Source organism: Streptomyces sp. NPDC006435 (genome assembly GCF_040612315.1).
Classification (GTDB): Bacteria; Actinomycetota; Actinomycetes; order Streptomycetales; family Streptomycetaceae; genus Streptomyces.
Window position 1 is genome coordinate 388,844 of record NZ_JBEXPY010000002.1, and the last position, 49,014, is coordinate 437,857.

The following is a 49,014-nucleotide window of genomic DNA, read 5'->3' on the forward strand; positions in this document are numbered from 1 at the left end:
CGTCGCCGAGGAGGCGTCCCGTGTTCGCTGACATCGCGTTCCTGCTCTACCTCGGCCACCTGATCGCCGACTACGGCCTGCAGACCGACCACCAGGCCGAGCACAAGGCCGGTCCCGGCCTGGCCGGGTGGCGGGCGAACCTCTGCCACGCCGCCACCCACGTCGCGGTCTGCGGCCTCCTGCTCGCGCTGGGCGCGGCGGTCCTGGGCTGGCGGCTCCCGCTGCTGCCCGCCCTGGCCGCGCTCCTGTGGATCGGTGCCACGCACGCGTTCATCGACCGGCGCTGGCCGGTCCGCTGGTGGATGACCCACACCGGCTCGGCGGACTGGTTCGCCCGTGGCGGTGCCGCGCACGTCGACCAGACCGCCCACATCGCCGCGCTCGTCGTCGCGGCCCTCTGCCTCTCCGTCTGAGAAGGGACCATCACCATGGCCAACAGCACCCGACGCCAGCAGCCGTACCAGCGCCCCCGGACCAGCGGCGGGCAGACCCCCCGCAGCAAGGGCGCCAAGTTCGCGGCGACCGCGGGCTCGGCGGCCGGCGGTTTCGTCGGCGCGATGGGCTCCTCCTTCGTGCCCCCGATCAACCTCACCGTCAACAACAACAGGGCACCTCACATCCCCGGCGCCCGCCAGCACGCCGAAAGCCTGCTCCCGGCCCCGGAGTTCGGCAATCCCGCGCAGATCCGCAACTACTGCAACAGCCTGCGGGCGGCGGCCGTGATGCTGTCCTTCGAGGTCGCCATGGGCGCCGAGATCCTCAAGTCCGTGCTCGGCACCGTCCCGGACCCCGACGGCCGGATGGGCGGCGCCAAGATCCGCGCGTTCAAGGTCAGCCGCAAGATGCAGCGCGCGGCCGACGAACTGCGCAACGCCGCCAAGCTCGCCGCGGCCTGCTACGCGCAGTTCCAGCAGGACTACGAGGGCGAACTGAACGCCCACCGCCACCGCGCCCGCAGCCACCACCGGCCGCGCATGGACTGGACCACACAGTGAACCGCCGGTGGGTCGACCAGGACGGACGGGACGTCGAACGGGAACTGGAAAGGACGGCACGGCGGATGAGGAACCGCAACGAGCACAGCACATCGGCCGGCGGCGGCATCGGCGCCTACCTCCTGCACCGGGCCAAGCCCCACCTTCCCCCGTGGCTGGGCGTGGCCGGGGTCGGTATCGCCGGGTCGGGCGCGCATCTGCTGTGGGCGGACTCGGTCGCGGCCGGGGTCGGACTGACCCTGTCGACGGTCGCCCTGACCGGGGCCACGTGGTGGGCGGGGCGGGAGACCAGCCCGCAGCGCCGTCTGCACTCCGCGATCACGGTCGCAGCCGGGTCCGGATGGATGACCGGGGCCGCGCTCGCCGGGCCCCTGACCGGCATCCTGCCCGACACCTTCCTCATGGGCGGGGCCGTCCTGGCCCTGTCCTGGAACATCCGCATGGCGCTGCGCACCTCGGACGGCCCCGCGGCCACGGAGTCCTCCGACAAGGGCCTGCTGGAGAAGGTGGGCCTGGCCAAGGCCAGGATCGGGCGGACCGAGGTCGAGCCGAACCGGGTCACCGCCAGCCTGGCGCTGGACGGGGGCACGCAGACGAACGACGACGTGGCCCGTGCCCTGGTGCGGATCGCGTCCGCGCTGGATCTGCCGCAGTCGGCGGTGCGCTACCAGCCCGACCCGGACTCGGCCCGGCGCGGGGACCTGGTCATCGTGCCCAAGGACATGCTGACCGAGCCCCAGGAATGGGAGGGGCCGTCGAACGTGGGCGGCTCGATCATGGACCCGCTGGTCATCGGCCGGTACGACGACGGCTCGCCCCTGGTCGTGTGGCTGCCCGGCGACCCCAAGCAGGGCCGCAACGCGCAGCACTTCCTGATCGCCGGGGGCACCGGCTCCGGCAAGGGCGACACCGCCCTGAACCTCCAGACCGAGATCCTGTCCCGCCGCGACGTCATCATGTGGCTGTCCGACCCCAAGGCGTTCCAGGACTTCCGGCCGCTGCTGGACGCGTACGACTGGGCCGTGGAGGGCGGGGCCGGGACCGAGGCGATGGTGGAGGCCCTCCAGCACGTCATCCCCGCCCGGACCGGATGGCTCGGCAAGCACTCCTACCGGCAGTGGACGCCCGAGGCCGCCAAGCAGCAGACCGACCCGGCGCACTCCTGCCGGCCGGACAACACGGCCTGCGGCTGCCCCGGCATGCCGTACATGGTCGCGTGGATGGAGGAGGCCGCCAACACCCTCCGGGCCCTGGGCGACGACGCGTTCACCGGCATCGCACAGGAGGCCCGCTCGGCCGGGTGCTCGCTGATCGTGTCGCTCCAGCGCCCCTCCTACGACCAGATGTCCACCAGCACCCGGGCCTCCCTCCCCTCCGTCATCGCACTTGGCTGCGACCCGAGGGACGAGGGATTCAGCCTGCCGGACACGGTCATCGACCAGGGCGCCCACCCCGGAGCGTGGGGCAACCGGCGGCCCGGCTACTGCTACGTCGTCGCGGGCGGCGTCGACCCCGACCGCTACGCCTCCCCGGCCAGGACGCAGCAGTTCACCCCGGACGCCACGGCCGTCATGGAAGTGCTCGCCCAGTGGGCCGTCCGCAACGGGGCCGCGGCCGACCCGGTCACGGCCGGGGCCGCGCGGGCGGTCGTCGGCACCGCGTACACCGGCCGCCGCACCGACACCGACGAGACGGAGCCCACCACCATGCCGGACCAGGACGACACCATCCAGACCGGCACCCTCCTCAACCCCGAGGACGCCGCCATCGACCCCGAGGCCGAACTGCCCCCGGCCCAGCCCGGCGACAACGTCTCGTTCTTCGGCCAGGAGACCGGCCGCAAGCCGTCCCCGGAAGAGGCCAGGCAGTTGTTCGCCCGTGCGCTCGACGAGTTCGAGGCGGCCGGGCAGATGGTCGTCGGCCCGAAGGACTTCATGGACTGGTGCGACGCCAACGGCTACAGCCGCCCGTGGGTCTCCGCGAGGCTCCGGGACGCCGCCATGGAGGGCCGTCTGCAGCCGACCACCCAGACCGGCCGGTGGCGGATCGTCCCCGCCCTGACACCCGCGTGACACCTGACACCGTCACAGGGCCCGTGACACCCAAACCCCTAGGCGGGAGCGGGTGTCACGCGCCCTGACACCAGGGCCTGACACCCGTCTGACACCCCCTGACACCCACACGTGACACCCCGACCCGGGGCCCCTCACCACGCCGGTGCAGGGGCCCCGACCCGCCCGGGAGGACCACCCCATGAACCGACCCGACCCCGCCCCGGTCGGCCGCCCGCTCACCGCCGCCGAAGCCGACCTCCGCGCCCGTCGGCTCATCGATGAGGCGTACACGCCGACATCGCACCGCGACGACTCCCCGCTGCCCGCGTACGGGCCGACACCTCCGGTCGCCCAGCCGGGACGACCGCCGATGTCCCAGGGCGCCACGGACGCCAGCGCCCTCCTGCTCACCGGCAGCGTCGCCTCGCTCTCCGTCGGCGGCGCGACCTCGCTCGTGCTCTACACGCTCGGCCAGGTCGACCCGGTCACCCTCACCGTGGGCGCGGCCGGGCCCGTCGCCCTGGTCCTCGCCGCCGGGTCGCTGCTGCGGGCCGCCGCCCGTGCCAGGGCCGACGCGCACACCGAGCACCACCACCACTACACCGGCCCCGTCCACCAGGACCACCGCAGCACCCACACCACCACCCGCGGGGTGTGGGCCAGGACCACCAACCAGGAGAAAGCGTGACCTGCGACCTGTGCGACCCCACCGACGACACCGAGCCCTAACCGTACCCGCACTGCTGCGGATGCGGCGCGGACGGCGGCGCCCAGTTCCCCGAATGCACCTGCGAGTGAAGGAGAAAACCATGACCACACGCCACGAAACCGAGCAGCCGCCCGCGATCACGGTGGGGGCGGCCCAGCGGCCCGGAACGGAACCGCCGTGTGCGGACGGCTTCCATGTACACCGCAAGGGCGGCCGGGTCACCGCCGCCGTCGTGGACGGTGCCGGCCACCGAGCCGAGACTGTCGAGTTCGTCGCGCACGCGCCGGGCGTGATCACTCTGATGGGGATGGTCATGGGCGGACTCGTCGGCCTGACCACCGCCGGACGGATGGCCGAGGCGTACGACCGGCCGTCGCACGTGTCCGCCGTCTACGCCTCCATGGAGCCCGGCCGCCCCACCGGTATCCACTGGATCGGCGACTGCCGGGCATACGGGTGGGACGGCACGACCCTGACCCAGTGGTCCACCGACCAGACCATGGGCCAGTGGCTCCGGTGGAACGGCGGCAAGACGATCGAGATCGTCCCCGCCGAAGTGGCCGAGACGCAGGACAACTTGGCAAGGCTCGGGCTCCGAGAGGCCACAGAAATGACCTGCCGCCAGGTCGAGATCCCGGAAGACGTGCCCCTGGTGCTGCTGGTCTCGGACGGCATCTCCGACCAGGTGCCGGAAGAGGTCTGGACGGATCTGATCCGCCAGCACGAGACCGATCCGCAGGCCCTCGCCGACGCGCTGACCGCCGCGGCCCAGGCCGAGATCGACGACGAGACCGGAGAGCCGTACCGCGACGACGCCACCGTCGTGGTGCTGCGGCGGCCCACCGCCTGATCCCTCACCCTCCGACAGCACGCCGACGGCGGCCCCCATCCGACCAAGAACCGGGGCCGCCGTCGTCTGCCAGCACTTTTCACAGAACTGGAGACACCAGCATGAACCAACCCACCCCCATCCGGCGAGACCACCCCCGACTGCGCTTACTGGACGCGTTCTGCTGCCAGGGCGGCGCGGCGAAGGGCTACGCGGATGCCGGGTTCGACGTGACCGGCGTCGACCTGCACCCGCAGCCCCGGTACCCGTACCGGTTCGTCCAGGGCGACGCGGTCGACTACATCCGCGAGCATGGTGCGGAGTTCGACTTCATCCACGCGTCCCCGCCGTGCCAGCACGACACCGCCTGCCAGCGCATCCAGGGCAACACCCACCCCGACCTGATCGCCCCCACCCGGGCCGCCCTGGAGTCCACCGGGCGGCCGTGGGTCATCGAGAACGTGGGCGGGGCTGTCCCGAAACTGCGGGCCCCGGTGCTGCTGTGCGGGCCGATGCTCGGTGTCCGGACCTACCGCCACCGGTACTTCGAGACCGGCGGCGGCTTCACCCTCCCCCAGCCCCACCACCCCGCCCACACGGTGCCGCAGGCCAAGATGGGCCGCCCCGTCCCGCCCGGCCACTACGGCCAGTACATCGGCAACTTCTCCGGCGTCTCCCTCGCCCGCCAGGTCATGGGCGTGCCGTGGATGAACCGCGACGGCATCCGAGAGTGCATCCCCCCGGCCTACACCCGCTGGATCGGGGCTTCATGGCTCGGCCAGGTACAGGAGGTGGCTGCATGAGCACGAACCTCCTGGATGCTGCCCTGGACGCGGCAGAGCGCGGCTGGCACGTCTTCCCGCTCCGTCCCGCCGACAAGCGTCCCGCCCTGCATGGTGAGTCCGTCTGCCCCGGGGGGCGGGGACTGTGCGGGCGGGCATCGCAAGTGGGAGGACCGGGCGACCATCGACCCGGACCGCATCCGCCGGGCCTGGTCCGACCGCCCGTTCAACGTCGGAATCGCGACGGGCCCCTCCGGGCTGGTCGTCGTCGACCTCGACATGCCCAAGCAGAAGAGCAGCACGGGCACGCCTTGCGGCGTGACGACCTTCAAGGCGCTCTGCGAGCGCGCCGGGCAGTCCGTCCCCGCCACCTACCGGACCCGGACCTCGAGCGGCGGACACCACCTGTACTTCACGGCCCCGCCCGGGGTTCGGATGACGAACACGGCGGGCAGGCTCGGCGCGCTCATCGACACCCGGGCCCACGGCGGGTACGTCGTCGCCGCCGGAAGCTTCACCTCCACCGGCCCCTACACCCTCACCGACCCCACCCCGCCCGCACCGCTCCCGGAATGGCTGTACACGCTCCTGGTGCCCCGTCGGCCGTCGCGGGCCCCGGCTGTGGGGGCGGTATCGTCCCGGGCCCCCCGGTACGCTGCCGCCGCGCTCAGGGCGGAAACCGCGACCGTGCGCAGTGCCCCGGAGGGGGAACGCGACTGCACGTTGTTGTCGGCGGCGCGAGCCCTGGGGCGGTTCATCGCGTGGGGCGACCTTCCCCGGTCCGTGGTCGAGGAGGCTCTTCAGGAGGCGGGGGAGGCGGCCGGCCTGTCGCCGCGCCAGTGCCGCTCGACCGTGCGAAGCGGTCTGGACTGGTCCATCCCGCGCAACTCGCAGCGGAGGACGGCATGAACCCCCCTCCCCGCTCCTCCCTGAAGAGCCTCCCGACACCCCCCACCAACCCCGGCCTCGCCGAACCGGCCCCGGCCGCATCCGGCAGTGGCGCGCCGAAGGACGTCGGCCGTCAGGCCGTCCCTTCATCGGTTCGTTCTGACCCGCAGACCGGCGACGGGCGCTACCCGGTCGCCTGGCTCACCATCACCGCCCCGCGCGGCGCGACCCCCACCGCGACCAGCACATGCCAGTGCGGACGCAACCTCTTCGCCGCAGGCCACCACCGCGCCCTCGCCCTGATCAACGACCACGCCCGCCACCGCACCCTCTGCCCGCTGCGCACCACCGAGGAAAGGACCGCCTCATGACCGCGACACCGCCCAACCCGCCCATCGACGGTGCCGCCCTGCTCACTGAAGTCGAGGCATTCCACCGTAGGTTCAACGTGTTCCCGAGGGAGGCCGCCTACGTGGCGGTTGCTCTGTGGGACGCGCACGCCCACCTCCTCGACGCATTCGACTCCACCCCGCGCCTCGCGTTCCTCTCCCCGGAACCGGGGTCTGGCAAGTCCCGGGCCCTGGAGGTGGTGGAGACGCTGGTGCCCCGTCCGATGCTGGCGGTGAACGCGCGGGCCGCCGCCCTCTTCCGGTCCGTCTCCGACCCGGCCGGACGGCCCACGATCCTCTTCGACGAGATCGACACGATTTTCGGCCCCAAGGCTGGGGACAACGAGGAACTCCGCGGTTTCCTCAACGCTGGACACCGCCGCTCCGGCGTCACCTACCGGTGCATTGGGGACGGCGGCAACCAGACGGTGGTGGAGTTCCCCTCCTACACAGCCGTCGCGGTTGCCGGGCTCGGCTATCTGCCGGACACGATCACGACCCGCTCCGTCATCATCCGCATGCGCCGCCGCGCCAGGAACGAGAAGGTCGAACCGTTCCGGGCCCGGCTGCACGAGGCGGAGGGCAACGCGCTACGGGACCGGCTCGCCCAGTGGGCCGACACCGTCCGCGAAGACGTCGCCGGACGCTGGCCCGAGATGCCCGCAGGCGTCACCGACCGCCCCGCCGACGTGTGGGAACCCCTGCTCTCCGTCGCGGACGCGGCCGGGGGCGACTGGCCCGAGCGGGCCCGCGCCGCGTGCGTGGAGCTGGTCGACGCGGCCAGGGCCGACGACAAGGGCAGTCTCGGCATCCGCCTGCTGACCGACCTGCGCGACCACGTCATGGCGGGCATCGACCGCATGCCGACTGTCGCCATCCTGGACCGGCTGTGCGCGTTGGACGAAGCGCCTTGGGCGGACATGAGCGGTCGGCCGCTCGACTCCCGGGGCCTGGCCAAGATGCTCGCGGAGTACATGACCACCGACAACACCCCGGTCAAGGCCCGCAACATCAAGACCGCCGGAACGGTGCTCAAGGGCTACTACGCCGCCGATCTCCACGACGCCTGGCAGCGCTACTGCCCCCTACCCCCCGCAGAGGCCGCTACTTCCGCTACCTCCGCTACCCCGCAGGTCAGCGCCCCGGAAACGGTAGCGGCAGAACTCCTCCCGTCCGCTACCTGAGCGCTACCCGCTACCGCTACCCCCATCCGCTACCACGATCATGCCCCTGACCAGGGCGGTAGCGGAGGTAGCGGAAGTAGCGGACCTGACAGAAAGGGGCCGAAGAGGCCCCAGCATTCCGTCGAGGAGGACCGCCCGCGTGAACCCCGTCATGACCGCGCCCACCGACCGCCTGCTCTACCGCCCCGAGGAAGCCGCCGCCCTGCTCAGCATCGGCCGCTCCACGCTCTACGAGCTGATGACCGACGGGCTCCTGGAGTACGTGAAGCTCGGCCGTTGTCGGCGCATCCGCCGCAGCGCGCTGGAGCAGTACGTCGACGGTCTGATCCCCGAGTCCCACTGACCGACCCGAACAACCGTGAGGCGCCGCCGGGCATCCGGTGGCGCCTCACGCATGGAGGAAGCTTGAGCCCCCGCAAGGCGAACATGGAGTCGTCCATCTATCTCGGCTCGGACGGCTGGTGGCATGGCCGGGTGACCGTAGGTGTCAAGGACGACGGGAGTCCCGACCGACGGCATCGCATGGCAAGAAGTGAGCCGGAAGTACGCCGCAAGATGAAGGAGTTGGAGAAGCTCCGAGACGAAGGGCGTGCGCCGAAGGCTGGTCGCAAGCCCACCGTCGCTCAGTGGATGACCACCTACCTGGACACCATCGCCAGCCTGAAACTGAAGCCCCGTTCGCTGGACGACTACTGGTCGAAGACACGGAACGACATCGTTCCCGGCGTCGGCCAGCACCGGCTCGACAAGCTCGCCCCGGAACACCTGGAGCGGATGTACGCCGACATGCTGCGGGCAGGACACGCCCCGTCGCACGTTCTCAAGGTTCACCGCATCTTGTCGCGCGCTCTGAAGATCGCGCACCGGCGCCGCCTGATCGCCGAGAACGTTGCCACGCTCGTGGACCCGCCGACCGCGGACGAGACCGAGGCGAACCCCTTCACCCAGGAGGAAGCGAAGGCGTTCCTCGAAGCTGCTGCCAAGCGGCCCACCTTCATGCGCTGGGTCGTCGGTGTCGGCATGGGCTTCCGTCAGGGCGAGACGCTCGGCTTGCGCTGGCCGTACGTGGACCTGGACGCAGAGCTGTTCCGCCCGGAGTGGCAGCTCCAGCGCCTCACATGGCGCCACGGATGCGACGACCCACACGCATGTGGAGCACGCCTTCACCGATTCGATCCGTGCGCACCTGACTGCTCCTCGCACGGGGGTTACAAACGGGGCTGCCCGAAGCCGTGCCCGAAGGACTGCACGAAGCACGCGAGCACCTGCCCGGAGCGCAAGGAGGGTGGTCTCGTCTTCACCCGGCCCAAGACCAAGAAGAGCCGGAACGCCGTACCGATCCCGCCCGTCTTCATCCCGTTCCTCAACGACCACAAGGTCCAGCAGGATGAGCTGCGGGCCGCGGCCGGCGACCTGTGGCAGGAGCACAAGGTCGTGTTCTCGCGTCCGGACGGCCGCCCGCTGGACCCGCGCCAGGACTACGAGGAGTTCAAGGAACTGCTCGCCGAGGCCGGGATCGACGACCGTCGCCTGTACGACGGAAGCCGCCACACGGCCGGCACGATCCTGAACGAGCTGGGCGTCGACATGCCCACGATCATGGAGATCCTGCGGCATACCCAGATCAGCCAGACCCGGCGCTACGTAAAGGGCCGATCGCACCTGTCGAAGGATGCGATGCGACGCATGGGCGAGTTCTTCGTACCGCCGCCACAGGCCCCGGCCGAAGCCTCAAATGAGACTGGGACTGAGACTACGAGCACCCGCGCGGCCCGCTCCCGTCGTCGCCGCGTCCGCTGAACGGAAGAAGCCCAGGTCGGAACTCATCCGACCTGGGCTTCGCGCAGAGCCCCCTGTCGGATTCGAACCGACGACCTACGCATTACAAGTGCGTTGCTCTGGCCAGCTGAGCTAAGGAGGCGTGCCGGAGCAGTGTAACCAACACCTCGCCCCGGGAGGCCCCGAAATTTCGCGGTCCTCGAACTACTGACAGATTCGAAATGGCCAGGTAGCGTCGCGGAAGGTTCACTCAAGTGGACCAGACCACTCCCTTACTCGGATCGTCCGGCACGTTCCTGCCGGTGAAGGAGAAGATTCAGCATGGCCAGTGTCACGTTCGACAAGGCGTCCCGCGTCTACCCCGGCTCCACGAAGCCGGCCGTGGACCAGCTCGAGATCGACATCGCGGACGGCGAGTTCCTCGTCCTCGTCGGCCCCTCCGGCTGTGGCAAGTCGACCTCCCTGCGCATGCTCGCGGGTCTCGAGGACGTCAACGGCGGCGCGATCCGCATCGGTGACCGCGACGTCACGCACCTGCCGCCGAAGGACCGGGACATCGCCATGGTGTTCCAGAACTACGCGCTCTACCCGCACATGACCGTCGCGGACAACATGGGCTTCGCGCTCAAGATCGCCGGGGTCAACAAGACCGAGATCCGGGCGAAGGTCGAAGAGGCCGCCAAGATGCTGGACCTCACCGACTACCTGGACCGCAAGCCGAAGGCGCTCTCCGGTGGTCAGCGTCAGCGTGTGGCGATGGGCCGCGCCATCGTGCGTGAGCCGCAGGTCTTCCTCATGGACGAGCCGCTGTCGAACCTCGACGCCAAGCTCCGCGTCTCCACCCGTACGCAGATCGCCTCGCTCCAGCGCCGCCTGGGCATCACGACCGTGTACGTCACCCACGACCAGGTCGAGGCCCTCACCATGGGCGACCGGGTCGCGGTCCTCAAGGACGGTCTGCTCCAGCAGGTCGACTCGCCGCGCAACATGTACGACAAGCCGGCGAACCTCTTCGTGGCCGGCTTCATCGGCTCCCCGGCCATGAACCTGATCGAGGTCCCGATCACCGACGGCGGCGTGAAGTTCGGCAACAGCGTCGTCCCGGTCTCCCGCGAGGCGCTCTCCGCCGCCGCGGACAAGGGCGACACGACCGTCACGGTCGGCATCCGCCCCGAGCACTTCGACATCGTCGAGCACGGCGGCGCCGCCGCGAAGTCCATGTCCAAGGACAGCTCGGACGCCCCGGCCGGCCTGGCCGTCTCGGTCAACGTGGTCGAGGAGCTCGGCGCCGACGGCTTCGTCTACGGCTCCGCGCGGGTCGGCGGCGAGGACAAGGACCTGGTCGTCCGCGTCGGCGGCCGCGCCGTCCCGGAGAAGGGCACCAAGCTCCACGTCGTGCCGCGCCCGGACGAGCTGCACGTCTTCTCCACCTCGACGGGTGCCCGCCTCACCGACTGACGCCGACACCCCGCAGCACCGTGCGAACGGCCCCGCACTCCCGGTGGAGTGCGGGGCCGTTCGCACGCCACGGGGTGGTTCCGGGTTTGGGACGCGCGGCCCCGGATTCCCCGGCACACCGGGCATTTCGATGCCCGGCGTCAACACGGGATTCGAAAAGCACTCTCGAACCTTCCCCCTCAAGGGTGACGAAATGTCGCCCTATCGTTACTGCCCGCTACGCTCGCTGCGTGACCCAGACTGCGCGCCGCATCGGCCGATCCCTCGCCTTCGTCCTGCCCGTCGTGATGGTCCTCTCCGGGACCCTCGCCGTCACCAGCGTGCCGTGGGCGGCGAACAACTCCGAGCCGCAGGTCCTGACCGCGTCGGCCCACGACATCTCGAAGCGCGCCGAGGCGCGCACCCCGCAGGACGTCCTGCGCGACCGGCTGCTCGTGGAGCTCCGGGAGAAGGACCCGGGCGTCGCGCTGACGGACCTCCAGCGCTCCGTCGAGGGCCGTCCCTCGCTCGCCCGGCACTGCATGTCGATCGCGAAGGCACTGGGCCGCGCCGCGGTCGACAAGTACGGCCCCACACAGGCCCACCGGTTCTCCCGCCCGGTCTGCGACACCTCCTTCGCCTCGGGGGTCGCGCAGTTCAGCTGACCGGACGTTCCGGGCACCGCCTATCGTGCCTGGCATGCATACGTATCCGACGCAGGCCGTGGTCCTGGCAGGCGGCCAGGGGTCGCGGCTGCGCCCGTACACCGATGACCGCCCCAAGCCGATGGTCGAGATCCCCGGAACCGGGACTCCGATCATCGGCCATCAGCTTTCCTGGCTGGCCGCCGAGGGCGTGACCGACGCCGTGGTGTCGTGCGGTCACCTGGCCGAGGTGCTGCAGGAATGGCTGGCCTCCGCGGTGCTGCCGCTGCGCGTGACGACCGTCGTGGAGTCCGAGCCGCTGGGCCGCGGCGGCGGACTGAAGTACGCGGCCGCCCGGCTGCCCGAACCCGAGCAGCCCTGGTACGCCACCAACGGCGACATCTGGACGCGCTTCTCCCTGCGCGAGATGGCCGCGTTCCACGCCGAGCGCGACGCGACCGCCACCCTGGCCCTGGCCCGTCCCCGCATCCCCTGGGGTGCCGTGGAGACGGACGCGTTCGGGCACATCACCGACTTCATCGAGTCGCCGCCCTCCCCGTACCTGATCAACGCCGGTGTGTACGTCTTCTCCCCGGCGTTCACGAAACTGCTGCCGGACCGGGGCGACCACGAGCGGACGACGTTCCCCAAGCTGGCCCGTGAGCGCAGGCTCGCCGGATATCCCCTGCCGCACGGGGCGTACTGGCGGGCCATCGACACGGCGAAGGACCTGACCGAGGCCGCCAAGGAACTCGGCGCGCACTAGGAAGCGGCACCGAACGGTACGGAGGCGGCACGGAGCGGCAGGAGGCTCCCGCCCGCCGCGGACACGCGGAAGGGGCGGTAACCGGCCGCACGAAAGGGGCGGTCACCGGAGCATTCCGGTGACCGCCCCTTTCGTGCCGGGCCGGCGCGCGGGCCGTGGGCCGGGCCTCTCCGGCCCGGTGCCCACGGCCCGTCATCGGTGGCTCAGCCGAGCAGCCCGCCGATGGGGTTCTGGCCGCCGGAGGAGGAACCCCCGGTGGAGTCGCCGTCGTCCGATCCGCCGGAGGAACCGCCGCCCGTGCCCGTGGAGCCGGAGGACGTCGGGCCCGAGCTGCTGGCGGCCGGGGGCTGCTGCGGTGTCGTCTGCGGCGGCACCTGCTGGCTCGTGCCCTGCGTCTGGCTGGGCTGCCCCGCACCGGCCGTCGGACCGGACGGCTCGCGGACGGTGTCCGCGGCGGGCGCGGACGCCCCGGCCGTGGGTGCGGCGGGGGCGACGCTGCGGGACGGGGCGGGCCGCTCGCCGGCGGGCGAGTGCGTGGCCCGGCCGCTGCGGGACTCCTCGGGCAGCGGGGAGCCGGGCAGCCGGTTGGTCGGCTCGCCGTTCGGGCCGGGCACGGTGACGACCACGGAGGAACGCACCGCGCCACCGAGCAGGGACCCCACCAGCAGGGTGAGGCCGACGACGACGGAGGCGACGACGGCGCCCCGGCGCAGCACCCGGCGGCGCAGCTCCCAGATCGCCGAGCGCGGGCCGAGCCTGCGCCACGCCTCGCCCGCGAGCCGCCCGTCGACCGAGTAGACCGGCGCGCCCGCGATGATCAGCGGGCTCCAGGCGGCGAGGTAGATGATGTCCGGCGCGTCGTAGACGGCGACGCTGCGCCAGCTGACGGTGACCAGCAGGGCGGCGGACAGCAGCGCGCCGACCGCGGCGGAGACCCGCTGCCAGAGGCCGAGGACGGTGAGCACGCCGACGACGACCTGGAGGAAGGCGACGGTCAGTCCGGCACCGACCGGGTGGGAGAGCGCGAAGTCGCGCAGCGGCTCGGCCGTCTCCCAGGGGTGCAGCGCGTTCAGCCACTTGACCATGGAGCCGCGCTCGCCGCCGTCGAAGAAGACGGGGTCGCACAGCTTGCCCATGCCGGCGTAGATGGAGATGAAGCCCAGGAAGACCCGCAGCGGCAGCAGCACGACGCCGAGGTTCATCCGGCGGCCCGGGTAGTAGGCGTGCCGGACCGGGTCGCCGGAGCGCCCGCCCCGGTCCTCCGCCTCCTCGTAGCCGTCCTCGTCGAAACCGTCCGCGGCGAAGCCGTCCGCCGCGTACGCCGGTGTCCCGTACGGCGGGCTGTCCACGGGGTCGTAGGCGCCGACCGCCCGGCGCATGGGCGGCAGCAGGGGGCCGCTGCCGTAGGAGCCCGGCTGCTGGGGCGCGGTGATGACGGGGTTGGGCTGGGTCTCCTCCAGGCAGTCGATGCCGCCGGGGGTCTGCCCGCCGTCGAACTCCGGGGCCGCGTAGGGGCCGTAGGAGTCGTACCCGGCTCCCGGGCGGCCCGCGGTGGAGTTGCGCACGGCCTGGAGGAGTCCGGTGGCGCCGGGGTCGCCGGGGGCGGACCTGCCGCTCCACACGACGGGCGCGCGCCGCCCGCGCGCCGTCCCCGCGCCCCCGCTCATGGCAGGGATCCTGGGCCCGCCGACGGGCGCCAGACCGCGCAGCCGGGCGCGCTGGCCGGGGGCGAGCTGCACCCGGAAGCTGGCGTGGTTGACGATGACCTGCGCAGGATCGCAGTCCACCTTGGTCATGCTCAGGGCCGGTAGTTCGTCGAACCGAGGCGTTCTGGTGTCCACACTCATCTAACCGAGTGATGTGTGGTTAGGACACTGCCTTGACGGGCCCGATGTGTCCGAGACCCGTCAACGGGGTCCGGCGGGGGGGCTGCTCCGGTCGGCCGCCCCCCGGACGGGTGGGCCGGTCAGGCCCGGCGGCGGGCGACCTCGTACAGGACGATCCCGGCCGCCACACCGGCGTTCAGCGACTCCGCGCCGCCCGGCATCGAGATGCGGACCCGGTAGTCGCAGGTCTCGCCGACCAGACGGCCCAGGCCCTTGCCCTCGCTGCCGATGACGATGACGACGGGACCGGCGAGCTCCTCCAGGTCCTCGACGGTGTGCTCGCCGTCGGCGGCGAGGCCGACGACCGTGAGACCGGCCTTCTGGTAGCCCTCCAGGGCCCGGGTCAGGTTCGTCACCCGGGAGACCGGCGTGCGCGCCGCCGTGCCCGCCGAGGACTTCCAGGCGCCCGCCGTCATCCCGGCCGCGCGCCGCTCGGGCACGACCACGCCGTGACCGCCGAAGGCGGAGACGGAGCGGACGATCGCGCCGAGGTTGCGCGGGTCGGTGACCCCGTCGAGGGCGACGATGAGGGGGTCCTCGCCGTTGTCGTACGCGGCGGCGGTGAGGTCCTCCGGGTGCGCGTACTCGTACGGCGGGACCTGGAGGACGAGGCCCTGGTGGTTCAGGCCGTTCGTCATCCGGTCCAGCTCGGGGCGCGGGGCCTCCATCAGGTTGACGTTGCCGCGCGCGCCGGCGAGCTGGAGCGCCTCGCGGACCCGCTCGTCGTTGTCGATGTACTGCTGGACGTACAGGGTCGTCGCCGGGACGCCGTCGCGCAGGGCCTCGTAGACCGGGTTGCGGCCGACGACCATCTCGGAGGTGCCCTTGACACCGCCGCGGCGCGGGGCGGGGCGGCGGGCCGCGGCCTGCTTGGCCTGGGCGTTGGCGATGCGGTTCTTCTTGTGCCCCTTGCGGGCGGAGGCGGGCGGCGTCGGGCCCTTGCCCTCCAGGCCACGGCGTCGCTGCCCACCGCTGCCGACCTGCGCGCCCTTCTTGTTGGACGTGCGGCGGTTCCTGCGCTGGCTGTTCCCGGCCATGACCTACCTGTTTCGTTGCTTCTCAGACATGCGTACGTAAGTGAAGTGTGCCGCCCGGAACGCCGGGCGGCACATGGTGGCGGCTACTGGCGCGGGCCGAGTGTCCACCGCGGCCCGGCCGGGCCGTCCTCGATGACGAGTCCGGACTGGCCCAGCTGGTCGCGGATGGCGTCGGCGGCGGGCCAGTCCTTGCGGGCCCGGGCGGCCTCGCGCTGGTCCAGGACGAGCCGTACGAGCGTGTCGACCACCCCGTGCAGGTCGTCGCCGCGGTCGCTCTCGCCCGCCCAGTGCTCGTCGAGCGGGTCGAGGCCGAGGACGCCGAGCATCGCGCGGACCTCGGCGAGCCGGGCGACGGCCGCCTCCTTGTCGTCGGCGGCCAGCGCGGAGTTGCCCTGGCGGACCGTGGTGTGGACGATCGCGAGCGCCTGCGGGACGCCCAGGTCGTCGTCCATCGCCTCGGCGAAGGCCGGCGGCACCTCGGTGGCGGGCTCGACCGTCTCGCCCGCCTTCTCGGTGACGCGCTGCACGAAGCCCTCGATCCGCGCGAACGCGGACTCGGCCTCGCGCAGGGCCTCCTCGCTGTACTCGATCATCGACCGGTAGTGCGGGGTGCCGAGGTAGTAGCGCAGCACGATCGGGCGCCAGGCCTTGACCATCTCGCTGACCAGCACGGAGTTGCCCAGCGACTTCGACATCTTCTCGCCGGACATGGTCACCCAGGCGTTGTGCACCCAGTACTTCGCGAACTCGTCGCCGTACGCCTTGGCCTGGGCGATCTCGTTCTCGTGGTGCGGGAAGATCAGGTCGAGGCCGCCGCCGTGGATGTCGAAGGCGGTGCCGAGGTACTTGTGCGCCATGGCGGAGCACTCCAGGTGCCAGCCGGGACGGCCGCGGCCCCACGGGGTCTCCCAGCTGGGCTCACCCGGCCTGGCCGCCTTCCACATGGCGAAGTCGCGCTGGTCGCGCTTGCCGGTCTCGCCCTCGCCGGACGGCTGGCGCAGGTCGTCCAGGTCCTGGTTGGACAGCTCCAGGTAGCCGGGGAAGGAGCGCACGTCGAAGTAGACGTTGCCGTCGGCCTCATAGGCGTGACCGCGCTCGATCAGCCCCCGCATCATCTCGATCATCTCGGGGACGTGGCCGGTCGCGCGCGGTTCGTAGGTCGGCGGGAGGCAGCCGAGCGCGTCGTAGCCGGTGTTGAACGCCCGCTCGTTCTCGTACCCGATCGACCACCAGGGGCGGCCCTGTTCGGCGGACTTCTTGATGATCTTGTCGTCGATGTCGGTGACGTTCCGGATGAACGTGACGTCGTAGCCGCGGTACTCGAACCAGCGGCGCATGATGTCGAAGTTCAGCCCCGACCGGATGTGCCCGATGTGCGGGGCGGCCTGGACGGTCGCGCCGCAGAGGTAGATCGAGACACAGCCCGCCGTGAGCGGGACGAAATCACGGGTCTGCCGGGCGCTGGTGTCGTACAGGCGAATAGTCACGCCTCAAGGGTAGTGGGCGCGCACCAGTGCCCCGCGACCCCTTGGGGATCGCGGGGAAAAAGTTTCTCGTGGCGGTGTTCCGGGCCGGGCGCCCTCAGAGGTGTCCGACGACCTTCCGCGGGGTGATCCGGACGACCACCCGCTGGGCGTCGTCGACGGACGAGGGGTTGAAGTCCGTGTACTTCTTGCCGGTGTACTTCTCCGACAGCTCCTCGATGAGCTCCGGGCCGCCCTCGGTGGTCAGCTCGGCGGTGCCGCGGATCTCGGCGTACGTGTACGGGGCGTCGAAGGGCTGCACGACGACGGTGACCCGCGGGTCGCGGCGCAGGTTCTTCTCCTTGCGGCGGCCGACCGTCGTCGAGATGAGCACGTCGTCGCCGTCGCGCTTGACCCAGACCGGGGAGACCTGGGGGCTGCCGTCGGGCTGGATGGTGGCGACGGTGACGAAGACCGGGCTGTCGAGAAGCGCCTTGAGGTTGTCGGAGAGTGCGGCGGTCATGGCGTACGTCCTCCAGGGGATCGGTGGTGCTCCTACTCGTACCCCAACCCCGGCCCGGTCCCTCCGCTTCCCGGTCCTGCCCACCGGAAGGGTCAACGCCGGAACGGCGGCGGGCGCCGGCCGCAGGACCGGTCCCGGCGCCGCTCCGGCGGCGGGACCGGTCCGTCGGCGGGGTACGGCGCCGGGCCCCGCGCGGCCGGGGCCGTACGGGGGTCAGCCCGTGCGGTACACCAGCGCGGTCGCGATCCCGACGAGGCCCTCGCCCCGTCCGGTGAAGCCGAGCCCGTCGGACGTGGCGGCGGACAGCGAGACGGGCGCCCCCACGGCGGCCGACAGCACCTTCTGCGCCTCCTCGCGCCGCTTGCCGATCTTCGGCCGTACGCCGACGACCTGGACGGCGACGTTGCCGATCCCGAAGCCCTCGGCCCGCACGATCCGCGCCGCCTCGGCCAGCAGGGTCACCCCGGCGGCGCCGGACCACTCGGGCCGCCCGGTGCCGAAGTGCTGCCCGAGGTCACCGAGCCCGGCGGCCGAGAAGAGCGCGTTGCACGCGGCGTGGGCGACGACGTCGGCGTCGGAGTGCCCGGCGAGCCCCGGCCCCTCGCCCTCCCAGAGCAGCCCCGCGCACCACAGCTCGCGGCCCTCCTCGAAGGCGTGGATGTCGGTGCCGATCCCGACCTGCGGGATCACCGGAGCGACCTGTTCCGCGGAAGCCGCCCCTCCGGGAACCATCGTTTCTTCAGGGGTCGCCGTTTCCTCAGAAGCCATCGTTCGCCCTCCTGCGCGCGAGTACCGCCTCGGCCAGCACCAGGTCCAGCGGCCGGGTCACCTTGAACGCCTCCTCGTGCCCGGGGACCACCACGACGGGCGCCCCGAGCCGTTCCACCATGCCCGCGTCGTCCGTGGCGCCCTCGCCGTCCACGGCGACGGCGGCGTGCGCGCGCACCAGCGTCTCCCGGTCGAAGCCCTGCGGGGTCTGCACGGCGCGCAGCCGGGCCCGCACGGGCGTGCCGAGCACCGGCTCCGCCTCCCCCGGCGCACCGGGCTCGACCTCCTTGACGGTGTCGGCGAGCGGCAGCGCGGGAACGACGGCGGGCGCCCCGTCGCGCACCGCCTCGATCACCGCGTCCACCGTGTCGACGGGCACCAGCGGGCGCGCCGCGTCATGGACGAGGACGACGGAGACGTCCTCGGGCAGGGCCTCGATGCCGAGGCGCACGGACTCCTGCCGGGTGCCGCCGCCGGGCACCACGAGGTAGTCGGTGCGCTCGGGCAGGGCGTGCTCGTCGAGGAGGTTCTTGACCTCGCCGGCGCCGTCCGGCGGGGCCACGACGACGACCAGGGAGACGGAGCGGGAGGCCGCCATGGCCCGTACCGCGTGGATGAGCATGGGCGTTCCGCCCAGCGCACGCAGCGCCTTGGGGGCGCCGGGGCCGAGCCGCACGCCGCGACCGGCCGCGGGAATCACCGCTGCGGTGCGGTACGGACGCGATTGATCAGACATCGGTTGCACTCCGGAGCTTCGGCATGTTTGTTTCCACGGTCGACGTGGGTATGGCCACAAGCGAGCCGGGCGCCACGCCCCGATTCGACCGGGCCCTTTCCGTGACACCCGATCGAAATCGGACGAACCGCACCGGCCGCTCGGGATCGGCTGTACCGGCCGCATCGGCTGTACAAGATCACGAGCAACGTATCGGGGGCATCACCGATGAAGCCAACGCATCGGTGAATCGAAACGCAATCCGGACGGGCGGCGTTCCGAATCCGGACATGCCGCACCGGGTCCGGACATGCCGCAATGCCCGGCGACATACCGTGAATTCGGTCGTCAGCGGGCACTGCGGCACATTTATTGCAACCGGTGCGAACCGGGTCAGGACGCGAGGACCTCGTCGAGCAGAGCCTCGGCCTTGTCCTCGTTGGTGTTCTCCGCGAGAGCGAGCTCGCTCACCAGGATCTGGCGAGCCTTGGCGAGCATGCGCTTCTCACCCGCGGACAGTCCGCGCTCACGCTCACGGCGCCACAGGTCACGCACCACCTCGGCGACCTTGATGACATCGCCGGAGGCGAGCTTCTCGAGATTTGCCTTGTAGCGCCGGGACCAGTTCGTCGGCTCCTCGGCATACGGTGCGCGAAGCACCTCGAAGACCCGGTCCAGCCCTTCCTGCCCGACCACGTCGCGCACGCCCACGAACTCCGCATTGTCCGCCGGCACACGAACCGTCAAGTCGCCCTGGGCGACCTTGAGCACCAAGTAGGTCTTGTCCACGCCTTTGATCTGGCGAGTTTCGATAGCCTCGATCAGCGCGGCCCCGTGATGGGGATAGACCACGGTGTCGCCAACCTTGAACGTCATGTGACAGGTACCCCTTCCGTGGCTATCAAGAGTAACACGAGAACTGCTTCTCCTGAATGGCGTTTTCGCAGGTCAGGGCATATCTCGGGGCTTGACAACAGCGATGCGCACGTGCTGCGGAAGGTTCCCGCAAGGCGGTATTCGCAGGTCGGAGCGGTTGTGCAGGCGAGGTGAAACACGCACGTCACACGCATCGGAACCGGCTCCCGAAGGGGCCTAACGTCCTGTTTTGTCGGATTCCTGACGCTGGAGTTTCCACACTCCGTTCGGAGATCGATCACCCGTACGGATGTAACTGGCGTCGATCAATGGAATTGATCAACAACCCGATGCGAGCGCTTATGCGCATGGAATGCGCCACGCTCCATGAATTGATCACCGGCAATATGTGAACGGCGCGTGTCGGCCCGTTTCGGACCGCGCGGACCTGCAAACCTTTGCCGGACGCGGGGCAGGAAGGGGGCGGGGGTCGCGGAAGTTACCGGTAAGTCGGGAAGTCCGTGAACCGTTGTCCCGGATCCCGCCGGACCTCCGTTCCGAATCCCGCCGGCCTTCGTTCCGGATCCCACCGGGACCGTTCCGGATCTCGCCGGGCCTCCGTTCCGGATCCCATCGGGCCTCTGCTCCGGGATTTCACCGGCCCCGTCGGCATCCCGTCCGGCCCGACCGTGCCGGGGCCGCGGCGCACACCCCCGGCGCCGTCCGAATGGAAGCCCCGGTGGAGGCCCTAGGGGCGGGTCGGGTGCGGGACGGCGGGGGCGGCTCGGTAGCCTAATGCCGCTGACACACCCTTAGGGCGGCTTTACGCCGCCCGCCCCCGTCCGCAGTCCGAACCGTTCAAGGAGTTGCCGCCGCCGTGAGCCGCAGCCTTCGACACGGCGCCCTCGCCGCCACAGCCATCGCGTTCTCGATCGCCTCGCTCGCCGCGTGCGGCGCGGGCAACGACGCAGCGACGCTGCAGATCAAGCCGGACAATGCCGCCACCACCATCGGCGACATCAGCGTCCAGAACGCGAGCGTCGTCACCCAGCCCGAGGCCACCACCGAGGGCCCGGCCGTCGTCACCGCGACGGTGTTCAACAACGGCACGAAGCCGCAGACCCTGGAGGCCATCACGCTGCCGGGTTCGAGCACCCCGGTGAAGCTGACCCCCGCCAAGGGCGCCGGGCCGATCGTGATCCAGGGCGGCGACAAGGTGGTCCTGGGCGGTGCGGGCAACGCCTCCGCCGTGATCGAGAACGGCCTGGAGGCCGCCAAGGACGGCGACGTGCAGCGTGTCGTCTTCAAGTTCAGCTCGACCGGCGAGGTCCCGCTCGGCGCGTTCGTGGTCCCGGCGAAGAGCTTCTTCGAGGGCTACGGCCCGAGCGCGCTGCCGACGCCGCCGGCCGACACGGCCAGCCCGTCCGGCTCGACCAGCCCGTCCGAGAAGGCCACCGGTACCCCCGCCGGTTCGGAGGCGGAGAACGGCGAGGGCGGCGAGACCACCCCGACCGACGCCTCGTCCGCCTCGGCCGAGGGCCACTGACCCACCGGGCCGCCGCGGCCGCCCCGCCCACCGCACGGGCGGCCGCGCGACGGCCCGGGTACGCGAACGGCGGAGGGCACCCCCATCCCGGGGGCGCCCTCCGCCGTTCGCGTACCGGCCGGCCTACGGCTCGAACTTGTACCCCAGGCCCCGCACCGTCACCAGGAAGCGCGGCGCGCCCGGGTCGGGCTCGATCTTGGCGCGCAGCCGCTTGACGTGGACGTCGAGGGTCTTGGTGTCACCCACGTAGTCCGCGCCCCAGACCCGGTCGATGAGCTGCATGCGGGTCAGGACCCGGCCCGCGTTGCGCAGCAGCATCTCCAGCAGGTCGAACTCCTTGAGCGGCAGGTCGACCTTGCCGCCGGCGACGGTGACGACGTGACGGTCCACGTCCATCCGCACCGGGCCCGCCTCCAGGGCGGCGGGGGCGACCTCCTCCGGCTCCCCGCGGCGGCGCAGCACCGCGCGGATGCGGGCGACCAGCTCCCGCGAGGAGAACGGCTTGGTGACGTAGTCGTCGGCTCCTATTTCCAGGCCGACGACCTTGTCGATCTCGCTGTCCTTCGCCGTGACCATGATCACGGGGACGTTGGACCTGCTGCGCAGCTGACGGCAGACCTCCGTGCCGGGCAGGCCCGGCAGCATCAGGTCGAGCAGCACGAGGTCGGCGCCGTTGCGCTCGAACTCGTCAAGCCCGTCCGGGCCCGTGGCCGCGATCGCGACCTCGAAACCCTCCTTGCGGAGCATGTAGGACAGGGCGTCGCTGAAGGATTCCTCATCCTCGACGACGAGCACTCGGGTCACGGAAGGACCTCCGGGGCAGGGAACGGTTCAAGGGTGTCGGGGTGGGCGGGTCCGTAGGGGCCCTCGTCGTCGTTGACGATGAGCGGTCCGCCCGAGCTGCGGTCCCGCTCCCGCACGGAGCCCGCTTCGGGCAGCCGCAGGGTGAAGGTGGAGCCCTGGCCCTCCGAGCTCCAGACCGTGACCTCCCCGCCGTGCGAGGCGGCCACGTGCTTCACGATGGCGAGGCCGAGGCCGGTGCCACCGGTGGCCCGTGAGCGGGCCGGGTCGACGCGGTAGAAGCGTTCGAAGACCCGCTCGCGGTCCTTCTCCGAGATGCCGATGCCCTGGTCGGTCACGGCGATCTCGATCTGGTCCCCGCCGGGCACGGACAGTCGCCTGGCGGCGATGCCCACTCGGGTACGGGCGGGGCTGTAGTTGACGGCGTTCTCGACGAGGTTGCCGAGCGCCGCGGCGAGCTGGCCGCGGTTGCCCCAGATGCGGAGCTCCGCGGTGCCGCCGGCCGCCATGGTGATCTGCTTCGATCCGGCCTGCTGGCGGCAGCGGTCGATGGCCTCGGCCACCAGCTCGTCCACCCGGACCGGTTCGGCGTCCTCCAGCGGGTCGTCGTTCTGCACCCGCGAGAGGTCGATGATCTCCTGTACGAGGTTGGTCAGCCGGGTCGCCTCGATCTGCATCCGGCCCGCGAACCGTTCCACGGCCTCCGGGTCGTCGGAGGCGTCCAGCACGGCCTCGGAGAGCAGCGAGAGCGCGCCGACCGGGGTCTTGAGCTCATGGCTGACGTTGGCGACGAAGTCCCGTCGCACCGCTTCTATCCGGCGGGCCTCGGTGAGGTCCTCGACCAGCAGAAGCACCAGCCGGGAGCCGAGCGGGGCGACCCGGGCGGAGACCGCGAGGGCCTCGCCGCGGCCCGTGCCGCGCCGGGGGAGGTCCAGTTCGACCTGCCGTATCTCACCGTCGCGGCGGGTGTCCCTGGCCATGTTGAGCATCGCCTCGACGGCCAGCCGGCCGCCCCTGACCAGGCCCAGCGCGTAGGCGGCCGAGCTGGCCTTGACGACGCTGTCGCTCTCGTCGAGCACGACCGCCGAGGAACTGAGCACGGAAAGGACCGTGTCCACCCCGGGCGGCAGGGGTGCGTTGCTGTCCGGCCGCACGGAGGTGCGCGTGGGCTTCTTCTGGTCGCGCTCGCTCCAGCGGAACGCCAGCATGGCGACCACGCCGGTACACGCACCGCCGATCGCCGCAGCTGCGGCGACTGCCGCGTTCACGTCCATACGTCAAGGTTATGCAGGTCCGGGAGGACTATCCCAGCCATCCGGGTGTCTGTCCGAACACTCGTCTCCCAGAGTTCACCGAGGAGCAAGGGTTGGTTCACTTGGGCGGCCGGAAGCCGACGCGTACGCCGATCAGGGTGGCAACGTGGGGTTCATACCTGGCCCCGGCCTTACGAATGAGGACTGGAGAGGGACTTCCATGCGTGACGCGTACCACGAGGAACTCGACTCGATCGGCGAGGGGCTGGTCGAGATGGCCCGGCTCGTCGGGTCGGCGATCGGCCGGGCGACGACGTCCATGCTCGATGCCGATCTGAAGCTCGCGGAGAGCGTGATCGCCGCGGACCAGAAGGTCGACGACCTCCAGCACGACCTGGAGGCGCGGGCCATCGCCCTGCTCGCGCGCCAGCAGCCCGTGGCGACGGACCTGCGCATCGTGGTCACCTCGCTGCGGATGAGCGCCGACCTGGAACGCTCGGGCGACCTCGCCCAGCACGTCGCCAAGCTGGCCCGGCTGCGGTTCCCGGAGTCGGCGGTGCCGAACGACCTGCACGCCACCATCCTGGAGATGGGGCAGCTGGCGCAGCGCCTGATGGCCAAGGCCGCCGAGGTGATCATCACCAAGGACGTCGACCTGGCGCTCCAGCTGGAGCAGGACGACGACGAGATGGACCTGCTGCACCGCACGCTGTTCCAGCACCTGATGGACGACCGCTGGAAGCACGGCATCGAGACGGCCGTGGACGTGACGCTGCTCGGCCGGTACTACGAGCGCTTCGCCGACCACGCGGTGTCGGTCGCCAAGCGCGTCGTCTACCTGGTGACGGGCGAGCACGCCGACGAGATCCAGCAGCCGACCCCGGTGGAGGGCGCCTGATCCCGGCGGGGCGCCTGATCCCGGCCCTCCGGTGGCCGGGGCGCGCAGGGGTGCGCGAAGGCGCATCCGGTCGCACATGTGTCTCTGCGCACGTGCGCCGTTGATGCGCCCGCCCGGGTGGGCATGCAATGGGGTGGGGCGGCACGTCTTGTCCGTACGCCCCGGTCGTACGCGCTCGGTCGAGGCGTACGGCCCTGTCGTACGTCCTGAGGAGGAACCATGGCCGATTCCCCCACGACCGACCCCCAGCGGGAGGCCCCCGCCGACACGGTCCGCCTGCCTCTGCTCGGTGCCTGCGGCTGCGGCTCCGGCTGCGGCTGCGGCTGCCAGTCCGGGGCCCCGTGCCAGTGCGGTGGCTGCTGCGGCTGATCCGCCGCCGACCCGCCGCCGCGGAGCGACAAAGGGTGCCCCGCGCGGAAACGATCCGTTCCGCGCGGGGCGCCGTCGTATGCGAGGGGGGTACGGGGCGGGCGCTCAGGCCGTCCGCTCGGCGGCCGGCCCGGCCCCGGAGGTCGCACCGGCACCGGCATCGGTTCCGGTCCCGGCGGCGTTCTTGTCCCCTGAGTCGTTCCCGCCCCTGGCGGACACCTCCCCCTCCTCCCCCGGCAGGCCCCGGACCAGCAGCCAGTACCCGAGCGCGGCCGCGGTACCCAGGACGGCGCAGGCCCCCCACAGCCACTGCGCCCCGAAGCGGTCGATCACCAGGCCCGACATCAGCGGCGCGACCAGCGCGGCCGCCGACCACGACATCGTGTACATGCCCTGGTAGCGGCCCCGGCCCCCGGCGGGCGAGAGCCGGACCACCAGGCTGCTCTGGATCGGCGCGTTGACGATCTCGGCGACCGTCCAGACGCAGATGGTCAGCGCGTAGACGGCGACCGACCCGGCGAACGCGGTCAGCCCGAACCCGTACCCCGCCAGCAGCGACGACACGATGAGCAGTTGTCGCGGGTCGCGGTGCTGGATGAAACGGGTGACGGGGATCTGGAGCACCACGATCAGCACGCCGTTGACGGCGACGGCCGCGCCGAAGTCGGAGCTGGAGAACCCGTCGGCCCCCATGGCCACCGGCAGCCCCACATACCCCTGCTGGAAGATCAGGGCGATGACGAAGGACAGTCCGACGACGCTCATGAACCGGCCGTCGCGCAGCACGGTGGAGAGCCGGACCCCGTCGGCGGCGTCCGCGCCCGCGGCCCCGGACGCCGCGGACTTCCCGGGCCGCGACTCGGGCACCTTCATGAAGACGACGACGGCGCAGGCCAGCGTCATCGCGGCCTCGCCGAGGAACCCGGCGAGATAGCTGTACTCGGCGACGAACCCGGCCCCGGCGGACGAGACGGCGAAGCCGAGGTTGATGGCCCAGTAGTTGAGCGAGAAGGCCCGCACCCGGTCCTCGGGCCGGACGATGTCGGCCATCATCGCCTGCACGGCGGGCCGCGAGGCGTTGCCCGCCATCCCGACGCAGAAGGCGACCGCCGCGATCGCCACCGGGTGGACCATGAACCCGAGCACGGCCACGGACACCGCGGTCGAGGTCTGTGCGATGAGCATCGTGGGCCGGCGGCCGAGCCGGTCGGTCATCACCCCGGCCCCGAGCGAGGAGACCACCCCGCCGAGCCCGTGCAGCGCGACGACCAGTCCGGCGTACGAGGCCGAGTAGCCCCGGTCCAGGGTCAGGTAGAGCGCCATGAACGTGGCGACGAAACCGCCGAGCCGGTTGACCAGCGTGCTGGTCCACAGCCACCAGAACTCCCTGGGGAGTCCGGACACGGATTCGCGCACGGACCGTCCGAGGCCGGCGACAGACATGAGGAGATCCCCCCGGGGAAGCGTGGAACGAACGCCGCCGGTAAGAGGCCCGACGACAGTCCGAACGTTACGAATCCCGGTTTCCGGTGCGCCAGCGAATTGACGCCGCCCGTCAATCGTCCCCGCCGCCACCAGCGACGACGGCCTTTCCCCTGCCTTCCCCCTGCCGCCCGCGTCCGCCCTGTGGCCGGTCGCGCGCGGTTCGTACGGGTTCGATTACGCTCGGACCCATGGCCGACGCACCGTACAAGCTGATCCTCCTCCGCCACGGCGAGAGCGAATGGAACGCGAAGAACCTGTTCACCGGTTGGGTGGACGTCAACCTCACCGAGAAGGGCGAGAAGGAGGCGGTCCGCGGCGGTGAGCTGCTGAAGGACGCCGGTCTGCTCCCCGACGTCCTGCACACCTCCCTCCAGAAGCGCGCCATCCGCACCGCCCAGCTCGCGCTGGAGGCCGCCGACCGCCACTGGATCCCGGTCCACCGCTCCTGGCGGCTGAACGAGCGCCACTACGGCGCCCTGCAGGGCAAGGACAAGGCGCAGACGCTGGCCGAGTTCGGCGAGGAGCAGTTCATGCTCTGGCGCCGTTCCTACGACACCCCGCCGCCCGCCCTGGAGGACGGCACCGAGTTCTCGCAGAGCGGCGACCCTCGCTACGCGACGATCCCGCCGGAGCTGCGCCCGCGCACCGAGTGCCTCAAGGACGTCGTCGTCCGCATGCTGCCGTACTGGTACGACGGCATCGTCCCGGACCTGCTCGCCGGCCGCACGGTCCTGGTCGCCGCCCACGGCAACAGCCTCCGGGCCCTGGTCAAGCACCTCGACGGCATCTCCGACGCCGACATCGCGGGCCTGAACATCCCGACCGGCATCCCGCTCGCCTACGAACTGGACGCCGACTTCCGCCCCGTGAAGCCGGGCGGCACGTACCTCGACCCGGACGCGGCGAAGGCCGCCATCGAGGCCGTGAAGAACCAGGGCAAGAAGAAGTAGGCCGTATTGGCCGTATTGATCGAGCCCTCTGCCTGCGTTGTCCGCGGGGCAGGGGGCTCGTTCTTGTGCTGGGGCCGAACCGGGGCCATCGCGGCCGGATGTGACGGAGGTCTCAACACGGATAGCGCGCAAGAGAGTTCCTCATCCGCCTGCCTGTATGGGTAAGCGTGCCAGGGTGCACGGACTCGGGAGGGCATCCCCACGCGCCGCAGCAAGTCGTGAGGTCAGGTCGCCGGGAGCTGGTACGACAGGACGTAGGCGTCCGCCGCCATCACGGTGTCACAGACCTCCACAGCCCGCCCCTCGGCATCGAAGGCGGTCCGGATCAGATGGATCACAGGTACGCCGGGATCCATCCGGAGCGTCTTGATCTCGGCGGGTGAAAACATCCGGGCGCGGATCTCCTCCTCGAAGTGGTCGAGTTGGTGACCCAGCTCTTCGAGGCGAGCGTAGATGCCACCGGCGCCGGGGTTCGGCTCGGCGATCGGAGTCCCGCGCGCGATATCGAGCGAGAGGCGGGAGGTGGCGAACTCGACCGGCCGTCCGTCGAGCAGGTACCGGCGCCGGCGGGCGAGCACCCGCCGCACGGACCCGAGCCGAGCGAGGCGCATCACGGATCAGCTCGACGCCGCACACGCACAGCCAGACCGCCACTGGCTCGCCAGCGAGCCCGAGTACGAACGAGCCCTCACGTATCTGGCGACAGAAACGGCTTACCAACTGGCCTTGTACAACGAGGGCGCCCGTTACGTGCTCGTGGCCTACCTCAGAGGAGCGACATCGTGACGGAACCCATACGCGGCCACTGATGCGAGTGCTGGACCGAAGACCTCACCAGCGGCCAGCGATTGACGCTCCGGGCAGCTTTCAACGCGTACTCGGCACCCCAGGCGGACAGGTGGGTCGCGGTCGCACTCCACACGATCTCACCGGCGCTGAACTCCGACGCCTCCGACGTCGCGTGGGCTTGGCTGTCCCAGGGCCGGATAACAACCCACCGATTCCCCCTGCACTTTCGAGCCCTGCTCGGTCACGATCGCCCAGGACCACACCCGCATCACGTGGACAGTCCAGCCAGTGCTCTTCCTACCGCTCACCCACCGCCAAGGGGCCGAACTACCCTCTTGCGCACACGACTTCAAACCCCACAAGCCGACTGAGTTACAACTTTCCCTACTGGTTCAAGCAGCTCCAGCCCAAATTCGTTCCGCCGCCCTAATTGCAGGGGTCCACCCTCAGCTGAACCCCTTTGCCAGTGCCGCAATCTTCCTGACTTCGGTGACTTCTTCCGTGGAAGAGCCTCGCCTAATGAAGACACGATCTCCACAGTAAGAGAGATCGCTTTGGCCAGGAATTAGAACTCTAATAACCGAGAGCCCCTTGTATTCGATTGTATCCACACCGCTCAGAATCTGAGTTGCCAGCGGATCACTGATTGGCTGCTGGGATAGTTTCGTCACGAAACGCTGCACGTAAGCGTCCAAAGAGATTTTAAGGACTTTCGCCTCTCTGTCCACACCCACAACATAATGATGTCGACCGACCGGTACAGCAGCCACGGAGTCAAGCGTTTCGACTCGCTTTACATCGGCTTCCTTGTCTGCTACGCCGATAAACAGATACCCCTCATGACTTCGCTGCACGTTAGCAATTCCACAAATGGTTTCGGCTAGCCGCACAAAGAGTGCATCATCCCTCGTCCTACGGACATCTAGCCTGAGAACCCCCTGCTTGAATTCATACCGACTGGTTTCGATTCTGGATCTACGCAGAGAATTTTCGAAATCCAGCGCCAAGCCGGGACCATGCCCAAACACAGGCGGCACCTTGGCTACAAAATTCCTCTGAATCAACCCTGTGATCATGTCGATATTGGAGGTACGATCCTCTGCCGAAGTATAATGCCGCGCACTCTTGAGGCGAGGTCCTACATTCCTGAGGGCTGTCACAATAGCCGCATTATCGGCAGGCGACTTCTGCTGGCGGACAATGAGCTCGAAGAACGACATAAAAATTGCATAGAAAGGCGTACGGATTGGATTTCCACTACCAGGGCGAACCAGGTTCCTCAGGCCATTCGGGCCAGCAACCTGAGAGTCAATCACCTCTGTGAGCACAGAAAAGGTAGACTGAATTTCAGCCTGAAGCCGCTTGCTCCCATAGGCAGCCAAAGCCCTTTCCAGGCGCTTATGCTTCTCGCTTTGCGCTTCATAGATTTCATCGAACTCTTCTTTGCTTGCAGGAAAAGGACTTCCGGACAAAATGGAGGCAGAAATATCTGCCACCATTTGCTCGTCATCCCCCTCCCGCAGTTGCTTCACGTTAAGAATTCCATGCCTGATCCACACCGTATCCTCCGCCCGCACCCCGTACTGCTGGTTCTCCCGAGAGGATTCGATGGAGATGCTCGGCATGTCGTGCAACAGGAGCACGTCGTCCGATACATCACCCCGCAAAGAGCTTGCCACCGTTCGCACAAGCTCCGAGAATGGGTTAAGCATTCCCGCTTGCCGCTTTTCCTGCGCGCTCAATTGGCGCCCATTCGAGTTAATTCGACTAAATACGTCGGTAATTTGCCCCTCTGTCTGAGTTGGAAAAATCGTGACAGCCAATTGATAATCGACCAAGTTCGCACATTTATCAGCAGGGAGTAGGCTCTGAGCGGGGGCAGGCTTGAACGCGCCAGCAGCAGCTGCCTGGCGCGCCCTGGCACTTTGCCCTAGATCGAAATACATGCCGTTATAGTCAAATTTTTGTTCAATGAATGAAAAAATGGCATCAAGACGCTGCATTCCGTCTATGATCTCATACTTGCCACTCCCGTGAATCTCGGGCCTTTCAGCCAGGAGAATCAGAGGAATCGGGTAGCCATCCAGAATGCTATCAATCAGGAGCTGTTTCTCGGCAACTGACCAGACGAGCTTGCGCTGATAGCGTCGATTCACAAGGAGAGAATCCTCCCTGAAAAGTCGGTACGCCTCCGTGACGCTCATGCCTCGGGGGGTGATAGAAACGTGGACTTCAGACGACAAGATCTGCTCCCTCATGCGGCAGTGCTTTTTCCGTAGCATGGCACACACGAGCAACCTGCGTCTGAGCTTTTGCAACGATTGATGGCGTCAACGGGCGCCTGACAGAGCAGTATCCGCCTCGGTTCCTGATTCTTTACGTGCTGCGTACGCGGCCGAAAGGGAAGCAGCATGGCGGAGAGGGCACCCCGACGAAGATAGGGGAGTGATGCCAGCAGAAGCTGGTGACCAGCGCCTCCAGGAGCCCAGTGCGTCAGAAACCGTGGTCTGCGTGCGGTGTAGCCCAGCACAAGGAGAAGGTAGCCAAGGAGCAGAAGCGAAGAAAACGTTAGCTCCGGCTGACATCCACGGGTGAGATCAACAGCGATCAAGGGGCGCCGACTGTCAACCGGGCACGGCAAGCTGGGCCGTCCAAGGACGCTCGGCAGAGGCCAATAACGACCACGAAGACCACCAGGGGCCCATGCCCACCGCCTCTGAGCAGCAAAAAAACAAAGGTCGCCAAGATCCCCGACAAGAACCAGGGCAAGAAGAAGTAGGCCCCGGCACGATCCGAAGGAGCCCTCCGCCCGCGGGAGAACCGCGGGCGGAGGGCTCTTTCGCGACGCGGGCCGGCCCGGACCCGAGCGATCTCTGCGGTCACTCCGGGTCGCAGAGGCCGCCGAGTTCGGCGGCGAGGTCCGGGTCCCGCATGCCCGGCAGGTCGTAGCCCGCGTGCTCGTCCCAGGGGATGTCGGTGTCGTCCAGGTGGACGTGCCACTCCGCGCCCTCGACGGCGCGGCGCAACTCGGTGACGGAGTCGAGGACGTGGGCCGTCACCGGCAGCCACCGGTCGGGGTCGGTCGGCAGCTTCGTGGACCCGGTGAGGAGTTCGTCGCCCCGGCCGTCGTCGTCCAGGTCGTACAGGTACAGGCTCTCCTCGTCGTCGTACGGGAACGACTTCGCGCGCGTGGTGACGACGCGTTCGACGGCGGCCGACTCGGCCTCGGTCAGCGGGGCCGCGCGGCGGGCGCTGTAGTAGATGGAGACGCTCATGGGCCGAGCGTACGGCGGGGGTGTGACAGACACGGGTCGGGCGACGGGGCGGCGGGCACGAGCCGGTTCGGTTACCGGTCCAACGCCAGGGCCACGCGCTCCGCGAGGTCGTCCCAGGGGCGGCAGTCGACCACCGGCAGTCCGTGCCGGGCCGCCTGGCCGGCGAGCCAGTGCGAGTACGCGGCGCTGACCCGCGCCCGGCTGCGCTGTTCGCCGCTGTCGGGCTCCCGGGCGGCGTAGTTGGCGGTGATCCGGTCCGGGTCGGCCTCGTGCAGGAACACCGCCCGCACCCGGCGGCCGGAACCCGCGCCCTCGTGGACGGCCGCCGCGGCGGCGGCCGGGGTGAGGTAGTCGCCCTCGACCACGGCGGGCACGTCGACGGTCAGGCGGTTGCGGACCACGCCCAGCACCGCGGGCTCCAGGGCGCGGGCCGTGGCGATCTGGAGGTCCAGCACCCGGCCGGTGGGGAGCCGGTCGATGTCCGGGACGTCGTCGAAGTGGTGGACGGCGGGGTGGTGCTCGGCCGTCGTCATCGCCTCGACCGCGCTCACCACGTCGTCGAACTCGACCACGAACGCCCGGTGCTCATCGGCCAGTTGTGCGGCGAGCCGGCTCTTGCCGACACCCGACGCCCCGCCGACCAGCACTATGTCCCATGATGTTCCTGCCATGCGGCGAACGTATCGTGCGCGTTCCGCGTCCGCCGTGCCGCCTGGCGCTACCGTGAGTCGGACACCGGCCCACGCACCGGTTCGCGAACGCCGGCCCGCGCACGGGCGGGGACCGACCGGACGGGCCGTGCGGCGAGAGCAAGGAGAACGGGGAGAGCAATCATGGGCGAAACCCTGAAGACCTTTGTCGGCGGCGCCGAAGTCGACGTGCCCAACAGCATCCCGGCCATCCGCGCCGCGCTGCCGGAGGAGAGACGCGAGGAGTTCGACCGCGCCATCAACGACGCCGGTGTGGGCGAGATCCAGGCGGTCATGCGGCACTGGATGCTGGAGGCCGTGCCCGACCCGGAGGCCGAGAAGATCCTGGACCGGCTGGCTCAGGACGAGGCCGAGAGGCGGAGCGTCGCTTGAGCTTCCGCATCTCCTACGCCCCGCCCGCCGACGACACCCTGGCCAAGATGCGCGACGGCGAGACCTTCCGCACCGAGATGGCGCGCACCCTGGGCCTCGACCCGTACGGAAACGGCTCGACCGCCGTCAAGAGCGAGAGCGATCGCCGCGAGGCGACGGTCGCCGGCGCGATCGTGCTCTATTACGTCTCCCGGTCCGTCCTGATCGTCACCGTGGTGAGACTCGTCCCGCTGCCCTGACCCGGTGCGGACCGTTCGGTTCGGACCGTTCGGTTCGGAGCGTCCGGCGCGGGACCGCCGCCGCGAGGGGGTGCGGCGGTCCCGGCCGTCCTCTCAGGCCAGCTTCCCGGCCTGGGCCTCCATCACCGCGGTCGGCAGGTCGAAGCTTCCGCCCTCGCCCATCGCGGCCAGGTTGATCGAGGAGAACGAGGCGAACGAGGAGCCCTGGCGCAGCGCCGCCAGCTTCATCTCGCCCTTCTCGCCGTCCTGTTCCAGCTCCACCGTCCAGGCCGCCGACTCCTCGCCGGCCTCGACCTGGGCCTCGGTGATCTTGCTGACCTTCTGCTTCTCACCGGCCGCCGTGAACTCGAAGCCACCGGCGCACTCGGTGGCCGCGGTGCGGAGCGCGGCGACCGAGTCCTGTGCGCCCTTGCCTTCGTACGAGCCGAGGGCCAGCTGCGTCGTCGTGATGTCGAAGGCCGCCTTGAAGGCGTCCTCGGCGTTCCCGGTGTCCTTGTCCATGGAGCCCTTCTTGGGCTCGCTGACGACGGTGCGCTTCGTGAACGCGCCGGGCTCGCCGACCTGTGCACCCATCAGCGCGTTCGCGAGCGGGGCGCACACCTCCTTCTCGACCTTGATGTCCTTGGCCGCCACCACGTCCTTGGCCGCGGCCTCGGAGATCTTGTGCCCCTTGACGTCGCCCTGGGCCAGTGCGGCCTTCTCCAGCTCGGCGGCGCTCAGCGCCTTGGCGGCCGGCTCCGCCGCGGCGGACTCCTTGCCCTTGGTGCCAGCCTTGTCGCCGTCGGAACCGGAGTCCGAACCGCCGCCACAACCGGCGGCGAGCAGGGCCAGGGACACCGCGGCGGCGGCAACAGCGGTACGGCGTATGGCGGAGGAGCGCATGGATCCGGTCCGTCTCTCTGAGCGGGGATTTCGGGTGCGCTCACTTTATGAGCGGAACTTGGTTTGACGATCAATCAATTAGGGCACGGGATGCGATCGTGACGACGTCGTGATCATTCTGTGAAAGCGCCATTCGTCGTCGCAAGGCGCGTCGAGTACCGACACCTGTGGGTGAGCCGTGCTTTTCCACCGGATACCGTCGCATGGCATGACATTCCGTCACGTGCCGCCCGGTGTCGTGGCATGGCGGGGTGGTGTGTCGAGCCGGGCGTGCCGCGGTACGTCGGGCCGATGCGGACGCCCGCGGACCCGCCCCGTCAGTCGGCTGGGCGACCCGCCAGTCGGCCGGGTGCTCCGTCGATCAGTCGGGCGCCGGTCAGCCGGCCGGGCGCCGGGTCAGGTGGGCGAACGCGTCCAGGTTCCGCGTGGACTCGCCGCGCGACACCCGCCACTCGTACTCCTTGCGGATGGCGCTCGCGAAACCCAGTTCCAGCAGGGTGTTGAACGAGCCGTCGGCCGCTTCGAGCACCGTGCCGAGCAGCCGGTCCAGCTCCTCCGGGGTGACCACGGACAGCGGCAGCCTGCCGACCAGGTAGATGTCGCCGAGCCGGTCGATGGCGTAACTCACGCCGAAGAGGCGGAGGTTGCGCTCCAGCAGCCAGCGGTGGACCGCCGCGTCGTTCTCGTCGGGGTGGCGCACGACGAAGGCGTTGAGGGAGAGCGAGTGCTTGCCGACGCGCAGGGAGCAGGTGGTGGACAGCTTGCGCGTGCCGGGCAGCGTGACCACGTAACCGCCCGGTTCGGGGCTCTCCCACGCGAGCCCGGCGTCCTCCAGGGTCGCCTCGATGACCCGCGCGGCCCGTGTCGCCTCGTCGTCGGCCGGAGCCGTCACCGCGTCGGCCGGGGCCGCCGCCGCTTCGGTCGGCGCGGCGCCGCGGGGTACGTCGTCGGGTGCGTCAGCCATGGTGCGAGCGTACGCGGCGACGGCGGTGTTCGTGCATCGCGGCCGTGTACACCTCGGCGGTCGCGGACGCCGCGGTGTCCCAGCCGAAGCCCTGGGCGTGCGCCGCGGCGGCGGCACCCATTCGGGCGACCAGCTCCGGCGTCTCGGCGAACCGGGCCAGGGCCCGCGCGTACTCGGCGGGGTCGTGGCCGGGTATCAGGAAGCCGCTGACCCCGTCCCGCACCGCCACCGGCAGACCCCCCACGGCCGCCGCGACGACCGGGGTGCCCGCCGCCTGGGCCTCTATGGCGACCAGCCCGAAGGACTCGCTGTACGAGGGCATGACCAGCACGGACGCGGCCCGGAACCAGTCCGCGAGCTGCTCCTGCCCGACCGGCGGCTGGAACCGTACGACGTCGGCGATGCCGAGCCGGGCCGCCAGCTTCTGCAGCCCCTCCGGCTTGGCGAGCCCGCTGCCGCTCGGGCCGCCGACGACCGGTACGACCATCCGGGAACGCAGCGCGGGTTCACGGTCCAGCAGGACGGCGACCGCCCGCAGCAGCACGTCGGGGGCCTTCAGCGGCTGGATGCGGCCCGCGAAGAGCGGGATCAGCGCGTCCTGCGGCAGCCCGAGACGGGCCCGCGCCGCGGCGCGCCCGTCGGCGGGGCTGAAGCGGTCCAGGTTGACCCCGGGGTGGACGACGGCGACGGAGCCCCGGGCGGCCTCGTAGAAGCGGACGAGCTCGTCCGCCTCCTCGGCGGTGTTCGCGATCAGCCGGTCGGCCGCGTCGACGATCTGGGTCTCGCCGATGACGCGGGCGGCCGGCTCGGGGGTGTCGCCCTCCGCGAGCGCCGCGTTCTTCACCTTCGCCATGGTGTGCATGGCGTGGACGAGCGGGACGCCCCAGCGCTGGGCGGCGAGCCAGCCGACGTGGCCGGAGAGCCAGTAGTGGGAGTGGACCAGGTCGTAGTAGCCGGGGCGCTGGCCGGCCCACGCCTGCATCACGCCGTGCGTGAAGGCGCAGAGCTGGGCGGGCAGCTCCTCCTTGGCCAGGCCCTCGTACGGGCCCGCGTCGACGTGCCGGACCAGGACACCGGGCGCCAGCTCGACCGCCGGGGGCAGCCCGCCGGTGGTGGACCGGGTGAAGATCTCGACCTCGATGTTGATCGCGGCGAGGCGCCTGGCCAGCTCCACGATGTAGACGTTCATGCCGCCCGCGTCACCCGTGCCCGGCTGGTGCAGCGGCGAGGTGTGCACGGAGAGCATCGCGACCCGACGGGGCTTCCGGTGGCCGCCGGGGAAGGCAGTGGGGAACCTGAGGCGCGGCGCGACCCGGCTGCTGCCGAGCCGGGAGACGTACTGGGTCACGTCGTCCGGTCCTCCTCATTCGGGATTCGGGCTCGTTCAGGGCACGACACCGGAGGGACCTGAGCCCCTTCGAGGGCTGCAACAGCGGAATCCCTCCCTTCATTTCCGCTTTGCCAAATCATTACGACGGGTCGGCGCGGCGGGCGACTCGCACGCCGTCACGGCGAGTGACCGTTCGCGGTGCCACCGGGCCCGCCCGTCCGCCCGGTCCGGGCCGGGTCCGCGGGGTCGTTACGCTCGCTGTCATGCGCCCCATCGGCACCGCGACCCGCGGGACCACCAATCCGAACCGGCTCCGCCGCATGGACCGCTGGATCGCCGCCACCCACGGCCCGGCCCTGCGCCGCGCCGACCGTCCGGTCGCCGTGGACCTCGGATACGGGGCCGCCCCCTGGACCGCCGTCGAGCTGCTGCACCGGCTGCGCACCGCCGAGCCGCGCACCGCCGTGGTCGGCATCGAGATCGATCCGGAACGGGTCGCGGCGGCGAAGCCGTACGAGCGCGAGGGCCTGACCTTCCTGCACGGCGGGTTCGAGATCCCGCTCCCCGAGCGCCCCGACCTCGTCCGGGCGGCGAACGTGCTGCGCCAGTACGACGAGGGCGAGGTCGCCGAGGTCTGGGAGCGGCTGTGCGCGCGCCTCGCGCAGGGCGGGCTCCTGGTGGAGGGGACCTGCGACGAGATCGGGCGCCGGCACGTCTGGGTGGCGCTCGGCCCGGAGGGTCCGCGCACGGTCACGTTCGCGACCCGGCTCGGCTCCCTGGACCGCCCCTCCGACCTGGCGGAACGCCTGCCGAAGGCGCTGATCCACCGCAACGTGCCGGGCGAACCGGTCCACGCCTTCCTGCGGGACTTCGACCGGGCGTGGGCGGCGGCGGCCCCGTACGCGTCGCTGGGCGCCCGGCAGCGCTGGATCACGGCGGTGCGGGCGCTGTCGGGCGACTGGCCGCTGACCGACGGGGTACGGCGGTGGCGCCAGGGCGAGGTCACGGTGCGGTGGGACGCCCTCCGGCCCGGCGCGCACTGAACGGATCGGACGCGGCCGCCCAAGGCGCTGCGGCGGACCGGCTCCGACTCCCCCGCGGACCGACGGACCGGCTCCGGCTGCCCCTGCGGACCGACGGACCGGCTCCGGCCGATGCGGTGGGAACGGGAACGGGCCGCCGTTCGTCCAGAAGGGGGATGGGGGCGACGGGGGCGCGGGGGAGATTCGCGGGGGCGGCAAGGAGTTCGGGGGGAGCGGCGCCGGGTCGGCGATCGGTCCGTACGACCGTCGGGACAGCGGGTGTGCGCCTCTGTTGCTTTTCGGTACGGCATGGCACGATCTCGTCATCGGCGAAAAGTTACTGACGGGAAATCAGATTCACTCGGAGGGGAACCCCGTGAACCGACGTCACTGTGCCTCGGCCGCGATCACTCTGGTCTGCGCGCTGTCCGTGCTCATCACGCCGGTACCGGCCTTCGCCGCACCCACTCCTCCCTCCGAGACGCCGAAGAAGACCCTCGAAGAGGTCCGCGAGGAGATCGACGACCTCTACCGCAAGGCGGGGGCGGCCACCGACGCGTACAACCTCGCCGAGGAACGGGCCGAGAAGCAGTCCGGCGAGATCGTGAAGCTGGCCCGCGCCATAGTCGTGGGCCAGGCGAAGATCGCCGACCTGAAGAACCGGGCGGGCGCCCAGGCCCGCGAGCAGTACCGCACGGGCGGGCTGCCGCCCGGCGCCCAGTTCATGCTCAGCGACGACCCGCAGCTGTTCCTGGACGGGGTGAGCCGGGTCAGGGAGGGCCAGCAGGCCGCGAAGGGCGTCCTGGGGGAACTGACCAGGACCCAGCAGGACTTGGAGACTTACACCAAGGACGCGAACACCAACTGGAAGAAGCTCGAAGCCGGCCGGATCAAGCAGGCCAAGGCCAAGAAGAAGATCGACGCGCAGATAGCGGCGGCGAAGAAGCTGGAGTCCCGGCTCAAGAAGGAGGAGCGGGCCCGGCTGCTCAAGCTGGAGCAGGAGGCCGCGTACAAGCAGCAGACGGCCTGGCTCAGTTCCGGCGCGCTGAAGGACATCAACCGCAGCGCGAGCAAGCGCGGCAAGGCGGCGGTGGCCTTCGCGACGGCCCAGATCGGCAAGCCGTACGTCTGGGGGGCCGAGGGCCCCGACTCGTACGACTGCTCCGGGCTCACGTCCCAGGCGTGGGCCGCGGCGGGCCGCCCGATCCCGCGCACCTCGCAGGAGCAGTGGCGGCTGCTGCCGCGCATCGCCATCAAGGACATGCGCCCCGGCGACCTGATCATCTACCACGACGACGCCAGCCACGTGGGCATGTACATCGGCGACGGCGCGATCGTCCACTCCCCCCGCCCCGGCCGCAACGTCACGCTGGCGGGCGCGGGCTCGATGCGGATACTCGGCGTGGTGCGCCCGGACAAGTGACGTCCGGCGGGGGACGGACGGGGAGCCACGGCGAGAGGCCCGGCGGAAACCCCGGCGGACTACCGGCGAGAGGCCCGGCGGACTGCCGGCGAGGGGCCTGGCGGGAAGCCGGTCGGCGGGTCCGGCGAGGTGTCCGTCCCCGCCCGAGCGGCCCGTCCCGGCCGCAGTGATCCACCCTCTCCGGAGCGATCCGTCCTCACCGGGGTGACCCGCGCCACCCGCCCCGGCGCCGCCACGTGACCTTTGTCATGCCCCGGCACCCGCGCGCTCACCGGCACTTCTCGCCGGATCCGTGACATGACGCGGCTTATGGCTGTGCGTGTGACGGCAACCGCACCCGGAACGCCATTCCTTTCCCGTACCGAGGACCGCTATCGTCCCCGTCTGGCGGGTCGTCGATCGGCGCTCCGCCGCGCCCTCGGGGGGAGGGAAGGAAAACCGAACCAATGCCCGTATCCATACCGCAGCAATGCGAGGCCACCGCTGCGGACGCCTCCTTCGGCTCCGACCTCGTCCTCCTGGTCATCGGGGACGACCCGGCGGGCACCTTCACCGTCCCCGAGCTCCCGGCCGCGGCCGGCACGCGGATCCGCATCCGCACCGCCCGCAACCTGACCGAGGCGGGCCGGCTGCTCACGGACGACGTCGACTGCGTCCTGCTGGACCTGGCCCTGCCCACCGGCAGCGAGACCCGTGCCGCCGCCTCCGGGGCGGGGGACCCCGCGGGCCCCGACGAGCTCGCCGCGCTCCGGCACGTACTGCGGATCGCACCGCGCCACGCCGTGCTCGCGCTCACGGCGGAGGACGACGCCGAACTGGCCGCCGAGGCGGTACGGGTCGGCGCCCAGGACTACCTCTGCCGCGACGACCTGGACGGACGGCTGCTCAGCCGCGCCATCCGGTACGCCGTCGCCCGCAAGCGCGCCGACGTCGCCCAGCGCCGGCTCACCGAGTCCACGCTGCGCGCCCAGGAGAACGCCCGGCTCGAACGCGGTCTGCTCCCCACTCCCCTACTCGAAGGCTCCGACCTGCGCTTCGCGGCCCGCTACCGGCCCGGCCGCAGCCGCGCGCTGCTCGGCGGGGACTTCTACGACACGGTCCGCACGCCCGACGGCACCGTCCACGCGATGATCGGCGACGTCTGCGGGCACGGCCCCGACGAGGCCGCGCTCGGCGTCGAACTCCGCATCGCCTGGCGGGCTCTGACCCTGGCCGGGCTGTGCGGCGACGACCTGCTCTCCACCCTCCAGCAGGTCCTGGAGCACGAGCGGGAGAGCGAGGAGATCTTCGCGACGCTCTGCACCGTGGACATCGCCCCCGACGGCCGCCGCGCCGGCCTCTGCCTGGCGGGCCACCCGGCCCCGCTCATCGCCAGGCAGGGACGGGCCGCGCGCCTCCTCCCGTACGAGGACGGCGGCCCGGCGCTGGGGCTGCTGCCGCACGCCCGCTGGCCGCGCCGGCAGGTGGACCTCGGCGGCACCTGGAGCCTGATGATGTACACGGACGGGCTGATCGAGGGGCGGGTCGGAACGACCGGCACCCAGCGGCTCGGCCAGGACGGCATGGTCTCGATGATCAACCGGCAGCTGGCGGAGGGGCTCACCGGCGAGGAGCTGCTGGACGCCGCGGTCACGCAGGTGCGGGAGCTGAACGGCGGCGAGCTGACCGACGACGTCGCGGTCCTGCTGCTCGACCGCGACCAGGACCGCCTCGACCGGACCCCCGGGAGCGACCGGAGCCGGAGCGTCGCGCGCCCCCGCCCCTGATCGTCGTCGTCCACGGCGCCGACGGGCGCCGTGGACGCTCAGCGTCCGCCGTTGTAGGGCCCGTACGGGCCGTCGCTGCTGGAGCCGCCCCGCCGTCCGCCGCCCGAGACCGCCTGCAGCGCGGGCCGTACGTCCACCAGGAAGACGATGGACGCGACCGCGCCCGCCAGCTGGAGGAACAGCATCGGCACGAAGAGGTTCACGGCGACGGCGATGCCGAGAATGATCAGCCAGAAGGACTTCTTCTGCTTGTCCGCGGCCCGGTAGGCGTCCTCACGGGCCATCGCCGCCATGACCAGCGCGACCACGGCCAGGACGAGCATGACCATGTAGAGCAGCCAGACGAATGTGCTGAATCCTGTGAGCAACATGGTGTGTGCACCGCCTAATCAAATGGATGAGCGCCTCGCGGCCAAGGTACCGGGACGAAGGGCCGGGCACCCCTGAAGGTGCCCGGCCCACGCTCCCCCACACCCCTCGGCGTCCGGCAACCGTCACGGGGCCGGGACGCCGCGGGTGCTACTTCGCGCTCGGCGGGGTGGTCTTCTTCGCGGCGGGCTTGCGCGCGGGCGCCTTCTTCGCGGGCGCGGCGGTACCGCCCTGCGCACCGGCGGTCTTCGGGACGGCCTTCGCCGCCGGCCTCGGGGCGGGCTTCGAAGCGGGCTTCGTCGCGGGCCGCGAGGCGGACGGCGCCTTCGCCGTGCCCGTGGCCTTCGCCGTCCCCGTCCCGTTGGCCGGCTTCGCCTTCGTGGTGTCCGCCGGGCGGGACTCCCTGCGCGGCTCGACGACGACGGCGATCTCGACGATCTCGTCGGCCGTCTCGCCGCGCCAGTTCTTCACGGTCTGCTCGCCGCGCTCGGCGACCTTCTCGTACGCCTCGCGGGCCCGCACCGCGTACTCGGCGGCCACGCCCAGGCTGCGCAGGGCCAGGTCCTGGGCGTTCTCGCCCAGCTTCCGCAGATCGCTGTCGAACGACCCGATCACCTCGGTGACCTTGGCCTGCACGGTGGCCTGCGCCTCCTTGGCCTGCGAGGTCACCTTCTCCTGCACGACCTTGGGGTCGGCGTTGCGCACGGCCTCGATGCGCTCGGGCGCCTCGGCACGCAGCTGCTCGATCAGCGCCGGGACCTTGCGCGCCTGCTCGACGGCGAGATCGGCCGTACCGGCGGCGAAGTAGAGGGGGGTCGGGTCGGTGAGGGTCTTGCGCAGGTCATCGGTGATGGCCATGACTGTGGTCCTCCCGGATCATCAGGCTCGGTGTGAGGGTTTTCAGGGCTTGGAAGCCGTATCGGCGCCGTTGCCGCCGGTCGCGCGGGAACCGTCGGCGTCCGGTGCGGGCCGGTCGTCGGTGTCCGGTGCGGGCCTCTCGTCGGCCTCCGCCGCGGATGCGTCGCCGGTCACCGGTGCGGCGTCGGCGCCGGCCTCCGGTCCGGGCTCGTACCCGTTCTCCTTGCGGAAGGAGTCGTAGATCTGCAGCAGAACACTCTTCTGCCGCTCGTTTATGGAGGGGTCGGCCAGAATCACCGCCCGTGTCTCCAGCTCCTCCCGCTCCCGCTCGTCCAGGATCCCGGCCCGTACATAAAGGGTCTCGGCCGAGATCCGCAGCGCCTTGGCGACCTGCTGCAGCACCTCGGCACTCGGCTTGCGCAGCCCGCGCTCGATCTGGCTGAGGTAGGGATTGGACACTCCGGCGGCGTCGGCGAGCTGCCTCAGCGACAGCTGCGCCGTACGCCGCTGCTCGCGCAGGTACTCACCGAGATTGCCGACGTTGAGTGATGCCATGCCCCGATGGTGCGCCACCCTTGCTAACTTTTGCAAGCAGGCGCTTGCAAAAGTGCGCCACACCACTCGTCCGGCCGGTCGGGAAGGGCCGGGCGGGTGCCCTGCCCCCGGCCGGGACACCCGGTGCGGCCGGCCCGTCAGCCGCGGCGGCCGGACGCCCTCGCGGCGCCGCGGGCCCGGCTCGCGACGATCGCGCCCGCCACGGCGGCGAGCGCGTGGACGGTGACGCCGACCGCGAACCCGCCCGGCAGCCGGCCGAGCAGGCCGGCGTCGTCGTGATCGACGAGTCGGCGGATCGCCCCCTGCGCCCCGAGCACGAGAAGGGCCACACCCAGGCCCTGAAGAATGTCGTACTTCATGTGATGCCTTCCCGAATCCCCGGATCCCCGGAACGCCGCAACGTCACGGCGCACAATGCCGCCGCCGCACGGAAACGCCACGTCAGAGGCGGTTACAATGCACTTGCACTGTAATGCGTCGGGCAGCGGGTTGCAATGCAACCGCATGGCAACGAGTGGGGAAGGAGGCGCCGTGCCGAAGGTCGTGGATCATGAGCAGCGCAGGAAGCGCCTGGTCGAGGCGGTCTGGGCGCTGGCGGTCCGGGGTGGCATCGAGCAGGTGACCCTGCGCAAGGTGGCCGACGAAGCGGGCGTCTCCATGGGGCAGGTGCAGCACTACTACTCGTCGATGCAGGCCCTGATCCGCGACGCGCTCGACCGGGCCACCCGGGCCGTGAACGCGAGCATCGAGGAAGCGGTGCGCACGGCCGGGGCGACGGACCCGGAGACCGTCCTCCGTGTCTGCCTCCACGCCCTGGTCGGTCCGGACGAGGTCGGCACGCGGCTCATGCGGTTCTCCCTGGCGGCGGCCGGGCGGGCCGTCTCCGACCCGACGACGGCCAGCGTCCTCGCCCCGGGCGACGACGAGCTGATCTCCTTCACCGCCGGGCTCATCGCCGCGGCCCGGCAGGAGCGGGGCGGCGGGCCCGGCGGCTCGGAGCGCGTCGACGCCGACATCTGCTGGTCGCTCGCCACGAGCCTCGGGGTGGACGTCGCCCTCGGATACCGCACACCGGACGCCGCCGCGCGGGTGCTCGACCACCACATCGACCAGGTCCTCGGACCGGACCGGCGCGGGGCGGCAGCGGTCTGAGACGACCCCTCTTCCCCCTCCGCCCGCCGGGCGCCCCCGCTTCTCCGCGTACTCGCCGCAAAGCCGTGGGGGCGGAACCGTCGACCCGGCCCCGCCCCCACGTGTTCACACCGTCAGCCGACGAGGGCCTCCCAGGTCTTCGGACCCGCCTGGCCGTCGACGACCAGACGGTTGACGCTCTGGTAGGAGCGGACCGCGGAGTTGGTCGCCGAGCCGAAGCCGCCGTCGACGGCGAGGCCCGCACTGTGCTTGTTCAACGCCGTCTGGAGGGCGCGCACATGCGATCCGGAGCTGCCCTTCTGGATCGTGTAGACCAGCTTCGCCCAGGTCTTCGGGCCGACCTGGCCGTCCGCCACCAGCCCCTTGGAGGACTGGAACTTCTTGACCGCGGCGACCGACACCGAGCCGTAGTTGCCGTCGGCGGTCAGCGCCCTGCCGCGCTGGGTCATCAGGTACTGGACGACCTTCACGGTCGCACCCGAGGCGCCGGGGTTGATGGACGACCAGCCGCCGCCCAGGTCCACGCCGCGGGCGGCGAGGTAGGAGACCGGGTTGACCGTGGAGCCCAGCCCTCCGCTGTGGGTCTCGAAGTGGAGGTGGGGCCCGGTCACGTTGCCCGTGGCGCCCATGTCGGCGATGCGCTGTCCCGCGGAGACCTTGGCGTTCAGCCCGATCCGGAACACGCTGAGGTGCCCGTAGTAGGTGTACCGGCCGCTGCCGTGCGAGATGACCAGGCCGTTCCCGGAGCGCCCGGACAGGACGTTGCGGCCGCGGCGGATCACGGTGCCGGCGGCCGCGGCGTAGACGGCCGTACCCACCGAGTTGGTGACGTCCTGGCCCGCGTGCGGCAGACCGCCGCGCGAGGCTCCGTAGTGGCCGCCCGCGGGGAAGTAGCCCCGGGCGGGGTTGCACCAGCGGCCGTCCTTGAGTGTCGCCGCCGAGGCCGACGAGGTCAGGGCCGGTACGCCCGTGAGCACCACACCGAGCCCGGCGCCGACACCGAGCAGCAGCTTTCTGCGCGACGGGCCCGTCGGCCGGAGGTCCCGCAGTTCTTCCACCGCACCGCCGGCCGGACCGCACTGCTCACACATGTCCCGTCCTCCTTCATTTCCCGCTGGTCCCGCACCCGTGATCCGGTGGACCACGCATGTCGATTTGGCGAGAGCATGGCAGAGGCCGGAATGGCCCTCCAGGGTCCTGGGGTCCACCTCCGTGGCAGGTACCTGCCGGATGCAACCTCTGTGACCGGGCCGCCGTTTCACGGGCGAAACGACCATCCACGACATCCGTTCGACGCGGGGACGTGTCGGTGCTTTTTCCCCGGTCCCGCGAGGCGGGAGCGGGGGTGCCGGGGCGCACGGTTCCGGTTCGGCGCCGACGCGTGGGCCCGCGGGACGGTCCGGACCCGGGCCCGGGGGCCCACCGGCGCTTCCCGTCTGGGCCCGGCAGGGACGGGCGGGCGACTTCGGGTTCGCGGTTGACCTTCACCCTGGGGGAAGCCACAGCATCGGTGGGGCCGGGCGACGCGTCCGGCACGAGGAAGGACCGGACCATGGGACTGCTGACCATCGGGGCGTTCGCGAAGGCGTCCCGGCTGTCGCCGAAGGCACTGCGCCACTACGACGAACTCGGCCTGCTGACCCCCGCCCGCGTCGACCCGCTGACCGGCTACCGCTTCTACGCGCCGGAACAACTGGACCGGGCACGGCTGGTCGCCTGGCTGCGCCGTCTCGGCATGCCGCTGGCCCTCGTCCGGCACATCGGCACGCTGGAGCCGGACGAGGCGGCCCGTGAGGTCCGCGCGTTCTGGTCCCGGGTCGAGGCCGACACCGCCGCGCGGCGGGACCTGGCCGGCTTCCTCGTCGACCACCTGTCACGGAAGGACCCCGCCATGTCCCCGAACACCCAGCCCCTGGAACTCCGTTACGCCGCGCTCTCCGACACGGGCCTGGTCAGGGAGAGCAACCAGGACACCGTCCACGCCGGATCCCGGCTGCTCGCCGTCGCCGACGGCTTCGGCCGTACGGGAGCGCCCGCGGGCGCCGCGGCCGTCGACGCGCTCAAGCACCTGGAGACCGAGGGCATCCCGGCGGGCGACCTCCTCAACGTCCTGGAGACCGCCGTCGAACGGGCCGGGCGGGCCGTGCACGACGTCGTCGGCGCGGACGCCGCGGCGGAGGCCGGTACGACGCTCACCGCGATGCTGTGGACCGGATCGCAGCTGGCCCTCGTCCACATCGGCGACTCCCGCGCCTACCTCCTGCGCGACGGGGAGCTGTTCCAGATCACCCACGACCACACCGCGGTCCGGGCGATGGTCGACGAGGGCCGGATCACCGAGGAGGAGGCCACCGTCCACCCCCAACGGTCCCTGCTGATCCGGGCCCTGGGCGGGTCGGACGGCGCCGTGCCCGACCTGCGCCTGCACGACGCCCGGGCCGGGGACCGCTACCTCCTCTGCTCCGACGGCCTGTCCGGCGTCGTCCCGGCCGAGGAGGTGCGCCGGGTCGTCACGACGGCCGGCGATCCGGAGCGGGCCGTACGCGAACTCGTCTCCCTGGCCAACCGTTCCGGCGGCCCCGACAACGTCAGCTGCGTGGTCGCCGACGTACTGGAGTCCCGGCCCGAGTCCCGGCAGTGACGACGGGTCCGGTTCCCGGCAGTGGCAGCAACCGGCAGTGACGGCAATCGGTCATGACCGGACCGGGACACAGGCGCCCCCGCCCCGTTCTACGATCGACCGACGGCTCCAGAGAGGCAGGCACCGCATGAAGATCCTGATCGCCGGGGGCGCCGGCTACATCGGCAGCACGGTCGCTTCCGCCTGCGAGGACGCGGGCATCACCCCCGTCGTCCTCGACAACCTGGTGACGGGCAGGCGGGAGTTCACCGCGGGGCGGGCCTTCCACGAGGGCGACATCGCGGACGGCCCGCTGGTCGACCGGATCTTCGCCGAGCACCCCGACATCGAGGCCGTCGTCCACTGCGCGGCCCTGATCGTGGTCCCTGACTCGGTCGCCGACCCGATCGGCTACTACCGGGCGAACGTGGCCAAGAGCCTGGAGTTCGTCGACCACCTCCTGCGCAACGGCTGCACCCGCATGGTGTTCAGCTCCTCCGCCTCCATCTACGCCGCCGCCGAGGACCTGACGGTCGACGAGGACTCCCCCCTCGACCCGCAGAGCCCGTACGCGCGGACCAAGGCGCTGTGCGAGCAGATGTTCGCCGACATCTCCGCGTCCCTGCCGCTGCGGGTGCTGTCCCTGCGCTACTTCAACCCGATCGGCGCGGACCCGGAGATGCGGACGGGGCTGCAACTGCGCCGCCCGAGCCACGCCCTGGGCAAGATGATCCAGGCACAGGAGGAGGGCGTCCCGTTCCGGATCACCGGGACCGACTACCCGACGCGCGACGGCTCCGGCCTGCGGGACTACATCCACGTCTGGGACCTGGCCGCCGCGCACGTGGCCGCGCTCCGCGCCTTCGACACCCTCCTGCCGCCCCCCGGCACCGGCCCCGCGACCGCCCCCGCCTCCACCGTCGTCAACCTGGGCACCGGGACCGGCACCACCGTGCGCGAACTCCTGGACGCCTTCAACAGCGTGATCGACACCCCCGTCCGGGCGGTCGACGCCCCGGCCAGGCCCGGCGACGTCGCGGGGGCGTACACCCGCAGCGAGCGGGCCGGGCGGCTGCTGGGGTGGCGGCCCCGGTACTCGCTGACGGAGGGCATCCGCCACTCCCTGGAGTGGGCCGCCCTGCGCGAGAAGGTGCTCGGCGACCCCTCGTAGACCGGGCCGGGCCGCCCGCGCACCCCTCCGCGATCACGGCACGGCCCCGACGGCGGGTCGTTAGTATCCGGGCCATGGCTATCGACCCCGGATACACCTGCTCCCGCTGCGGCGAACACCACGCGGAACTCCCGATGGGGTACTCGACCATGGCCCCCGACGTCTGGGACGCGCGCCTGGAGAGCGACCCCGACAGCATGCTCTCCTCCGACCAGTGCATCGTCAGACACGAGCACTACTTCATCAAGGGCCTGATCGAGATACCCGTGTTCGGCAGTGCGGAGCCCTTCTCCTGGGGTGTCTGGGTCTCGCTCAGCCGGGAGAACTTCGCCCGTGCCCTGGACGTGTGGGAGACCCCGGGCCGCGAGGCCGAGCAGCCCTACTTCGGCTGGCTGAGCACCGAGTTGGGGCTGTACTCGCCCCGCACCACCAACCTCAAGACGAACGCGCACACCCGCCCGATCGGCCTGCGCCCCCGGATCGAGCTGGAGCCCACCGACCACCCGCTCGCCGTCGAACAGCGCACCGGCATCACGCGCGACCGGGTCCGGGAGATCGCCGAGGCGGTGCTGCACGCCGCCGGCCCCGGCGCCTGACCGCACCGCCGGCCCCGGCGCCCGGACGACCACCGACCCCGGCCCGCGGCACACACCGGCCCCGGTCAATGGCCGGGACGATGCCGCGACGGACCGCTACCGCCGCGCCTCCAGCCCCGACCGCAGCTGCGCGAAGGCGAGTTCGGCCGCCTCGACCGCGGGACCGTACGCCCGGTCCGCGCTCTCCCCGCCGTCGATCCGCCGCCAGTTCTCCAGCCCCAGGATGCGCAGCACGGCGACGATCTGGCCCGCGGCCAGCCTGTCCCCCGTACCGTCGCCCAGCGCACGGGCGAGCGCCTCCTCCGAGCGGCTCTGGTAGGCGTACAGACGCGCCACCAGGGACGGCGTCCCGTACAGCAGCCGTGTGAACGCGACCACCGCGGGCACGTCGCAGAGTCCGGTGACCGGGTCCCGCCGCTCCAGCCCGGCCAGGAAGTGGCGGTGCAGGGCGTCCAGGGGCGATTCGGTGTCCGCACGGGCGGCGACCACCCGGGCCGCCTCGTCCTCGTGGTCGGCGAACCGGTGGAGGGCCAGGTCCTCCTTGGTCGGGAAGTACCGGAACAGGGTCGGCTTGGAGATGTCGGCGGCCGCGGCCACCTCCGCCACCGACACCTTGTCGAAGCCCCGCTCCAGGAACATCGCGATCGCCGCTTCGGAGACCGCCTCGTACGTCAGCCGCTTCTTGCGCTCCCGCAGGCTCATCGGCGCCCCGCCCGCGCCCGCCGCGCCGGTCGCGTGTTCCGCCGGTTCCGGACCGGGCCTCTCTCCGCTCATGACCATGAAGCGTACGCCCCCGACCTCAACCGGACTTGACGTCCACCAGCGCCGCGATCCCGTCCAGCACCCGTTCCAGCCCGAAGCCGAACTCGCGGTCGGACCCGCCCCACACCCCCGGCGCCCCGGACCCCAGCAGCCGGGAGAGGGACGGATGGCGTACGGGGTCGACGAGCCGGTTCAGGGTGCGGTTGTACCCGTCCGTCACCTCCTGCGCCGGGATGCCCCGCACCGCCACGGCCTCGACTAGGTCACCCCTCAGCAGCGCCTCGTTCCGCACGAACCCGCTGACCAGGAGGACGACGGAGGTCTTCTCGTCCGCGTCCAGGCCGGTGCCCTCCAGGCACTGGAGCCCCTGCTCCCACCAGGCGACGGAGTTCGGGCTGACGGGCGGTCCCGGGATCGGGAGGCGGAGCATCCACAGGTTGCGGTGGAAGACCCGGCGCTGCGCGCGGGCCCACTCGGCGAGCGCCGCCCGCCAGCCGGCGCCGCTCTCCAGCGCGGGCAGCGGGGACGGCGGGCCCATCGCCGCATCCTGCATCAGGACGTACAGCTCGTCCTTGGCGGACACGTACCGGTAGAGCGACATCGTCGAGGAGCCCAGGTCCCTGGCGATCCGCCCCATCGAGACCCCGCCGAGCCCCTCGGACGCCGCCACCGCCACCGCGGTGTCCACGATGCGGTCCAGGGTCATCCCGGGTTTCGGTCCCTTGACCGGGCGTTCCCGCAGTCCCCAGGCGACCTCGATGCTGGCCGGCAGATCCGCGCCGTCCGCCGGAGCCTTCGTCTGATTCACCGGAACCCACCTTCCCTCGAACCGTTCCTGGGCACGCGCGATGAGTACGCAGCGCTGGTCAGGGCGAGGACGGCAGGGCACGAACCAGCACGGCCGCCTCGTCACGACACCGGGAGGAAGGTGCAACTCGACGCAAGGTCAACGTACTTGCACCGTCGGCGATCGGCCACCCCCCACATCGCGCCGCACGGGGACGACGGGCGGGCACACGGGCACGCGGACAAGCGGACGGGCGGACACGCGGATACACGGACGGGCGCGCGGGGAAGCCCCCGGCTCCGGGCCGGGAACGAGCGTGCCCGCGAGATCGCCGGGGCGACGCTGGACGAGGTGCGCGGGGCCATGG

General features: G+C 71.0%; 51 protein-coding genes, 1 tRNA gene and 3 pseudogenes (1 of these 55 running past the window's edge). 30 read left to right on the forward strand and 25 right to left on the reverse strand.

All coding sequences use genetic code 11. From position 1 onward, the window contains the following. The 12 genes and pseudogenes from ABZZ04_RS04020 to ABZZ04_RS04075 form a co-directional block, all read left to right on the forward strand. Positions 1-31, forward strand: partial view of an RRQRL motif-containing zinc-binding protein gene (locus ABZZ04_RS04020; RefSeq protein WP_356930602.1) — the 3' portion only. It extends 332 nt beyond the left edge of the window; only the last 31 of its 363 coding nucleotides appear in the window; the start codon falls outside the window, past its left edge; its stop codon occupies positions 29-31. After that, a complete protein-coding gene (locus tag ABZZ04_RS04025; protein WP_356930603.1) occupies positions 21-413 on the forward strand; it encodes a DUF3307 domain-containing protein in 393 nt (130 codons plus the stop codon). The genes ABZZ04_RS04020 and ABZZ04_RS04025 overlap by 11 nt, the downstream gene beginning before the upstream one ends. A gap of 15 nt (positions 414-428) precedes the next feature. After that, positions 429-995, forward strand: a complete 567-nt coding sequence (gene traA, locus ABZZ04_RS04030; RefSeq protein ID WP_356930604.1) for a plasmid transfer protein TraA — start codon at positions 429-431, stop codon at positions 993-995. Between the two features lie 65 nt (positions 996-1,060). Beyond that, the gene (gene traB, locus ABZZ04_RS04035) at positions 1,061-3,067 is read left to right on the forward strand and encodes a plasmid transfer protein TraB (protein ID WP_356930605.1); all 2,007 of its coding nucleotides are present in this window, start codon (positions 1,061-1,063) and stop codon (positions 3,065-3,067) included. 181 nt (positions 3,068-3,248) lie between these two features. After that, positions 3,249-3,737: a hypothetical protein gene (locus ABZZ04_RS04040; RefSeq protein ID WP_356930606.1), complete on the forward strand. Its 489-nt coding sequence runs from the start codon at positions 3,249-3,251 to the stop codon at positions 3,735-3,737. A 121-nt stretch (positions 3,738-3,858) separates the two neighbouring features. Continuing rightward, on the forward strand, positions 3,859-4,608 hold the full coding sequence (locus ABZZ04_RS04045) for a SpoIIE family protein phosphatase (protein ID WP_356930607.1): 750 nt from the start codon (positions 3,859-3,861) through the stop codon (positions 4,606-4,608). A 101-nt stretch (positions 4,609-4,709) separates the two neighbouring features. Continuing rightward, positions 4,710-5,390, forward strand: a complete 681-nt coding sequence (locus tag ABZZ04_RS04050; RefSeq protein WP_356930608.1) for an SAM-dependent methyltransferase — start codon at positions 4,710-4,712, stop codon at positions 5,388-5,390. Further along, positions 5,387-6,278 (forward strand): annotated as a pseudogene (locus tag ABZZ04_RS04055) (bifunctional DNA primase/polymerase). The gene ABZZ04_RS04050 and the pseudogene ABZZ04_RS04055 overlap by 4 nt, the downstream one beginning before the upstream one ends. Further along, complete coding sequence (locus tag ABZZ04_RS04060) at positions 6,275-6,628, forward strand: hypothetical protein (RefSeq protein ID WP_356930609.1); 354 nt, start codon at positions 6,275-6,277, stop codon at positions 6,626-6,628. The pseudogene ABZZ04_RS04055 and the gene ABZZ04_RS04060 overlap by 4 nt, the downstream one beginning before the upstream one ends. Beyond that, complete coding sequence (locus ABZZ04_RS04065) at positions 6,625-7,830, forward strand: DUF3631 domain-containing protein (protein WP_356930610.1); 1,206 nt, start codon at positions 6,625-6,627, stop codon at positions 7,828-7,830. The genes ABZZ04_RS04060 and ABZZ04_RS04065 overlap by 4 nt, the downstream gene beginning before the upstream one ends. A gap of 139 nt (positions 7,831-7,969) precedes the next feature. Beyond that, positions 7,970-8,173, forward strand: a complete 204-nt coding sequence (locus tag ABZZ04_RS04070; protein ID WP_356930611.1) for a helix-turn-helix domain-containing protein — start codon at positions 7,970-7,972, stop codon at positions 8,171-8,173. A gap of 62 nt (positions 8,174-8,235) precedes the next feature. Continuing rightward, positions 8,236-9,630 carry a tyrosine-type recombinase/integrase gene (locus ABZZ04_RS04075; protein ID WP_356930612.1) on the forward strand — a complete coding sequence of 465 codons (1,395 nt, stop codon included), beginning with the start codon at positions 8,236-8,238 and terminating at the stop codon, positions 9,628-9,630. 47 nt (positions 9,631-9,677) lie between these two features. Here ABZZ04_RS04075 and ABZZ04_RS04080 read toward each other — a convergent pair. Continuing rightward, a tRNA-Thr gene (locus ABZZ04_RS04080) sits at positions 9,678-9,751 on the reverse strand. Positions 9,752-9,930: 179 nt separating this feature from the next. Here ABZZ04_RS04080 and ugpC point away from each other — a divergent pair. The 3 genes from ugpC (at position 9,931) to ABZZ04_RS04095 (ending at position 12,456) form a co-directional block, all read left to right on the forward strand. Further along, positions 9,931-11,067 carry a sn-glycerol-3-phosphate ABC transporter ATP-binding protein UgpC gene (gene ugpC / locus ABZZ04_RS04085; protein ID WP_148837189.1) on the forward strand — a complete coding sequence of 379 codons (1,137 nt, stop codon included), beginning with the start codon at positions 9,931-9,933 and terminating at the stop codon, positions 11,065-11,067. A gap of 230 nt (positions 11,068-11,297) precedes the next feature. Continuing rightward, complete coding sequence (locus ABZZ04_RS04090) at positions 11,298-11,711, forward strand: hypothetical protein (RefSeq protein WP_356930613.1); 414 nt, start codon at positions 11,298-11,300, stop codon at positions 11,709-11,711. A 34-nt stretch (positions 11,712-11,745) separates the two neighbouring features. Beyond that, positions 11,746-12,456, forward strand: a complete 711-nt coding sequence (locus ABZZ04_RS04095) for a nucleotidyltransferase family protein (RefSeq protein ID WP_356930614.1) — start codon at positions 11,746-11,748, stop codon at positions 12,454-12,456. 203 nt (positions 12,457-12,659) lie between these two features. Here ABZZ04_RS04095 and ABZZ04_RS04100 read toward each other — a convergent pair whose 3' ends face one another. From ABZZ04_RS04100 to ABZZ04_RS04130, 7 genes are all read right to left on the reverse strand, one after another. Then, a complete protein-coding gene (locus ABZZ04_RS04100) occupies positions 12,660-14,252 on the reverse strand; it encodes a DoxX family membrane protein (protein WP_356930615.1) in 1,593 nt (530 codons plus the stop codon). A 170-nt stretch (positions 14,253-14,422) separates the two neighbouring features. Next, positions 14,423-15,379 carry a 23S rRNA (guanosine(2251)-2'-O)-methyltransferase RlmB gene (rlmB, locus tag ABZZ04_RS04105; RefSeq protein ID WP_148837186.1) on the reverse strand — a complete coding sequence of 319 codons (957 nt, stop codon included), beginning with the start codon at positions 15,377-15,379 and terminating at the stop codon, positions 14,423-14,425. An 83-nt stretch (positions 15,380-15,462) separates the two neighbouring features. Then, a complete protein-coding gene (cysS, locus tag ABZZ04_RS04110; RefSeq protein ID WP_356930616.1) occupies positions 15,463-16,866 on the reverse strand; it encodes a cysteine--tRNA ligase in 1,404 nt (467 codons plus the stop codon). Positions 16,867-16,960: 94 nt separating this feature from the next. After that, on the reverse strand, positions 16,961-17,365 hold the full coding sequence (locus ABZZ04_RS04115) for a PPOX class F420-dependent oxidoreductase (RefSeq protein WP_356930617.1): 405 nt from the start codon (positions 17,363-17,365) through the stop codon (positions 16,961-16,963). Between the two features lie 213 nt (positions 17,366-17,578). Then, on the reverse strand, positions 17,579-18,097 hold the full coding sequence (ispF, locus tag ABZZ04_RS04120; protein WP_356930666.1) for a 2-C-methyl-D-erythritol 2,4-cyclodiphosphate synthase: 519 nt from the start codon (positions 18,095-18,097) through the stop codon (positions 17,579-17,581). A gap of 25 nt (positions 18,098-18,122) precedes the next feature. Next, positions 18,123-18,869: a 2-C-methyl-D-erythritol 4-phosphate cytidylyltransferase gene (gene ispD, locus ABZZ04_RS04125; RefSeq protein WP_356930618.1), complete on the reverse strand. Its 747-nt coding sequence runs from the start codon at positions 18,867-18,869 to the stop codon at positions 18,123-18,125. A gap of 372 nt (positions 18,870-19,241) precedes the next feature. Further along, on the reverse strand, positions 19,242-19,724 hold the full coding sequence (locus tag ABZZ04_RS04130; protein WP_006380568.1) for a CarD family transcriptional regulator: 483 nt from the start codon (positions 19,722-19,724) through the stop codon (positions 19,242-19,244). Positions 19,725-20,580: 856 nt separating this feature from the next. Here ABZZ04_RS04130 and ABZZ04_RS04135 point away from each other — a divergent pair. Next, positions 20,581-21,249, forward strand: coding sequence for a DUF461 domain-containing protein (locus tag ABZZ04_RS04135; protein WP_356930619.1), 669 nt, complete (start codon positions 20,581-20,583; stop codon positions 21,247-21,249). 123 nt (positions 21,250-21,372) lie between these two features. Here the strand turns inward: ABZZ04_RS04135 and ABZZ04_RS04140 are convergent, their stop codons facing one another. Together ABZZ04_RS04140 and ABZZ04_RS04145 are read right to left on the reverse strand one after the other, a co-directional pair. Continuing rightward, positions 21,373-22,053, reverse strand: a complete 681-nt coding sequence (locus ABZZ04_RS04140) for a response regulator transcription factor (protein ID WP_148837180.1) — start codon at positions 22,051-22,053, stop codon at positions 21,373-21,375. Beyond that, positions 22,050-23,324 (reverse strand): ATP-binding protein, encoded by a 1,275-nt coding sequence (locus tag ABZZ04_RS04145; protein WP_356930620.1) that lies wholly within the window; start codon positions 23,322-23,324, stop codon positions 22,050-22,052. The genes ABZZ04_RS04140 and ABZZ04_RS04145 overlap by 4 nt, the downstream gene beginning before the upstream one ends. Positions 23,325-23,523: 199 nt before the next feature. Between ABZZ04_RS04145 and phoU the strand changes: the two genes are divergently transcribed. Together phoU and ABZZ04_RS04155 are read left to right on the forward strand one after the other, a co-directional pair. Continuing rightward, positions 23,524-24,201, forward strand: coding sequence for a phosphate signaling complex protein PhoU (gene phoU / locus ABZZ04_RS04150; RefSeq protein WP_148837178.1), 678 nt, complete (start codon positions 23,524-23,526; stop codon positions 24,199-24,201). Positions 24,202-24,420: 219 nt separating this feature from the next. Next, positions 24,421-24,570, forward strand: coding sequence for a hypothetical protein (locus tag ABZZ04_RS04155; protein ID WP_356930621.1), 150 nt, complete (start codon positions 24,421-24,423; stop codon positions 24,568-24,570). 105 nt (positions 24,571-24,675) lie between these two features. Here the strand turns inward: ABZZ04_RS04155 and ABZZ04_RS04160 are convergent, their stop codons facing one another. Continuing rightward, entirely contained in the window at positions 24,676-26,013 is a 1,338-nt protein-coding gene (locus tag ABZZ04_RS04160) for an MFS transporter (RefSeq protein ID WP_356930622.1), read from the reverse strand. Between the two features lie 230 nt (positions 26,014-26,243). On the opposite strand from ABZZ04_RS04160, the gene ABZZ04_RS04165 reads away from it, so the two are divergent. Further along, a complete protein-coding gene (locus ABZZ04_RS04165) occupies positions 26,244-27,005 on the forward strand; it encodes a phosphoglyceromutase (RefSeq protein ID WP_148837177.1) in 762 nt (253 codons plus the stop codon). Positions 27,006-27,229: 224 nt separating this feature from the next. On the opposite strand, the pseudogene ABZZ04_RS04170 reads toward ABZZ04_RS04165, so the two are convergent. Continuing rightward, a pseudogene (locus tag ABZZ04_RS04170) lies at positions 27,230-27,604 on the reverse strand (UTRA domain-containing protein); the annotation flags it as partial. Between the two features lie 183 nt (positions 27,605-27,787). On the opposite strand from ABZZ04_RS04170, the pseudogene ABZZ04_RS04175 reads away from it, so the two are divergent. After that, positions 27,788-28,154: pseudogene (locus ABZZ04_RS04175) on the forward strand (hypothetical protein); the annotation flags it as partial. A gap of 86 nt (positions 28,155-28,240) precedes the next feature. Here ABZZ04_RS04175 and ABZZ04_RS04180 read toward each other — a convergent pair. The 3 genes from ABZZ04_RS04180 to ABZZ04_RS04190 all read right to left on the reverse strand — a co-directional run bounded on the left by ABZZ04_RS04180 (position 28,241) and on the right by ABZZ04_RS04190 (position 31,740). Beyond that, positions 28,241-29,998, reverse strand: a complete 1,758-nt coding sequence (locus ABZZ04_RS04180) for a DUF262 domain-containing protein (protein WP_356930667.1) — start codon at positions 29,996-29,998, stop codon at positions 28,241-28,243. Positions 29,999-30,673: 675 nt separating this feature from the next. Next, positions 30,674-31,069, reverse strand: coding sequence for a hypothetical protein (locus ABZZ04_RS04185; RefSeq protein ID WP_356930623.1), 396 nt, complete (start codon positions 31,067-31,069; stop codon positions 30,674-30,676). Positions 31,070-31,140: 71 nt separating this feature from the next. Further along, positions 31,141-31,740, reverse strand: a complete 600-nt coding sequence (locus tag ABZZ04_RS04190; protein WP_356930624.1) for an AAA family ATPase — start codon at positions 31,738-31,740, stop codon at positions 31,141-31,143. A gap of 162 nt (positions 31,741-31,902) precedes the next feature. Here ABZZ04_RS04190 and ABZZ04_RS04195 point away from each other — a divergent pair, with 162 nt between their 5' ends. Together ABZZ04_RS04195 and ABZZ04_RS04200 are read left to right on the forward strand one after the other, a co-directional pair. Beyond that, positions 31,903-32,151, forward strand: a complete 249-nt coding sequence (locus ABZZ04_RS04195) for a hypothetical protein (protein ID WP_148837165.1) — start codon at positions 31,903-31,905, stop codon at positions 32,149-32,151. Further along, the gene (locus ABZZ04_RS04200) at positions 32,148-32,390 is read left to right on the forward strand and encodes a hypothetical protein (protein ID WP_356930625.1); all 243 of its coding nucleotides are present in this window, start codon (positions 32,148-32,150) and stop codon (positions 32,388-32,390) included. Before ABZZ04_RS04195 ends, ABZZ04_RS04200 begins: the two co-directional genes overlap by 4 nt. A 93-nt stretch (positions 32,391-32,483) precedes the next feature. On the opposite strand, the gene ABZZ04_RS04205 is transcribed toward ABZZ04_RS04200, so the two are convergent. From ABZZ04_RS04205 to mshA, 3 genes are all read right to left on the reverse strand, one after another. Then, positions 32,484-33,272: a hypothetical protein gene (locus tag ABZZ04_RS04205; protein ID WP_356930626.1), complete on the reverse strand. Its 789-nt coding sequence runs from the start codon at positions 33,270-33,272 to the stop codon at positions 32,484-32,486. A 376-nt stretch (positions 33,273-33,648) separates the two neighbouring features. Then, a complete protein-coding gene (locus tag ABZZ04_RS04210; RefSeq protein ID WP_356930627.1) occupies positions 33,649-34,236 on the reverse strand; it encodes a YbjN domain-containing protein in 588 nt (195 codons plus the stop codon). Next, a complete protein-coding gene (mshA, locus tag ABZZ04_RS04215; protein ID WP_356930628.1) occupies positions 34,229-35,584 on the reverse strand; it encodes a D-inositol-3-phosphate glycosyltransferase in 1,356 nt (451 codons plus the stop codon). Before mshA ends, ABZZ04_RS04210 begins: the two co-directional genes overlap by 8 nt. Positions 35,585-35,829: 245 nt before the next feature. Here mshA and ABZZ04_RS04220 point away from each other — a divergent pair, with 245 nt between their 5' ends. The 3 genes from ABZZ04_RS04220 (at position 35,830) to ABZZ04_RS04230 (ending at position 39,777) form a co-directional block, all read left to right on the forward strand. Further along, entirely contained in the window at positions 35,830-36,609 is a 780-nt protein-coding gene (locus ABZZ04_RS04220; RefSeq protein WP_356930629.1) for a class I SAM-dependent methyltransferase, read from the forward strand. Positions 36,610-36,964: 355 nt separating this feature from the next. Continuing rightward, a complete protein-coding gene (locus ABZZ04_RS04225; RefSeq protein WP_356930630.1) occupies positions 36,965-38,011 on the forward strand; it encodes an NlpC/P60 family protein in 1,047 nt (348 codons plus the stop codon). A 446-nt stretch (positions 38,012-38,457) separates the two neighbouring features. Next, positions 38,458-39,777: a SpoIIE family protein phosphatase gene (locus ABZZ04_RS04230; RefSeq protein ID WP_356930631.1), complete on the forward strand. Its 1,320-nt coding sequence runs from the start codon at positions 38,458-38,460 to the stop codon at positions 39,775-39,777. Positions 39,778-39,815: 38 nt separating this feature from the next. On the opposite strand, the gene ABZZ04_RS04235 is transcribed toward ABZZ04_RS04230, so the two are convergent. The 4 genes from ABZZ04_RS04235 to ABZZ04_RS04250 all read right to left on the reverse strand — a co-directional run bounded on the left by ABZZ04_RS04235 (position 39,816) and on the right by ABZZ04_RS04250 (position 41,918). Next, a complete protein-coding gene (locus tag ABZZ04_RS04235; protein ID WP_148837158.1) occupies positions 39,816-40,148 on the reverse strand; it encodes a DUF2516 family protein in 333 nt (110 codons plus the stop codon). 148 nt (positions 40,149-40,296) lie between these two features. After that, entirely contained in the window at positions 40,297-41,004 is a 708-nt protein-coding gene (locus tag ABZZ04_RS04240) for a hypothetical protein (protein WP_356930632.1), read from the reverse strand. Between the two features lie 42 nt (positions 41,005-41,046). Further along, the gene (locus tag ABZZ04_RS04245) at positions 41,047-41,559 is read right to left on the reverse strand and encodes a helix-turn-helix transcriptional regulator (RefSeq protein ID WP_356930633.1); all 513 of its coding nucleotides are present in this window, start codon (positions 41,557-41,559) and stop codon (positions 41,047-41,049) included. Positions 41,560-41,696: 137 nt separating this feature from the next. Beyond that, positions 41,697-41,918 (reverse strand): hypothetical protein, encoded by a 222-nt coding sequence (locus ABZZ04_RS04250; RefSeq protein WP_356930634.1) that lies wholly within the window; start codon positions 41,916-41,918, stop codon positions 41,697-41,699. 172 nt (positions 41,919-42,090) lie between these two features. Between ABZZ04_RS04250 and ABZZ04_RS04255 the strand changes: the two genes are divergently transcribed. Continuing rightward, complete coding sequence (locus tag ABZZ04_RS04255) at positions 42,091-42,711, forward strand: TetR/AcrR family transcriptional regulator (RefSeq protein ID WP_356930635.1); 621 nt, start codon at positions 42,091-42,093, stop codon at positions 42,709-42,711. A 113-nt stretch (positions 42,712-42,824) separates the two neighbouring features. On the opposite strand, the gene ABZZ04_RS04260 is transcribed toward ABZZ04_RS04255, so the two are convergent. After that, entirely contained in the window at positions 42,825-43,691 is an 867-nt protein-coding gene (locus tag ABZZ04_RS04260; RefSeq protein ID WP_356930668.1) for a peptidoglycan-binding protein, read from the reverse strand. Between the two features lie 572 nt (positions 43,692-44,263). Here ABZZ04_RS04260 and ABZZ04_RS04265 point away from each other — a divergent pair. The 3 genes from ABZZ04_RS04265 (at position 44,264) to ABZZ04_RS04275 (ending at position 47,098) form a co-directional block, all read left to right on the forward strand. After that, on the forward strand, positions 44,264-45,352 hold the full coding sequence (locus ABZZ04_RS04265) for a MerR family transcriptional regulator (RefSeq protein ID WP_356930636.1): 1,089 nt from the start codon (positions 44,264-44,266) through the stop codon (positions 45,350-45,352). Between the two features lie 127 nt (positions 45,353-45,479). Beyond that, on the forward strand, positions 45,480-46,502 hold the full coding sequence (gene galE / locus ABZZ04_RS04270; protein ID WP_356930637.1) for a UDP-glucose 4-epimerase GalE: 1,023 nt from the start codon (positions 45,480-45,482) through the stop codon (positions 46,500-46,502). A 74-nt stretch (positions 46,503-46,576) separates the two neighbouring features. Next, on the forward strand, positions 46,577-47,098 hold the full coding sequence (locus tag ABZZ04_RS04275) for a DUF2199 domain-containing protein (RefSeq protein ID WP_356930638.1): 522 nt from the start codon (positions 46,577-46,579) through the stop codon (positions 47,096-47,098). A gap of 96 nt (positions 47,099-47,194) precedes the next feature. Here the strand turns inward: ABZZ04_RS04275 and ABZZ04_RS04280 are convergent, their stop codons facing one another. Together ABZZ04_RS04280 and ABZZ04_RS04285 are read right to left on the reverse strand one after the other, a co-directional pair. Beyond that, positions 47,195-47,878: a TetR family transcriptional regulator gene (locus ABZZ04_RS04280; RefSeq protein ID WP_356930639.1), complete on the reverse strand. Its 684-nt coding sequence runs from the start codon at positions 47,876-47,878 to the stop codon at positions 47,195-47,197. A gap of 19 nt (positions 47,879-47,897) precedes the next feature. Further along, positions 47,898-48,668 carry a TetR/AcrR family transcriptional regulator gene (locus ABZZ04_RS04285; RefSeq protein ID WP_356930640.1) on the reverse strand — a complete coding sequence of 257 codons (771 nt, stop codon included), beginning with the start codon at positions 48,666-48,668 and terminating at the stop codon, positions 47,898-47,900. 147 nt (positions 48,669-48,815) lie between these two features. Here ABZZ04_RS04285 and ABZZ04_RS04290 point away from each other — a divergent pair. Beyond that, positions 48,816-49,014, forward strand: a 199-nt coding sequence (locus tag ABZZ04_RS04290) for a hypothetical protein (RefSeq protein WP_356930641.1), incomplete at its 3' end; no start/stop codon positions are given.

Coding starts and splice junctions, on each gene's coding strand:
- traA (WP_356930604.1), top strand. CDS start 429: ATGGCCAACAGCACCCGACGCCAGCAGCCGTACCAGCGCCCCCGGACC.
- traB (WP_356930605.1), top strand. CDS start 1,061: ATGAGGAACCGCAACGAGCACAGCACATCGGCCGGCGGCGGCATCGGC.
- ABZZ04_RS04040 (WP_356930606.1), top strand. CDS start 3,249: ATGAACCGACCCGACCCCGCCCCGGTCGGCCGCCCGCTCACCGCCGCC.
- ABZZ04_RS04045 (WP_356930607.1), top strand. CDS start 3,859: ATGACCACACGCCACGAAACCGAGCAGCCGCCCGCGATCACGGTGGGG.
- ABZZ04_RS04050 (WP_356930608.1), top strand. CDS start 4,710: ATGAACCAACCCACCCCCATCCGGCGAGACCACCCCCGACTGCGCTTA.
- ABZZ04_RS04060 (WP_356930609.1), top strand. CDS start 6,275: ATGAACCCCCCTCCCCGCTCCTCCCTGAAGAGCCTCCCGACACCCCCC.
- ABZZ04_RS04065 (WP_356930610.1), top strand. CDS start 6,625: ATGACCGCGACACCGCCCAACCCGCCCATCGACGGTGCCGCCCTGCTC.
- ugpC (WP_148837189.1), top strand. CDS start 9,931: ATGGCCAGTGTCACGTTCGACAAGGCGTCCCGCGTCTACCCCGGCTCC.
- ABZZ04_RS04095 (WP_356930614.1), top strand. CDS start 11,746: ATGCATACGTATCCGACGCAGGCCGTGGTCCTGGCAGGCGGCCAGGGG.
- ABZZ04_RS04100 (WP_356930615.1), bottom strand. CDS start 14,252: ATGACCAAGGTGGACTGCGATCCTGCGCAGGTCATCGTCAACCACGCC.
- rlmB (WP_148837186.1), bottom strand. CDS start 15,379: ATGGCCGGGAACAGCCAGCGCAGGAACCGCCGCACGTCCAACAAGAAG.
- ABZZ04_RS04115 (WP_356930617.1), bottom strand. CDS start 17,365: ATGACCGCCGCACTCTCCGACAACCTCAAGGCGCTTCTCGACAGCCCG.
- ispF (WP_356930666.1), bottom strand. CDS start 18,097: ATGGTTCCCGGAGGGGCGGCTTCCGCGGAACAGGTCGCTCCGGTGATC.
- ispD (WP_356930618.1), bottom strand. CDS start 18,869: ATGTCTGATCAATCGCGTCCGTACCGCACCGCAGCGGTGATTCCCGCG.
- ABZZ04_RS04130 (WP_006380568.1), bottom strand. CDS start 19,724: ATGACGTTCAAGGTTGGCGACACCGTGGTCTATCCCCATCACGGGGCC.
- ABZZ04_RS04145 (WP_356930620.1), bottom strand. CDS start 23,324: ATGGACGTGAACGCGGCAGTCGCCGCAGCTGCGGCGATCGGCGGTGCG.
- phoU (WP_148837178.1), top strand. CDS start 23,524: ATGCGTGACGCGTACCACGAGGAACTCGACTCGATCGGCGAGGGGCTG.
- ABZZ04_RS04155 (WP_356930621.1), top strand. CDS start 24,421: ATGGCCGATTCCCCCACGACCGACCCCCAGCGGGAGGCCCCCGCCGAC.
- ABZZ04_RS04160 (WP_356930622.1), bottom strand. CDS start 26,013: ATGTCTGTCGCCGGCCTCGGACGGTCCGTGCGCGAATCCGTGTCCGGA.
- ABZZ04_RS04165 (WP_148837177.1), top strand. CDS start 26,244: ATGGCCGACGCACCGTACAAGCTGATCCTCCTCCGCCACGGCGAGAGC.
- ABZZ04_RS04180 (WP_356930667.1), bottom strand. CDS start 29,998: ATGAGCGTCACGGAGGCGTACCGACTTTTCAGGGAGGATTCTCTCCTT.
- ABZZ04_RS04185 (WP_356930623.1), bottom strand. CDS start 31,069: ATGAGCGTCTCCATCTACTACAGCGCCCGCCGCGCGGCCCCGCTGACC.
- ABZZ04_RS04190 (WP_356930624.1), bottom strand. CDS start 31,740: ATGGCAGGAACATCATGGGACATAGTGCTGGTCGGCGGGGCGTCGGGT.
- ABZZ04_RS04195 (WP_148837165.1), top strand. CDS start 31,903: ATGGGCGAAACCCTGAAGACCTTTGTCGGCGGCGCCGAAGTCGACGTG.
- ABZZ04_RS04205 (WP_356930626.1), bottom strand. CDS start 33,272: ATGCGCTCCTCCGCCATACGCCGTACCGCTGTTGCCGCCGCCGCGGTG.
- ABZZ04_RS04210 (WP_356930627.1), bottom strand. CDS start 34,236: ATGGCTGACGCACCCGACGACGTACCCCGCGGCGCCGCGCCGACCGAA.
- ABZZ04_RS04220 (WP_356930629.1), top strand. CDS start 35,830: ATGCGCCCCATCGGCACCGCGACCCGCGGGACCACCAATCCGAACCGG.
- ABZZ04_RS04230 (WP_356930631.1), top strand. CDS start 38,458: ATGCCCGTATCCATACCGCAGCAATGCGAGGCCACCGCTGCGGACGCC.
- ABZZ04_RS04235 (WP_148837158.1), bottom strand. CDS start 40,148: ATGTTGCTCACAGGATTCAGCACATTCGTCTGGCTGCTCTACATGGTC.
- ABZZ04_RS04240 (WP_356930632.1), bottom strand. CDS start 41,004: ATGGCCATCACCGATGACCTGCGCAAGACCCTCACCGACCCGACCCCC.
- ABZZ04_RS04245 (WP_356930633.1), bottom strand. CDS start 41,559: ATGGCATCACTCAACGTCGGCAATCTCGGTGAGTACCTGCGCGAGCAG.
- ABZZ04_RS04250 (WP_356930634.1), bottom strand. CDS start 41,918: ATGAAGTACGACATTCTTCAGGGCCTGGGTGTGGCCCTTCTCGTGCTC.
- ABZZ04_RS04265 (WP_356930636.1), top strand. CDS start 44,264: ATGGGACTGCTGACCATCGGGGCGTTCGCGAAGGCGTCCCGGCTGTCG.
- galE (WP_356930637.1), top strand. CDS start 45,480: ATGAAGATCCTGATCGCCGGGGGCGCCGGCTACATCGGCAGCACGGTC.
- ABZZ04_RS04275 (WP_356930638.1), top strand. CDS start 46,577: ATGGCTATCGACCCCGGATACACCTGCTCCCGCTGCGGCGAACACCAC.
- ABZZ04_RS04280 (WP_356930639.1), bottom strand. CDS start 47,878: ATGGTCATGAGCGGAGAGAGGCCCGGTCCGGAACCGGCGGAACACGCG.